Below are 57,671 nucleotides of genomic sequence, written 5' to 3'. Positions count from 1 at the left end.
TCGCTTTGATCCATGATCACCCAGGCCGGGCCTGGTATGGCTGCAAGGGCTTCGGGGCGCTCGGTGAACAGCGGCTGCAGGTCCTGGTCGAGGTGGACCATGAACTTGATGGCCTTGGCGTCCTTGCCCATATGGTGCAGTACCACAGGGGCCGGGTCTTGCTCGATCAGCTTCCAGGCGGCCAGGGTGAAGGTGCGGGTGTCGTAGAGCTGCCGGGCCAGCGGCTCAAACCCAAGGATATAGGCGCTCCAGACGGCCAGTACGGCGCACAGGGCCAGGCCGCCAATCCGCCAGCGCGGGATGCGCAACAGGCCCAGCGCCGCCAGTTGCAACAGGCCGAGCAGCACCAGCAGAGGACTCAAGCCGGCCAAGGGTTCGGCGAAGCGCCGTTGCGCCACCAGCAACGCGGCTATCAGCAATCCGGGTGTCAGCAGCCACAGGCCCTGGATACCCCGGCGCAACCAGGCCAGGCCGCGGCCCTGGACGTCGTGGAAGGGATAAGCCGCGACGATCGCCAGCATGGGCAACATCGGCAGCAGGTAGCGGGCTTTTTTCGCCTGGGGAATCGACAGACCGATCAACACCAGCAGGGCCGCGGCGCTGCACAGCACCAACAACCTGCGCGCGGGGGCCTGCCGTTCGCGGGGACCGAGCCACACCGCCAGCCAGGTCAGGATCGCCAGCGGGTAGGCCAGGGCATAGTTGCCCAGGGAACTACTGAAGTAATAGAACGGGCCGCTGCTGCCTTCGCTGCCGTCCAGGCGCCCGGTGAACTGCATGCGGATCACCTCCTGCATGAAGGCCGGGCCGCCGCTCAGTCGGGCCAGCCACAGCAATAGCACCACGCATGCCAGCAACAGCAGCAGGGCGCTGCCGCCGAAGACCAGCATGCGTCGCCACTGGCCTTCGAGCAGGTAATAGCTGCACAGCATGCCGCAGGGAATCACCAGGCCGATCGGTCCGCGAATGGCGAACCCTGCGACCAGCAATGCGAGGATCAGCCACAGGCGGCGCGGCGCGGCGAAGTGATCGTGGGCATACCCCAGGTAGAACACCGCCAACGCCAGGGCGGCGAGTATCTGGTCCAGGGACACGGCGCGGGTTTCGCAGATAAAGGTATTGCTGAGCAGGAGCAGGGCGACACTGAGCAGGGCCCAGGTTCGGGAACAGGGCGCCAGCAGTCGATAGATCAGGCTGACTATGGTCGCCGAAGCCAGGGCCGTGGGTAGCCAGGCGCTCAGGCTGACGACCCGGCCGAACGGCAGCGAGAACAGATAGATCAGCAGCGTCGAGGCGCTGCTGTAGTCGGCATAGGGCTGGCCATAGGTGGTGGGGAAGAACCCCGGCCCATGGCGCAGCATTTCCTTGGCGAACAGGACGAACCTGGAGTCGAAACCGGTCACCGCCTGCTGGTAGACCCCGGCACAGAACAGCAGCAGGGCCAGCAGCCCCAGCCCCAACGCTTGCCTGTGCAGTGTCTGGGCGGGGACGGCGCGCGGGATCACTCAGGCTTCAACCGGTGTGCCGGCCCACTGCCGATGAGGAATCGGCAGCTGGCGCGACTCGCCGCGGCCGATCGGGAAGTAGGTGAAGCCGTTACGGGCCAGGCGCTCGGCGTCGTACAGATTGCGCCCGTCGAAGATCACCGGGGTCTTGAGACGCTGTTGCAGCAGCTGGAAATCCGGCGCCTTGAACTGCTGCCACTCGGTGCAGATGATCAGCGCGTCGGCGTCGTTGAGCACCGATTCCGGGGTGCCCATCAGCATCAGCTTCGGCTCGTCGGGGTACAGGCGCTGGGTTTCCTGCATGGCTTCCGGGTCGAAGGCGCGCACGTTGGCGCCGGCGGCCCACAGCGATTCCAGCAGCACGCGGCTGGGGGCATCGCGCATGTCGTCGGTGTTGGGCTTGAAGGCCAGGCCCCAGAGGGCGAAGGTCTTGCCTTTCAGGTCGCCCTTGTAGAAGGCGTTGATGCGCTCGAACAACTTGTGTTTCTGCCGTTCGTTGATAGCTTCCACCGCTTGCAAAAGGTCGCTGGAGCAATGGGCCTGCTCGGCGCTGTGGATCAGCGCGCGCATGTCCTTGGGGAAACACGAGCCGCCATAACCGCAGCCCGGGTAGATGAAGTGATAGCCGATGCGCGAGTCGGCGCCGATCCCCAGGCGCACCGACTCGATGTCGGCCCCCAGGTGTTCGGCCAGCTCGGCGATCTGGTTGATGAAGCTGATCTTGGTCGCCAGCATGCAGTTGGCGGCGTACTTGGTCAGCTCGGCGCTGCGCAGGTCCATGAACATGATGCGGTCATGGTTGCGGTTGAACGGTGCGTACAGGTCGCGCATCACGTCGCGGACTTCTTCGCGCTCGCAACCGACGATGATCCGGTCCGGGCGGCGGCAGTCGGACACCGCCGAACCTTCCTTGAGGAATTCCGGGTTGGAGACGATATCGAACTGCAGGGCGCGCCCGTCCAGGGCCTTTTCGATGTGCGCTTTCAAGGTGTCGCCAGTGCCTACCGGCACCGTGGATTTCTCCACCAGGATCACCGGCTGTTCACGATGCCGGGCCACGGCGTCGCCCACCGACAGCACGTAGCGCAGGTCGGCCGAGCCGTCCTCGCTGGACGGCGTGCCGACCGCGATAAACAGCACCTGGCCATGTTGCACCGCGAGCTTTTCGTCGCTGGTGAAACTCAGGCGCCGGCTTTCCAGATTGTCGCGCACCAGGCTCGACAGCCCGGGCTCGAAGATACTGACGTGCCCCTGTTGCAGCTGCTGGACCTTGTGTTCGTCAATGTCCATGCAGATGACATCGTGGCCGACTTCGGCCAGCACGGCGGCCTGTACGAGGCCGACGTAACCACTTCCAAATACGCTGATTTTCATGGGGTATTCCTGGGACTTGTCGCGGGAGCAGGTCGTGAGTTGATGGTAATGACGCCGAGGATGACCAGTGCCACCCCCAGGGTTTTCGAGAGACTGAACGGTTCGTTGAACAGTGGCAGGCTGGCGGCCAGCAGGTAGACCAGGGCGTAGCTGACGCTGAGCAGGGAATAGGCCCGGCCCAGTGGCAGGTCGCGCAGGGCCAGCAGCCAGCAGAGCATCGACAGGACATAGGCGAGGATCGCCGCCAGCACCACGCCCAGCGCCAGCAGGTCGACCTGGCCGCCGGACAGCGCCGCCAGCCAGTCCGCGGGTACCGGCAGGCGGGTCATGCTCCAGCGCATGCCCAGTTGCGCGGCGCTGACCAGCAGCACGCTGCCCATGGCGAAGGTGAAGCCCAGAGCCCGGCTCATGCGTGGCGACTCAACAGCAGCACGCCTGCCAGTACCAGCGCGACGCCCAGCCAGTGGCGGCGGTCGATGGCTTCATGGAAGACGAAGCGGGCGATCAGGGTGATCAGCACGAAGTTCAGGCTCAGCATCGGGTAGGCGATGCCAACCTCGACCCGCTGCAGCACCAGCAACCACACCAGCAAGCCCAGGCCGAGGCTGGCCAGTGCCAGCCACAGCCAGGGCGAGTGCAGTTTGGCGAGTGCGCCGGAGGGCTGGCCACGCCAGCTTTCCACGGCGAACTTCTGCGCGATCTGGCCCAGGCAGGTCAGCAGGCAGGCGGCGAGCAGCAGCAACAGGCTCATGGCTGGCTCTGAGGGAAGATCAGGATCACGAGATTGCCCTGGTCATAACGTTTGAAATCCTGCGGCAACAGATCGATTTCGTAGTGCTCGTCGCCATTGACCCGCATCACCACGCCCACCTGGCCTTGCTTGCGGGCCTCGGGCATCCATTCGCCGACCTTGCGCAGGTCGATATAGCGATGCTGGGTGTCAGGATAGGCCAGGCCATATTTCACTTCGCCTGTCGTGTTGTACAAGGCGATATCCGGGCGCTTCAGGCGCCAGGCCAGGGCCGAGGCGGCGCCCAGGTCGTTGCTCACCAGGGTGTGGCTCTTCGCGAGTTCCTCGGCGTGATCGATAATGAATTGATCCGGCATCTTGTTGTAGACCACCGAGTTCGGCAGGCCGGCCGGCAGCAGGGCGATGAACAGCCAACTGCCGAGCGCCGGCGCGGCCCACAGTTGCAACGGGCGGAAGGCCGGTAGCAGGTTGCTCATGTTCCAGCCAAGCAGGGCCAGGAATACCAGTACCAGATGCCCGGGCTCGTTGCTGTACAGCGGCTTCTTCAGTTGGAAATACACCAGCGCCAACAGCAGCAACAGGCCCAGCACCAGGTTGAGCACAGCGTTGAGGCGGATGATCCGGGTTTGCCCGGCGTGCAGCCGGTCGCTCAGGCTATTGCCCATCAACAGCGCCAGGGGCAGCAGGCACGGCAGGATATAGGCCGGCAACTTGCCCTTGCTCAGGCTCAAGAACGCCAGCGGCAGGATCAGCCACAGCAGCAGGAAACCGATGCTCGCCTGGCGCCGGGTCTGCCAGGCCTGTTTCAAGGCACCGGGCAGCACCAGGACCCAGGGCATGCTGAACGCCACCAGCAACGGCAGGTAGTACCACCATGGCGAGGCGTGCTGGGCATCGTCACCGGCAAAACGGCGGATGTGTTCATGCCAGAAGAAGAACCGCCAGTAATCCGCTTCCTGGGCATGTACCGCCAGGGCCCACGGCAGGCTCACGACAATCGCCACCAGCACCGCGACGCCGCCGTAGGTGAACAGTTCGCGCAGGCGTTTTTGCCAGAACATGTAGGGCAGGGCGATCAGCACCGGCAGCAGCCAGGCGAGGAAACCCTTGGTCATGAAGCCCATGCCGCAGGCGAAACCCAGGCCGGCCCAGGCCAGCAGGCGGTTGCGTGGGGTGCTGTTGTCCAGGGCGAACCACAGGGCCACCAGGCTCAGGTTGACCCAGAAGGTGAACTGCGGGTCGAGGTTGGCATAACCGCCGGCGCCGACCACCACGCAGAAACTCATATACAGCAGGGCGCAGACCAGGCTCTTGCGCGGGTCGTTCCACAGCCGCCTGGCCATCAAATAGGCCAGCAGTACGCTCAGGCCCATGCTCAGGGCCGAAGCGACCCGCACGCCGAACAGGTTCTGGCCGAACAGCGCCTGGCTGAGGGCGATCATCCAGTAGCCGGCGGCCGGCTTCTCGAAATAACGGATGCCCATGAAATGCGGCGATGCCCAGTGGCCGGTCAGGAGCATTTCCTGGCTGATCTGCGCATAGCGGGTTTCATCGGGAATCCACAAACCGTGGGTGGCCATCGGCAGCAGGTAGAACAGGCCGAAGGCAAGCAGTAAAAGAGGCAGGGCCCAGCGTCTGGTCATGCGCCTTGCACCCCCAGCCAGCCTTCGCGACCCTCGAGGGCGCCACGAATGACCTGCCCCTGGGGCAGGCTCTGCAAGGAGGCGGGCAACAGGTTGCCCAGGGTAGTGAAATGAATGTCGCGCTGGCGGGCTTGCGCCAGCAGTTGACGAAAATCGTTGGCCATCAGAATCCCTTCGACCTCGGCGTGAATGGTGTAGACGTTGAGCCTGTCAGGGCTGAACCGGTCCAGGATGAATGTGTTGAAGTCGTGGGCCGCGACAGCGGGCCCGACCACTTCGTCGAAGGTCGGCAGGTCGACCGGAATCTGCGGGGCACCCAGGCCGCCATCCGCCAGCCGGGGCTGGAAGATCGACGTGCCGCGGCAATCGCTGTTGTAGCGAAAGCCGAAGCCCTGCTTGGCCTCGATCACACGCTCGTCGGCGCGCCAGCCGGCGGCGGCCGAGCAGTCGACGCGCTGGCCGAGAATGTCATTGAGGGTGTCGACGCCCTGGCGGATCTGCTCGATCAGCTGTGCCTGGTTCCAGCGCCCGGCATTGGCCTGCCAGCCGTGGTGATCCCAGGCGTGCAGGCCGACTTCATGGCCGGCATCCCGGGCCTGGCGCATCAGGTGCCCGAGATCGCGACCGATCGGCTTGCCCGGCCAGGCGGTGCCGGCCAGCAGGATGTCCCAGCCATAAAGACCGGCGGCGTTGGAGCGCAGCATCTTCCACAAAAACTGCGGGCGGATCAGGCGCCACAGGTGGCGCCCCATGTTGTCCGGGCCGACGCTGAAGAAGAAGGTGGCCTTGATCCCGGCCTCGTCGAGCAGTTCCAGCAACCGCGGCACCCCCTCACGGGTGCCGCGGTAGGTGTCGACATCGATTCGCAGACCTGCCTGCATCAGCGCTTGTCCGCGATTTCGAGCATGGCTTCGCGCAGAAAGAAGTCCAGCGTGTTGCCGATGGTTTCCTTCATCTCGACGGTCGGCTCCCAGTTCAGCAGGCGCTTGGCGTTGGCGATGCTCGGCTTGCGGTGTTCCACGTCCTGGTAACCGGCACCGTAGAAGGACTTGCTCTCGACCTCGCGGAAACCGGCGAACGGCGGGAAGTTGCCACGCAGCGGATGGGCCTCGAACTGACGCAACAGCTCTTCGCCCAACTGGCGGATGCTGGCTTCGTTGTCCGGGTTGCCGATGTTGATGATCTGGCCGTTGCACACATCGTTTTCGTTGTCGACGATGCGCGCCAGGGCCTCGATGCCGTCGGCGATGTCGGTGAAGCAACGCTTCTGCTCGCCACCGTCGAACAGGCGGATCGGCGTGCCTTCCACCAGGTTGAGGATCAGCTGGGTGATGGCCCGGGAGCTGCCGATGCGCGCCGAATCCAGGCGGTCAAGGCGCGGGCCCATCCAGTTGAACGGGCGGAACAGGGTGAAGTTCAGGCCCTTGCTGCCGTAGGCCCAGATCACCCGGTCCAGCAGTTGCTTGGACACCGAGTAGATCCAGCGTTGCTTGTTGATCGGGCCGACGATCAGGTTGGAGCTGTCTTCGTCGAAGTTCCGGTCCTGGCACATGCCGTAGACCTCGGAGGTCGACGGGAAGATCACGCGCTTGTTGTATTTGACGCAGTAGCGGACCAGCTTGAGGTTCTCTTCGAAGTCCAGTTCGAACACACGCAGCGGGTTGCGGGTGTACTCGATCGGGGTGGCGATGGCCACCAGCGGCAGGACCACGTCGCACTTCTTGATGTGGTACTCGATCCACTCGGAGTGAATGCTGATGTCGCCTTCGACGAAGTGGAAATGCGGATGGTTGCGCAGGCGCTCGATGGCGTCGCAGCCGATATCCAGGCCGTAGACCTCGTACTTGTCGTCACGCAGCAGGCGCTCGGACAGGTGATTGCCGATGAAACCGTTGACGCCGAGGATCAGCACCCGGGTGCGCCGCGGGGCACGACCGGATTCGGCGCCGCGCAGCAGCGAGCCATCCACCAGGCCCAGCTCGTTGGCCAGTTGCGGGCCGCTCAGGTACAGGCCGTTGTCGTTGCGCTGGCCGGCGTTGATCAGCAGCGAGTCCTGGCCGCAGGCGATGCGCAGCGGGTCGACGCTGATCACCCGCCCCGGGGCCTGGCCTTCGTTGCCCTTGATGACCTCGGCGCTCCAGACGATCAGCTTGTGCTCGCCCACGGCGCAGAACGCGCCCGGGTAAGGCTTGGTCACGGCACGCACCAGGTTGAACAGTTGCTCGGCCGGCTGGCTCCACAGCAGCTTGCCATCAGCCGCGGTACGGCGACCGAAGTAGCTGGCCCGGGATTCGTCCTGGGCGGTTTCGCTGACCTTGCCTTGCGCCAGGGCGGGCAGGGTGTCGCGCAGCAGGCTGGCGGCGGCATCGCGCAGCTTGCCGTGCAGGCTCAGCGCGGTATCGCTGCGATCGATGGCCACCCGCTGCTGGGCAACGATCGCCCCGGCATCCGGGCGCTTGACCATGCGGTGCAGGGTCACGCCGGTTTCGCTCTCGCCGTTGACCAGCACCCAGTTGGCCGGCGCGCGGCCACGATAGCTTGGCAGCAGCGAACCGTGCAGGTTGAAGGCGCCCTTGCTGGCGGTGGCCAACAGCGCTTCGCTTAACAGGTTGCGATAGTAGAAGGAGAAGATGTAGTCGGGGTTGAGTTTGGCGATGCGCTCGACCCACAGCGGGTGGTTGGCGTCATCCGGGGCATGCACCGGGATGCCCTTGAGCGAGCACAACTGGGCCACGGAGCCGTAGAAGGTGTTTTCCTTCGGATCGTCGGCATGGGTGAAGACCGCGCCGATTTCATAACCCGCGTTGAGCAGGGCTTCGATGCCCGCGCAGCCGATATCGTGGTAGGCGAAGACAACAGCTTTATGACTCATGGCGAAACCTGATCGGAGAGAGTGGAAGTTAGACCGTCGACGGTGACAGCGGGAGCAGGGGCGGCAGGCTGGCTGCGCAGAACTTTTTCAATGAAGAAGCGTGGACGGGCACGCACATCGCTGTACATGCGACCCAGGTATTCGCCCAACAGGCCCATGCCGATGAACTGGCCACCGGTGAACACGAACAGGATGGCGAACAGCACGAACATACCGTCGCCGGCCCATTCGGAACCGAACACCAGGCGCAGGAAGATCAGCAGCAGGGCGAACAGCACGCCGAGGCCGGCCATGCTGAAACCGATGATGCTCAACAGGCGCAGCGGCGTGGTGGTCATGCAGGTGATCAGGTCGAACATCAGGTTGATCAGGCGCATCGGGCTGTACTTGGAGTCGCCGTGTTCACGCTCGGCGTGGTTCACCAGCACTTCGGTGGTGTGGCGGGCGAAGCTGTTGGCCAGGATCGGGATGAAGGTGCTGCGTTCGCGGCAGGCGAGCATGGCGTCGACCACGCTGCGGCGGTAGGCGCGCAGCATGCAGCCGTAGTCGTTCATGGCCACGCCAGTGGAGCGCTGCACGGCGAGGTTGATCAGCTTCGACGGCCAGCGGCGCCAGGCGGAGTCCTGGCGGTTGTTGCGCACCGTGCCGACCACGTCGTAGCCCAGCTCGGCCTGGGCCACCAGGCGCGGGATTTCTTCCGGCGGGTTCTGCAGGTCGGCGTCCAGGGTGATGACCACGTCGCCACGGCACTGCTCGAAACCAGCCATGATCGCTGCGTGCTGGCCGTAGTTGCGATTGAGGATCACCGCCACCACCGGGCTGCCTTCGCGGCCGGCCGCCTCCTCGAGGATCTGTGCCGATTCGTCGCGGCTGCCATCGTCCACCAGGACGATCTCGAAATCGTGCTTGAGCTGGCGGCAGGCCGCTTCAGTGCGCCGCAGCAGTTCGGGCAGGCTTTCTTCTTCGTTGTAGACCGGAATGACGATCGACACGAACTGGATTGGATAAGGTTTCAAGGTTTCAGTCCAGACAGGTTTTGATGGCGCCGACGACCCGCTCGACATCGTCGAGGGTCATGTCGGGGAACAGCGGAATCGAGCACAGGCGTGCCGAGTTCCATTCGGTGTTGGGTAAATGCACATCCGGGAAGCGCTGGCGGTAATAGCTGTGCAGGTGAGTGGCGACGAAGTGGATGCCGCTGCCGATATTTTGCTCTTGCAGGGCCTTCATGAAGCCGTCGCGATCGATGCCGCAACGCTCGGCGTCGATGCGCAGGATGAACAGGTGCCAGGCATGTTGCTGCGGATACTGCGGCAGGTGCAGCGGTTGCACCGGCAGGTCGCGCAGTTGCTCCAGATAGGCATTGGCCAGGATCTCGCGCTGGCGATTGATTGCGTCCAGGCGCTGCAACTGCACCAGGGCGATGGCGGCATTGATATCCGCCAGGTTGTATTTGAAGCCGGGCTCGATCACCTCGGCCTGGGGCTTGCGCCCGTGGGTCAGGCGGTCATAGGCATCGACGCCCAGGCCATGGAACTTGAGCATGCGCACCCGGTTGGCCAGGGCCTCGTCGTCGCTGACGAACATCGCGCCTTCGGCGCAGGTCATGTTCTTGATCGCATGGAAGGAAAAGATCGCCGTGCCCCGGGCGCCGACGGGCCGACCGCGATAGGTGGTGCCAGCGGCGTGGGCGGCGTCTTCGATCACCGCGATGCCGTGTTTGTCGGCCAGGGCGTACAGCGGGTCGAGGTCGAAGGCGGCACCGGCGTAATGCACCGGGATGATCGCTTTGGTCCGCGGTGTGATCACCGCTTCAATCGTGGCGGCATCGGTCATCAGGGTGTGCGGATCGACATCGACGAAGACCGGCGTCGCGCCCAGCAGGCAGATCATGTTGGCTGTGGAAACCCAGGTCTGCGAGGGGGTGATCACCTCATCGCCCGGGCCGACGCCCAGCGCCAGCAGGGTAATGTGCATGCCGCCGGTGGCCGATGACAGCGCCACCGCGTGCTGGCAGCCGACCCGCGCGGCGAATTGCTGCTCGAGCTCCTGGTTTTTCGGTCCGGTGGTGATCCAGCCGGAGCGTAGAACCTGCTCGACCGCAGCGATCTCTTCGTCGCCAATACTCGGGCGCGAGAAAGGAAGGAAAGCCTGGTTCATTGAGACCTCGGGTGAAGAAAAACGTCAGAGAACGAAGGGGTCAAACGATGTGTGAAAGGTGCGGATGGTTCTTGCTTTTATTCAGGTCGTGAATGAGATGAGTACAGTCATTGGCACTTATCCATGGTTGAGCCGTCGGAGGCAGTCCTAGCCGTGTTTGAGTAAAGACCATATTGAGCAAAAGTAAATACGGATCAAGGTGTTATCGGTGAAATAAGATCAATCTCAGATCGTGTTCAGGATCTTCGTCGTGGTGGATCCAGGTTTCGAGGGCCCGAGATTAAGCGGAAAAATGTGAAACGAATATGAAAAATAGGGCAAGACTCCGTTTATCTTCGAAGCAGACAGCCAGGGTTCAGTTTTTCCGCCTGCAGAGCGCTCCAGGCGGTGGTGAGGACGACTTTTTAGAACCTTCCGCAGTCTTCTTGAAGACCCCGATGGCGCTGTTTTTTTGTCCTTTGGAGTCATGCATCTGGAATGCTGCCGGCGAGAGTGTCGGCGGCTGCACTGTGAGTCGAAGAGGCTCAAGATTCGATCCGGGGAAAGATCAGGATGGTCATGTTGCCGCGCTCGTAACGCTTGCCGCCCAGGGGCAGCAACTCGACCTCACGCACCTCGTCGGCGTTGTTGACCCGCATCACCACGCCCACCGAGCCTTGCTTGCGGGCCTCGGCCATCCATTGCTGGACTTGGTCGAGGCCCACCGTGCGGGGCGCTGAGTCGGGATAGGCGATGCCGTACTTCAGTTCGCCGACGGTGTTGTACAGGTCCACCTGCGGGCGTTGCAGGCGCCAGGCCAGTGCCGAAGCGGCGCCCAGGTCGTTGCTCAGCAAACGGCTGGTCTGGCTCAGCTCCTGCTGGTGCTCGGCAATGAACTGGTCCGGCATCTTGCTGGCGACGATATGGGCCGGCATCGCCGCGGGCAGCAGGGCCACCAGCAGGCCGATACCCAATGCGGGCGCGGCCCACAGCGTCAGCGGCCGCAGGGCCTGCAGGGCGTTGGTGATGATCCAGCCCATCAGCACCAGGTAGCCGAGGGACAGGCTGAACATCTCCATATGCCCGTATACCGGCCGGGTGATCTGCAGGTAGATCAGCGCCGCCAGCGCGGCCAGGGCGAGGCCGACATTGAGCAGGCCGTTGATGCGTATGACGCGTCCGCGCGCCTGGTTCAACCGTTCGACCAGGGTGTGCCCCATCAACAGGGCCAGGGGCAGCAGGCACGGCATGATGTAGGTGGGCAGCTTGCCCCGGCACAGGCTGAAAAACGCCAGCGGCAGTACCACCCAGAACAGCAGGAAGCCGATACCGGGATCACGCTTCTGTTTCCAGGCCTGGCCCAGGGTGGACGGCAGCAAGGCTGCCCACGGCAGGCTGGAGACCACCAGCATCGGCAGGTAGAACCACCAGGGGCGGGTGTGCTGGGCATCCTCGGCGGTGAACCGGCGAATGTGCTCGTGCCAGAAAAAGAAACGCCAGAAGTCCGGTTCCTGCCCATGGATCATCCATACCCAGGGCAGGCTGACCAGCACGGCCACCAACACCGCCAGCAGGCCGTAGCGCAACAGTTCGCCCAGGCGTCGTTGCCAGATCATGTAGGGCAGGGCGATCAAGGCCGGCAGTAGCCAGGCGAGAAAGCCCTTGGTCATGAAGCCGATACCGCAGGCCACGCCCAGCATCGCCCAGGCCAGGATGCGCTGACGTGGGGTGGGGCCGTCGATGGCAAACCACAGCGCCACCAGGCTGAGGTTGACCCACAGGGTGAATTGCGGATCGAGGTTGGCGTAGCCCGCCTGCCCGGCGATCAGGCCGAAGCTCATATAAAGCAGCGCTGCGGCAAAGGACTTGCGCGGATCCTTCCACAAACGTCGGGCGATCAGATACGCCAGTACCACACTCAAGCCGGTACTGAACACCGAGGCAATCCGCACCCCGAACAGATTGTCGCCGAAGATGGCCTGGCCGATGGCGATCATCCAGTAACCTGCAATCGGTTTCTCGAAATAACGAATGCCCATGAAGTGTGGAGACATCCAGTTGCCGCTGAGCAGCATTTCCTGGCTGATCTGTGCGTAGCGGGTTTCATCGGGGATCCACAGGCCGTGGAAGGTGAGGGACAACAGGTAAAACAAAGCGAACGCCAGAAACATCAACAGCAGCGTCGAGCGTCGGGTCATGGACGAACACTCCCTCGGCGAGGTTGTTCATGGCGGACGGGCGGCTGGCAGTCGATTGACTTGCCGAATAGACAGCGGAAATGGGCGCGTAACATCCCTCGGCTCCTGACAGCAGGGTTAAGTTTCTGTTGGTCGTTAAATGTGCCCGGCAAGGCGTTGAGCATTAATCGACGCCGGGCTGATGCCTATTCAAGCTTGAAAAACGCTGGCGTCCAGTTATCCACTGAAAAACAAGTAACTTATTGATTCAAGGCATGCCTTAGTTGGTTTCTTTGAGCTTGGCAAACTTAAATACATGTAAGAAAACTCCTACGGCCTCCCGCTCAGAAGGGACGACCAGTTCTGTTCATTGACCACGCCCAGCACTTTCACTTGTCCCATTTCACTCATGGATACGAACAGCGCGCTGCCGTATTCGCTGGCCAACGCATGCTTGAAACCGGTCTGGCTTTCAAAGTCGCTGATGCAACCGCTGTGGGTCACCAGCAGCAGGTTATGGTGGGCCAGTTTGTGGGCGACCACCTCATTGCGCAGGGACTTGCCGCAACTGGCCAGCCACTCCTGGGTGACCATCGGTTGTTCGAACATATAGGCCGCGGTCTGCGCTGTGCGGGTGATGGGGCTGCTCAGCACGTCGGTATGGCTCATGCCCAGGGTCCTGAAGGCCGCCCCCAGGTGCACCGCCGCCTCGCTGCCGACGCGGGTGATGCCATCGGCAGGCCCCAGGCAGGGATGAGGCGAGCGGTCGCAACGCTCGACATGACGCACCAGCACCACCACATTGCCGGCCTGCCATTGCTCGAGGAGCCCAGAGGTTTGCAGGTCGGCGGCGGACGCCAGGTTCAGTGGCGACCTTGGCCACAACGTGAACCCCGCCACCAGTGCGCCTGTCATGGCCAGCAGCAACAGTCGAGGCCAGCCTCTGGCTGCCAGCCGTTTCATTCCGATGCGCAACACCACGGGTTCACCACTGAAGTGGAAATTACAGTCGATAAAGTTCGTCGCAGCCGCAATGGCGCGATAAGCAAGAGCAACTCAAGGGAAAGCCATGCAGTTCCAAGGTTGCTGGAAATCTAGGGCGGGGCAGGTGAAATGGATGTGAAAAATTCAACAAGTATTTCTTTAGAGGATCATTGTTGTTTGCGGAGTTTTAGTTAGCTGGCTTGCTATTTTTTCAGGACGTTCTTAGTTGTATTTAGTTGGCTGTCACGATTGCGGGTTTCGTGGATTCTGCTGTACTCGATTGCCGATTCACGGGTCTTGGATCATGGGCTGGTCTATCTTTTTCCAGCACCGGCGAGGAGCCGGGCAGGGGAAAAATATCGCTGTCGAAATAACGAATATGTACTCCAATGTGGGTAGCCATGGATCTCAAGCAAAGCCTGAACACGCGGATCGTGATTGTTTTCGCCTTGATGACCGCGCTGGTCGCAGGCTTCTTTGCCATCGGCATCGTCGCCACGGTGCATGTGGTGGAACGCAAGCTGACCACCATGAGCCTGGGGGGCAACCTGCACCGCCTACTGTTGCTGGATAGCCCCGAGCAATGGAGTCATCGGCCGGAAAAGAACGAATTGTTCTTCGCCCAGGACGGTCGCGTCGACCTGATCCTGGCACCGTCGCTCGACACCTTGCCGGAAGGCTTCCAGGAGGTGTTGTTCGAGGGGCTGCCCTACTACGCGATGACCCGCGTGGTCGATGGCCGCAAATATGTACTGCTGCGTGACCAGGTCAGCCTGAAAAAACGCGAGCGGCTGTTGTTTTCGGTGGTGGCGGTGGGCTTCGTCCTGAGCATCCTGCTGGCCATCCTCCTGGGTTGGCTGCTGGCCAAACGGGTCATGGCGCCGGTCATACGCCTGGCCCGCCAGGTGCACCATCGTGATCAGTTACTGGCGCTGGCACCGCCGCTGGCTCCGGACTATGCGAACGATGAGGTGGGCGAACTGGCGACCTCGTTCGACCAGACCCTGGGCCGGCTGCGGGCGGCACTGGGCCGGGAGAAAATGTTCACCAGCGATGTCAGCCATGAGCTGCGCACGCCCTTGATGGTGCTCGCCAGTTCCTGTGAACTGCTGCTCGAAAATCCATCGCTCGACGCCCGCTCACAGGCGCAGGTCGGGCGTATCGCCCGGGCGAGCGATGAGATGTGCCAACTGGTCGATACCTTTCTGATGCTCGCCCATACCGAAAACCGAACCTCGCATCTGGGGACCAGCGCCTGCCTCAAGGAAGTGGCGGATGCGCTGGCGGAGATCTGGGGCAAACTGATTCGCGACAAGGGGCTGGCGTTTATCTACAGCGTCGAACATGAGTCGGACGCCCGCTACAACCTGACCTTCCTGCAATCGATCATGGGCAATCTGCTGCGCAATGCCTGGCACTACACCGATCAGGGTTTCATCCGCCTGAGTGTGCTCGAGCGCGGCTTTGTGGTCGAAGACAGCGGTATCGGTATTCCCGAGGAAAAGCGCAACGCAATGTTCCAGCCTTTCGTGCGTGGCGACGAGCAACGGGGAGAGGGCCTGGGCCTGGGTTTGTCCCTGGTGCAGCGCATATGCAGCCATCAGGGCTGGCGGGTGAACCTCGGTAGCCGCCAGCCCAATGGCTGCCGGTTCAGTGTCGATTTGGCGAACCCAGGTGGACCGGATCGGCAATCCCCTGGTTGATTTCCACCGGCGACGCCTTCGTGGGCGTGACAGCCATCGTATACTGCGCCTTGCTGGTTTTGACGACGAAGCACTGCCCGCAAGAACTGGTTTCCCAGCCAGGCTTATCGTCGTCGACAGCCATGGCGAACCTGCACTGTCTCGCCACCAACCCAATAACGATATAGAACCCCAAGAGGCTTGCTGTGTGATTAGAGCAACACCAGCCAAAAGCACATCGTTCTTCACTCTGTTGCTGCCATTGCTTCTCTCGATCGCACCGGTCCTTAAGGCGCACGAAGCCCTCGAGTTTCTGATCCCGGACGCGCCACCCCTGACCATGGTCAATCAGGGCGATCGTCACGGCATAGTCGGCGACATTGTTCTGCGGGCGCTGAACAACAGTGGATATGCCAGCGAGCCCAGAACCCTGCCGTGGGCGCGGGCGCAGAAATACGCCCTCGAAAAGGACAACGTCCTGATCGCGCCGCTCAGCCGCACACCCGAGCGGGAAGATCGCTACACCTGGATTGCCCCGATCATGCCGATGGATCGGGCGTTTTTCAGCCTTGAGCATAAAGTGACGAGCTTCGAAGAGGCCCGGCAGCGTTTCAAGGCCATCGCCGTGGGGCTGGGCAGTGCCCAGGAAGAAATCCTGCGCAGCAAAGGCTTCGCCCCGGAGCAGATCTATGCGATCAAGATCGGCGAGAACCCCGCGCAATTGCTGTTGAAGGGCAGGGTGGACGCCTGGTTCAACGGGGTTCAGGAAAGCCGGTATATCTGGAAGCGCGTCTCCAGCCGGCCGCTGTTGATGAGCCCACCCATGGTGAGTCATGAGCTTTACCTCGCCTGTTCCAAAGTGTGCGACGCCAAGGTCGTGACCCATGTTGCGAAGGCCATAGAGGCCATGCGCCGTGATGGTTATATCGAGAAAGTCAAAGACCGCTATCTGAATAACGCCCCTTTGATAAAGTCTGGCAATTTATAATTAGCCGCTTCAGGTTTACTGACCCTGGTCGTAATTAGAGTCTGTCCGGCGAGCAAGAAAAGTTTATTCGGACAGCGCATCCTCGTTGAGCCGAATGACCTCGTTGAGGCTTCTAAGGGTGTTGTTGAAGTTGTCCTTGGCATGGTTGAGTTTCTTGAATTGCTCCGCCAGCTCCCTGGTTTTTTGCTGCAATGCTTCTTCGCGTTTATCCAGTTCGCACTGACGCGCTTCTTGTTGCGCCCGTACCGTGCTGTCGGATTGCCGATCTTCATCAAGTTGCCGTTGCAGTTGCTGTAACTGCTCTTCCTTCTGTTCGAACGCGCGCTCTTTCTCCTGCAGTTGGGACTCTCTGGAGTCCAGGGTCTGCTGTTGCGCCTGGCTTTGCAGTTTCTGTTGCTTGAGCCGATTGGCGATGCTGGAAAACTCCATCAGGCTCGCCTCGACATCCTGCAGGAAGTGCTCGGGGTCGGTGCCCGGGAAAGGCCAGGCTTCATCCAGGGGTTCGACCGGGGACTGCTGTTCGTCCGGTATTGGCAGGGGGCCGGCATCGGAGTAGCGAATTTCGGCTTCGGGCGCATCTGGCTGGGGGCTTTGCGTTGCGCAGCTGCCCGCAGCCGCGGTGGATTCGTGGTGTTCTTGCTCGGCGCTGTCGTTTGCCTGTTCGTCGAGCTGCGCCAGGGCAGCGTCGAGTTGCTGGTCATCGATGGCTGTGGGCAAATGCTCGGCCGCCGGGCCGAATTGAGCCGAATTCTGAAAGCTCAGCAGCTTGGCGATCCACTCTTTCTTGGTGCTCAACAGGCGATGGTCCGCGGCGGCGGCAGGGGGTAACTGTTGTTTGTTCAGGTCCAGCAGATGGTAGGGTACATCGCTTTCACGGTGTTCGCCGGTGGCTGCCTCGCGCAGGATCTGGCTGAACACGCGAATCGCCAGCTGCCCGTCCTCGTCCGAGTCCAGGGCGCCCAGGCAGTAATTGCCCCCTTCGTTGAACAACAAGGCGATATAGACGCGCAGATTATCGTCATCAAGGCTTTCGTTCAGGCTATAGGCGAGAAAGTTTCGACCTGCTTCTGGAACAGAAAAACTGCAGAGCAAAGCCGCTGTCAGCATTTGCTGCTCTTTGTTTTCAATGAAGATAGTGCGTAAGAGCATATGTCACCCAGTAAACTCAAGTAAAAAACATGAGCGCTAGGATACTAGGAAATAATGTCGGCTGGCGTTAAGAGTAATACTCCGATTGCATAGGATAAATCTTATAATTCTATTGAATAGTCTTATTCATATGGATTTATACCCTCATTAAAAATACCAGCGTGTATTGTATTGCGCCCATTCCGGCACAACACAGCTGTTGATCCTGTTGCAACTATCCAATCTCAACCCCCTGCTGAATATGAATGGCTTTTAGCTGTTCACCTCAGACTTCTCTTGCTGAACCTGGAAGCCATGATCGAAATATCCAAACTAACCAAGTCTTTTTCCGGGCAGGTCGCGGTCGACGATCTGTCCTGTCATATCGGCCCGGGAGAAGTTCTGGGGATTCTTGGGCCAAACGGTGCAGGCAAATCCACCACGATGAAAATGCTCACCGGCTTTCTGGCGCCGACCTCCGGCACCGCGAGCATCCTGGGGTTCGACATCCGCACCCAGACCCGTCATGCCCAGCAGCAGATGGGCTACTTGCCGGAAGGCGCACCCAGCTACAGCGACATGGCGGTACAGGGCTTTCTGGAGTTCATTGCCAGTGTTCGCGGCTATCGCGGTGCGCAGAAGCGTGAACGGGTGGACCGGGTGATCGACCTGCTGGAGCTCGGTGACGTCCGCCGGCAGACCATCGAAACCTTGTCCAAGGGCTTCACCCGCCGGGTCGGCCTGGGCCAGGCGATCCTCCACGATCCGCGGGTGCTGATTCTCGACGAACCCACCGACGGCCTCGACCCGAACCAGAAGCAACTGGTTCGCCAACTGATCCAGGACTTGGGCCAGGACAAGATTGTGATCATCTCGACCCACATCCTCGAAGAAGTCTCGGCCGTCTGTAACCGTGCCCTGATCATCAGCAATGGCCGCTTGCTGGCCGACAGCACGCCGTATGAGCTGGAGCGCAGTTCGCGCTATCGCCAGGCGGTGACCTTGCAGGCCGACGAGCCGCTGGACCTGCTGGCCCTGGTGGTATTGCCGGGTGTGGCGGGCGTCGAGGAGAACCCGGCAGAGGGCAGCCTGACGCTGCTGGCGCGGCCCGGCGAGGTGATTTTCCCTCAGGTCAACGCGCTGGTGACCGCGCGTGGCTGGAAGATGAAGCGCCTGGAACTGGAGCAGGGTCGTCTTGACGAGGTCTTCCAGACCCTGACCCGGGGAGAGTCGGCATGAGACAGTTACCGGTAATTTTCAAACGTGAGCTGGGCAGTTATTTCGCCACGCCGCTGGCCTTCGTGTTCATCGAGATCTTCCTGGTGCTCTCGGGCGTCTTCACCTTCTACCTGGGCAGTTTCTACGAGCGCAACCAGGCGGACCTGGCGCCGTTCTTCGACGTCCATCCCTGGCTCTATCTGTTCCTGCTGCCGGCCCTGGCCATGCGCCTGTGGTCGGAGGAGCGCAAGTCCGGCAGCATCGAATTGCTGATGACCCTGCCGGTGAGCTGTTTCGAAGCGGTGGTCGGCAAGTTCCTCGCCGCCTGGGTTGTCGCCGGCATCACCCTGTTGCTGACCCTGCCCATGGTGCTCACCGTGAATTACCTGGGGAACCCGGACAACGGCGTGATACTGACCGGCTATCTGGGCAGTTGGTTGCTCGCCGGCACCTACCTGGCGATCGGCTCCTGCATGTCGGCCATGGCCAAGAGCCAGGTGATTGCCCTGATCCTCGCCTTCATGGTGTGTTTCCTGTTCGTTGCCTGCGGTTTCTCCCTGGTGCTGGATGCACTCAACCCGTGGGCACCGCAATGGCTGTTGGACTTGCTGGCCTCGCTGAGCCTGCTGACGCATTTCGGCGCGATCAGCAAAGGACTGATCGATCTGCGCGATCCGCTGTATTTCCTCAGCGTGATCGTCGCCTGGCTGATGGCCACGGTGGTGACGGTCAACCTGAAGAAAGCCGAGTGAGGACGATTCGATGAAACGCATGCTGTATTCCACTTCCGGTCTGTTGCTGATTGCCTTGCTGTTCCTGGCCTTCAACCTGGCGACCGGGCTGCTGCTCACCGGTGTCCGGCTCGACCTGACCCAGAACAAGCTCTATTCCATCAGCGCCGGCACCCGGCAGATTCTCGCGGAGCTGAAACAACCGCTCGACCTGTATTTCTACTTTTCCGACAGCGGCTCGAAGGAACTGGTGCCAATGCGCGGCTATGCCCAGCGGGTCCAGGAACTGCTCAAAGTCTACGAGCGCGAGGCCGACGGCAAGATCCGCCTGCATGTCATCGACCCGCTGCCGTTTTCCGCGGAAGAGGACAAGGCCGCCGAGTTCGGCCTGCAGGCCGTGCCGCTGGGGCAGGGCGGGGCGCCGGTGTATTTCGGCCTGGCCGGTACCGATGAGCAGAACAACGCCCAGGCGATCGAGTTTTTCGCGCCGGACCAGGAAGAGTTCCTCGAGTACGACATCAGCCGCTTGCTGCAAACCCTGGCCAACCCCAAGCGTCCAACCCTGGGCCTTTTGAGCAGCCTGCCGGCCAACGGTGGCTTCGATATCCGCACGCAGAGCAAGACCGAGCCGTGGATGCTGATCCAGGAGCTGCGTCAGGAGTTCGATCTGCAACAGCTCAAGCCCGATACCCAGGACATCCCGAAAGACGTCGACATCCTGATGTTGCTGCACCCGAAAAAACTCTCGCAGCCGACCCTGTACGCCATCGACCAGTTCGTGTTGCGCGGCGGCAAGCTGGTGGCCTTCATCGATCCCTACAGCGAACAGGACTCCGGCGAGGAGTACTTTGGCATCCAGAGCAAGGACAAGTCCTCCAATCTCGAGCCGCTGTTCAAGGCCTGGGGCATCCATATGCAGTCGGGCAAGGTCGTGGGGGACAACCTCTATGCCTTGCTGGAGAGTTCCGAGGAGGACGGGCGTCCGCTGCCGCGGCCGTTCACCCTGGGTGTGCCGCAAGCCGCCTTGAGCCAACAGGACCCGAGTACCGCCGGGCTGGAGTTCATTGCCCTGACCACCGCCGGCATCCTCGAACCAGTGGCCGGAGCCAGCACGCACTTCACACCGCTGATGTACAGCTCCGACTCGGCCAAGGCCTTCGAGGCGGACCGTTTCGACAAGCCAGCCGACCGTAAACAGATGTTGCGCGACCAGGAACAGCCCAGCCAGCGTTACGTGATCGCCGCCCGGGTGCAAGGCCCGGTAAGCACGGCCTTTGCCGACGGCATCGAGGGTCGCAAGGACGGCCTCAAGGAGGCGCAGCAGGTCAACCTGGTGGTGGTGGCCGATACGGACCTGTTGAGCGACCGGATGTGGCTGGAAATGCAGGACGTCAACGGGCGTCCGGCAGCACGGCCATGGGCCGACAACGCCTCCTTCGTGCTCAATACCCTGGACAACCTCGCCGGTTCGGACGCCCTGAACAGCCTGCGCTCGCGCGGCCCCTACAGTCGTCCGTTCGTGGTGGTGGAGCAATTGCGCCGCGAGGCCGAAGCCAGCTTCCGCGCCAAGCGCTTCGCCCTCGAGGAGAGTCTCGAGGAAACCGAAGGCAAGCTGCAGCAGTTGCAGGGCTCGCCGGACAAGGGCGAGACCCTCAGCGCCGAACAGCAGGCGACGGTGCGCCAGTTCATGCAGGAGAAAACCCGCATTCGCAAGGAACTGCGCGAGGTGCAATACCAGCTGAACGCCGATATCGATGAACTTGGAAGGACCTTGAAGATGCTCAATATCGCCGCGGTTCCGCTGCTGTTGAGCCTTGGTATGCTGCTGGTCTGGGTCGTGCGCTACCTGCGCCGGAGCAAGGACGTGTCGCGCAAGCCTGCGCCGCTCGGCAAGGTAGCCAGCTCACGGTGAGCGTAAGTGACCAGGGCCCGACCTGCCATTCATGCGCCAGGTCGGGCCAGCGCCAGGGCGAGGCGCTGCTACGCTGGGAGCAACTCCCCGACCTGTGACCCCGACATGACTGACCCGCTCCCGCCCACGCCTGCTTGCAGCGCCCGACAACTGCTGACCGCCCTCAATCTGGAACCGCACACGGAAGGCGGTTACTACCGCCGGACCTTCCAGACGGACCAGCGGCCGATGCTCGCCAGCGCGGGCGGGCAGCGGTACTTGATGAGCTCCATCTATTACCTGCTGACCGGGGATTCGCCCATCGGTCACTTTCATCTGAACCAGTCCGACATCCTGCATTACTTCCACCTCGGCGATGCCCTCGAATACTGCCTGGTGTTCCCGGATGGCCGCCTGGAAACCCGGGTGATGGGCAGCGACGTGCGGGCCGGCCAGTGCTTGCAGCTTCACGTTCCCGGCGATGTATGGAAGGCCTCGCGGCTGTTGCCCGGCGCAGCGGGCTACGGCCTGATCAGCGAAGCGGTGTGCCCCGGGTTCGACTACGCGGACATGCAGCTGGGCTGCAAGCACCAGCTCAGCGAACGCTTCCCGCGGCACGCCAAATTGTTCGAGCAGCTCTGCCAGCCCTGAAGAAAGCCAGCACGCGGATTGCTCGTTGCGATCAGTCAAGTGTCACTTGCGATCATTGTTGCGCGCGGCGCCCGGCGCTTATGGTGGCTCGGTCAATCGCCGTCGAACGACAGCTCCCCGGTCCACCCCTTGCAAGCGACAGGAGAACACCATGTCCGATCTGAAACTGCATCCCCAGGCCGCCGCCTCCCTGCAACGCTGGCACGCCATGCTGGCCCAGGGTGACCTGGGCGCCTTGCCTGACCTGCTGGATTCGAAGGTGGTATTCCGTTCGCCCATGGCCCATACGCCTTATCCGGGTGCGCCGGTGGTCTCGACCATCCTCAATACCGTGTTCAAGGTGTTCAGCGACTTCGCCTATCACCGTCAACTGGTCACCGCCGATGGCCTGAGCGTGGTGCTGGAGTTCAGCGCGCGGGTTGGCGAGCGGCAGATCAAGGGTATCGACCTGATCCGCTTCGACGAAGCCGGCAAGATCGTCGAGTTCGAGGTGATGGTCCGTCCCATGAGCGGCCTGCAGGCCCTCGGCGAAGAAATGGCGCGCCGCCTGGCGCCCTATCTGGCGGCGAGCAAGGCGTCTGGCTGAGCGGCGGCGAGAGCTGGGCCGCCCTGTGGAGGCCGGATCCTCGACTAGACTCACGCGATCGATGAAAGCGAGCATGAGGTTCCGGTCATGGCAAAAAACAAAAAGGGTGCCACCAAGGGCGTTCCCGCAGAACCTGCGAAACTGAGCAAAAAAGACTACGAGGATCAGCTGCGCCGGCTGCATGTGGAGCTGGTCAAGCTGCAGGAGTGGGTGCGCGAAAAAGGCATCAAGATCTGCATCGTCTTCGAGGGACGCGACGGCGCCGGCAAGGGCGGGACCATCAAGGCCCTGACCGAACGCCTGAGCCCGCGGGTGTTCCGGGTGGTGGCGCTGCCGGCACCGACCGATCGCGAGAAAAGCCAGATGTACCTGCAACGCTACCTGCCGCACCTGCCGGCGGCGGGCGAAGTGGTGATCTTCGACCGCAGTTGGTACAACCGCGCGGGTGTCGAGCGGGTGATGGGCTTTTGCAGCGAAGAGCAGGCGGACGGCTTCCTCAAGGCGGTGCCGCTGGTGGAGCGGGCGATCGTCGACTCGGGCGTGATCCTGCTCAAGTACTGGCTGGAAGTCAGCCAGGAAGAACAGACCCGCCGCCTCGAAGCACGGATCAAGGACGGGCGCAAAATCTGGAAGCTGACGCCGATGGACGTCAAGTCCTACAGCCGCTGGTATGACTATTCCCGTGCCCGCGACGCGATGTTCAAGGCCACCGACACCGAACATGGGCCCTGGCTGGTGGCCGACTCCAACGACAAGCGCCGCGCGCGTCTCAATATCATCAGCGACCTGCTCAGCCGCATTCCCTACAAGGAAGTACCACGGGAGAAAGTGGTGTTGCCCAAACGCCAGAAGCCGGGCGGCTATCGGGAATCGGACCATCCGTTGCGACGGGTTCCGCAGAAGTTCTGAGCACCAGGCATCAGCCCATCTACCCGCCAAGGCCAGCGTCCGATGAACCATTCGGGGTCTTCTCCGCCCGTCCCGGAACCTGGCCGGATTGCCCGCCGGGACGCCGGCGACGAACAGCATCGCTGGAGCCGCTGGCTGCCGGGGCTGCGTATGCTGCGCGAATACCGCGTGGCCTGGTTGCGTCACGACTTCGTGGCCGGGCTGGTGCTGACCACGGTGCTGGTGCCTGTCGGCATCGCCTACGCGGTGGCGTCGGGGCTGCCCGGCATCTATGGCCTCTACGCGACCATCGTGCCGTTGCTCGCCTATGCGCTGTTCGGCCCCAGCCGGATCCTGGTACTGGGGCCGGATTCTTCGCTGGCCGCGGTGATCCTCGCCGTGGTCCTGCCACTGTCCGGCGGTGACCCGCAGCGCGCGGTCGCCCTGGCGGGGATGATGGCGATCGTGGCCGGGGCGGTGTGCATCCTGGCCGGCATCGCGCGCCTGGGGTTTGTCACCGAGCTGCTTTCCAAGCCGATCCGCTACGGCTACATGAACGGCATCGCGCTGACGGTCTTGATCAGCCAACTGCCGAAGTTCTTCGGTTTTTCGGTCGAGGCCAACGGGCCGCTGAGCAACCTGTGGGCCATTGCCACAGCAGTGCTGGAAGGCAGGACCAACTGGACCGCCTTCATGGTCGGCGCGGCGACCCTGGCGGTGATCCTGCTGTTCAAGAACAGTAAGCGGGTGCCGGGCATTCTGATCGCCGTCACCGCGGCGACGGTCGCTGTCGCTGTGCTGGACCTTGCGGCAACCGCCGGTGTGTCGGTCCTGGGTTCTCTGCCACAAGGCCTGCCGGCGTTCGCCATCCCCTGGATCAGCCGCGCCGATATCGGCCCGGTGCTGATCGGCGGCTGCGCGGTGGCCTTGGTTTCGTTCGCCGATACCAGCGTGCTGTCCCGTGTCTACGCGGCGCGGACCCGCACCTACGTCGACCCGAACCAGGAGATGGTCGGGCTTGGCGTGGCCAACCTGGCGGCCGGATTTTTCCAGGGCTTTGCCATCAGCAGCAGCTCGTCGCGCACCCCCGTGGCCGAGGCCGCTGGCGCCAGGACCCAGGTGAGCGGAGTCATAGGCGCCCTGGCCGTAGCCTTGCTGCTGATGCTGGCCCCGAACCTGCTGGAAGATCTGCCCACCAGCGCCCTGGCCGCGGTGGTGATCGCATCGGCCATCGGCCTGATCGAAGTCAGCGACCTGCGGCGGATTTATCGCATCCAGCAATGGGAGTGCTGGCTGTCCATCGTCTGCACCATCGGCGTGGCCGTGCTGGGCGCGATCGAGGGCATCGGCCTGGCCATCGTGATCGCCGTCATCGAGTTCCTGTGGGATGGCTGGCGCCCTTACTCGGCGGTCCTGGGCCGGGCGGAAGGGGTCAAGGGTTATCACGACATCACGCGCTATCCCGACGCGCGCCTGATCCCCGGCGTGGTGCTGTTTCGCTGGGACGCCCCGTTGTTCTTCGCCAATGCCGAGCTGTTCCATGACCGGGTGCTGGACGCCGTGGCGGCCTCGCCAACGCCGGTGCGCTGGCTGGTGGTGGCGGCGGAACCGGTCACCAGCGTCGACGTGACGTCCGCCGACATGCTGGCGGAACTGGACGACACCCTGCACCAGGCCGGCATCAAGCTGTGCGTGGCCCAGATGAAAGACCCGGTCAAGGACAAGCTGAAGCGGTTCGGGCTGTTCGCACGCTTCGGCGAAGCGGCGTTCTTCCCGACCATCGGCGATGCCGTCGACAGCTACCTCGCGCAGCATCCGCTGGAGGGGGAAGGGCGCGAGGATCGCTGAGCGGCAGTGGCGCGACTCAGTGGCAAAGTCGCGGGTGATCAGGTCCTGATCTTGACCGGGGCCTCGCCTTCCAGGGGCGACTCAGGCGAACCGCATTGACAGTTCCACGTCGCCGCCGAAGGGCACGGACAGGTAGCCACTGGCGGGCGAACGGACCCGGGCCAGGTAGTCCGGGCAGTAGTCCGTGTTGTCGGCGACGATCAGCGCGCCCGGCCGCAGGCGGCTTTCGACCAGGGCCAGGATATCGGCATACAGCGCCTTGGCGCCGTCGAGCAGCAGCAGGTCGATGGACTCGGGGAGGTCGACCGCCAGGGTCTTCAGGGCGTCGCCCTCGCGGATTTCCACCAGGTCGGCCAGACCACCTTCGAGCAGGTGCTGGCGCGCCCGCTCCACCTTGGACGCCTCGAACTCGCTGCCGATCAGGCGGCCGCCGCCGTTGTCGCGGATGGCCGCCGCCAGGTGCAGGGTCGAGATGCCGAACGAGGTGCCGAACTCGACGATGTGCCGGGCCCGGGTGCTGCGCGCCAGCATGTACAGCAGCTCGCCGGTCTCGCGGGAAACGGGCAGCCAGAGGTCTTTCAGGCGGCCATAGAAATCCAGGTATTCGGTCTTGCTGTGCATCAGGCGTTCGCGTTCCTCGCGGGAGATGCCGGCGACGGCCGGGCTGGTCGCCGTATCGGCCTGCTCGAACAGGCGATCGAGCAGGGGCGCGAGTGGGGAGGTGGTCAATGTGCTGGTCATGGGGGCATCCCGTCCGAAGTTGACGCCTTGCGGCGCGTGGCTAAAATGCGATCAATTCGTCGCATTCAGAGGATATGAGCAAGTGACCCCCTGCGCTATTCGCATTGGCTGCGGCCCTGTCGGGCCATCATGAGCAACCGCCGGACCCCGCAGGTTTCCTCGCGCAAAGCGCCTAAACAGGCACGCTCGACGGAGCTGGTGGCGGCGATTCTGGAAGCCGCTACTCAGGTTTTGGCCAAGGAAGGCGCGCAGCGTTTCACCACCGCGCGGGTGGCCGAGAAGGCCGGCGTCAGCATCGGTTCGCTGTATCAATATTTCCCGAACAAGGCGGCGATCCTGTTCCGCCTGCAAAGCGATGAGTGGCAACAGACCACGCAGATGCTGCGCGGCATCCTCGAAGAGGGTGGCAAAGCCCCGCTGGAGCGGCTGCGGGTGCTGGTCCGGGTGTTTATCCAGTCCGAGTGCGAGGAAGCCAGGATGCGTGTAGCGCTCAACGACGCCGCGCCGCTGTACCGCGACGCCCCCGAAGCGCAGGCCGTGAAGGCGCAAGGGGAGCGGATCTTCCAGGCTTTCATGGAGGAGGCGCTGCCCGAGGCGCCGCAGGCCACCCGCGCCCTGGCCGCCGACTTGATCACCACCACCCTCAGCAGCGTGGGCAAGGACTTTTCAGAAAGCCCGCGCACCGCCGCAGAGATCCAGACCTACGCCGACGCAATGGCAGACATGTTCTGTGCCTACCTCACGCAACTGGCGCGCCGCGCGGGCTGACTGACTGGTAAAGCCGCGAGGTGGCCGGCCTGGCGCGCGCGGGCAAGCATCCTGACAAGGGCGTTATTCAGCCATCAGCACCTGGGGCGACACCACCCATGCGCTGCAAGGCAGCTGGTACAGCAGCTGCTCCGCCGTGCTGCCGATCAGGCGCCCCAAGCCGCCGCGATGGCCAACCCTGCCCATGACAATCACGTCGATGTCATAGGCTGCGACGTAACTGGCAAGGACCTTGGCCGGGCTGCCCATGATCATGTGCTGGCGTTCCGGCGCAATGCCGTTGCGTTCGGCCAGTTCGTCGAAGGCTGCGGCCTGTGCGTCGAACAGGGTCTTGGCCTTGCTTGTCGAGAAAAACGTCGAGCTCTGGTCAAAGTTGAATTCGTCCGCGCCGATAGAGGACAGGTCATGGGCATAGACCACGTCGAGCTCGGCGTTGCAGGCGCTGGCCAGTTTGGTCGCCTCATGCAGTATCCGGTCGTTGAAGTCCTGGTACTGGTCATCACGATGGAACGGGTCGACCGCTGCGACGATCTTGCGCGGCAATGCATGCTGCAGGTGGCTGACAAAATGCAGGGGCACCGGGCACTCGCGCAGCAAGTGGATATCCAGGGGCGTGAAGAACACCCTCGACAGCCGCGATTGATGCTCCAGGGCCTTGATCAGCAGGGCCATGGGCTGTTCTTTGAGGTGCGTCAGGATTTCCTGCAGCGGGCTTTCGACCCATATCACTTCAGTGGTGACGGTCAGCCCCAGTTTGCGCATCGGGCGGGCCTGTTCCTCGAGCCATTGGCGATGGCGTTCGACATAACCCAGGCGCATCTGCTCCAGGGCCTGTTCGTTGACCAGGCTGGCCGTGGCCAGGCCTTCCAGGTAGTCGAAGGCGACGATGTGCAGGGCTGCGTCTTCGGCCCTGGCCAGGGCGGCGGCCCGATCGAAGGCGGGGCTGTTCTCCATCAGCGGCGAGACGACCAGCATGAAACGTGATTGCTCGGACATGACAAATCTCCCGTGGGTAATGGCAGGTAACGGCAGCGCGTCTGTGGCCGTGAAACCTTGCTGCGATCCTGCCTCCGGCCGGTGGTGCGCGTTTGATCTGTATCAAGCGGTCCGGTCGTGGAGCAGGCCAACTGACGTGTGGTCAGCCGCGAGGGGGCCCATTGATGAATTATTGATCATGTCGGCGCATTGCGCGGGGATCTGACATGGATCAGCACCCTGGAGGCGCTAAGGGAGGAATCTGGATTGACGCGGATGCCTGTATCAATGGGCGTCTGACGCCGAAGACCCACCTGTCTGGAGGTAGATCATGAGCCAGTATCAACGGTTGCTGCTGATCATCAATCCGGCTCAACGCCATTCCCACGCCATAGGACACGCTGCCGCCCTGGCCCAGGCCAGCGGGGCGAGCCTGCATATCGCGGCCTTGATGAGGTCTCTGGATATTCTGTCGTTGCTTGAAGAGGGCGACCGGAAAAAGGCCCGGGAAAGTTACTTGCAGGGCCAGCGCGACTGGCTCGAGGCCCAGGTGGAAGACCTGCATGGCAAGGGGCTCGCGGTGACAACGGAGGTGGCATGGGTCGATGACATGGAGCAAGACATCCTCGACCATGTCGTGGAAATGCAACCCGACCTGTTGATCAAGCAGATACAGCATGAGCCGAAGCTCAAGCGCGCATTCTTCACCCCTCTGGACTGGCACTTGCTGCGCCACTGCCCGATACCGGTCTATCTGATTGGCGGGAATGGCGACGCCTTGCCTCGCAAGATCGTGGCAGCGGTCGAGGTGTCGGATACCGAGCCTGCGGACAACGACCTCAATGAGCGGATCATCCATCAGGCCGCCGGCCTGGCATTGCAGTGCGAGGCCGAGCTACATCTGCTGTATGCCTGTGATATTTCCGCGGCCTTTCTGGCGGATATGGGCGGCGTCGACCTGACCCTGGGGGGGCTTACCCGGGAGCTGCGCGAGGATCTGGAAAAGTCTTTCCTCAGGCTGGCCGAACGTTATGGCGTGCCATCCGAGTGTCGACACTTCATCAGGGGGCAGCCCGTCTCGGTGCTGAGCGAGTTTGCCCACGCCCAGGGTGTGGATGTGATCGTGATGGGCAGAAACCAGTCCCGCGGGCTGGCCAAGCTCTTGGGCAGCACCACCGAACATATCCTGTACCAGGCGTCTTGCAGCGTTCTGGCGGTCTAGGGGAGGGCGTGACTCAAAGTGCCGCCACGGAGTCGAGCTGCTCGCGGGCCTGCTTGGCGTTCGAAACGTCAAAGGTGCGGGGCAGGGCGACGCTGTTCTTGGCGGCGAGGATCTCGGCCATGACGCTCACGGCGATCTCGGCGGGGGTCTTGCTGCCGATGTAGATGCCGATGGGGCCGTGCAGGCGCTGGAGCGAGGCTTCGGTTTCGCCGAAGTGTTCGATCAGGCGCTCGCGGCGCAGCTGGCTGTTGCGCCGCGAACCGATGGCGCCGATGTAGAAGGCCGGGCTGTGCAGGGCCTCGAGCAGAGCCAGGTCGTCGAGCTTGGGGTCATGGCTGACGGCGACGATGCAGGTGCGCAGGTCCGGGGCGAATTCGCGGACGATGTCGTCCGGCATGCCAACCAACTGCTCCACGCCCGCCACGCTCCAGCCGCCGATGTATTCGGGGCGGGGGTCGCAGACCGCGACCCGGAAACCGTTGAACAGCGCCATGGTCGCCAGGTATTCGGCCAGCGCGCCGGCCCCGATCAGCAGCAGGCGGTAGCCGGGGCCCAGGGTGTTGACCATCTGCCGGCCATCGAAGACGAACTGCTCCGGGGTAGCGCTGATGGTCAGGGACACTTGGCCGCTGCCCAGGTCCAGGCTGCGGCGCACCAGCTTGCCGGCGTTGAGCTGCGCCAGCAGTTGTTCGAGGGCAATCCTCGAGGGGGTGAATTCGAGGATCAGCTCCAGCGTGCCGCCACAGGGCAGGCCGAAGCGGTGCGCTTCGTCGGCGCTGATGCCGTAGCGCACCACCTGCGGCGGCCCGTCCGGCAGGCCATTGCCGCCATAGGCGTTGGTGTAGCGGTGGATCAGGTCGTCCTCGATGCAACCTCCCGACACGCTGCCGACCACCCGACCATCACCGCGCAGGGCCATCATCGAGCCCACGGGGCGGGGCGAGGAGCCCCAGGTGCGGGCCACGGTGGCGAGCAGCACGCGGTGACCGGCCTGGAGCCAGTCATGGGCGGTGCTCAGGACCAGTAGATCGATGCTTTCCATGGGGACCTCGGTTGTTCATGGGAGGGGTTGCTGGCGGATCCGCTCCTGGCCAAGGGGATCGCCAGCACCTCGCTCCTTTTTTCAGCGCATGTGCAGGATGATCGGGCTGCTGCTGGCCGGGTCGGTATGCCCGCGCAGCTTGCCGACCGCTTGCGCGTCGACCGCGCCGCCCGAATTGCCCCAGGTGCCGCGCACGAAGCTCAGGGCCTCGGCGATTTCCCGGTCCGACAATTGCTCGCGAAAGGCCGGCATGCGGTAGGCATCCGGCACGCCGGCGGCGACGATGCGCTGCGAGCCGTTGAGGGTGATGTTGATCGCCGACGCGTTTTCCTTGGCCAGTGCCGAAGTGGCGCCCGCCAAAGGCGGCATCCACTCGGCCTGGCCCTGGCCGTCCAGGCCGTGGCAGGACGCGCAGCGGGTCACGTAGGTATGGGCTCCGGGGCTGTCCAGGCGGGTGGCGGCGGACACGGCCTGGTACTGCCAGGGCGCGCCGTCGCGCTGCGGATCGCCGGGCAGCGACTTGAGGTAGCGGGCGATCGCGGCCAGGTCCTCGTCGGCCATGAACTGGGTGGAGTTGTTGAACGCCTCGGTCATCGAGCCGTAGACCACCGCGTGCTGGTTACGCCCGGTCTTGAGGAACTGCACGATCTGCGGCTCGCTCCAGCGGCCCAGGCCGGTGTTGGAGTCCTGGCGCAGGCTGGGGGCGTACCAGCCGTCGAGCAGGGCGCCAGCGAGGAACGGCGCGCCGGACTCGTCCAGGGCCTTCTCGTTGAACGCCAGGCCGCGCGGGGTGTGGCAGCTGCCGCAGTGGCCCGGCCCCTGGACGATGTAGGCGCCGCGGTTCCACAACGCATCCTGCGCAGGCTTGGCCGCGTAGGGCGTGCTCGGGGCGAACAGGCCGTTCCACAGCGCGATGGGCCAGCGCATGTTCAGCGGCCAGGGGATAGCGCTGGGGACGTTGGGCTGGCTGACCGGTTGCACGCCTTTCATGAAGAACGCGTACAGCGCGCGCATGTCATCGTCGCTGAGCTTGACGTAGGACGGGTAGGGCATCGCCGGGTAGAGCCGCCGACCGCCCGGGGCGACGCCATGGCGCACGGCGCGGTCGAAGTCGGCCAGGCTGTAGGCGCCGATGCCGGTATCCCGGTCGGGGGTGACGTTGGTGGCGTGGATGGCGCCCAGCGGCGTGGCCATTTCCAGGCCGCCGGCGAAGGGCGCCTTGCCCGGCAGGCTGTGGCAGGCCACGCAATCGCTGACCCGGGCGACGTACTCGCCGCGGCTCACCAAGGCGGGGTCGAAGCGGGTCGCCGCGGCCTGTTCCTGCTCGAAGGGCGAGGCGGGCTCGCGGGTGACATACCAGGCCAACAGGCCTGCCGCGACCAGGCACGGCAAGGCCAGCCAGCCTGCGGTTCTTGCGAATCGGCGGTTATTCATGGGCGGTCCTTGTCGGTCAGCTGAAGGTGTATCGGCTCAATGGCAGGCTACGGATGCGCTGGCCGGTCAGCCGCGCCACCGCGTTGGCCACCGCCGGCGCCACCGCGGGCAGCGGTGGCTCGCCGACGCCGCCCATCTTTTCGCCACTCTCGACAATCCGTACATGCACCCGCGCCATGCGTGAAGGCGGCAGGATCGGGTACAGGTCGTAGTTGCGCGCCCGGGGCTTGCCGTCCACGTAGACCGCTTCTTCCACCAACGTCTGGGACAACCCCAGGGCCACGGCACCATTGACCTGGGCCTCGACGATCGCCGGGTTGACGATGCTGCCCGGGTCGATGGCCTGCCAGATGTCGTGGACCTTGACCTGGCCATTTTCGATCGAGACTTCGGCGATCGCCGCCGTGTGCGAGCCGAACGGCGAGGCCATGGCCACGCCGCGGGCGCGGCGAGTGCCGTCCTCAGCAGTGAACGGGCCGCGCTTCCAGCCGCCGGACAGTTCGCCAACCGCCTGCAGCAAGGTGGTCAGGCGCGGGTTGTCGCGCAGCAGGTGCTGGCGTAGCTCGTACGGGTCGCGGCCGCCTTTGTCCGCCAGTTCGTCGAGGAAGGCCTCGTAGAAGAAGTCGTTGAGCGAATTGCCCACCGAGCGCCAGTAGCCGAGCATGGCCGGCCCCTTGACGTAGATCTGCGCGATGCGCTTGTTGGCAATGGTGTAGGGCTTGCCCGACAGACCTTCAAGGGCCGAAGGGTCGAGTTTCTCGCCCTGTTTGCCGGCGATGGCCTCGGTGGGGCCTTCGGTGGCGCTCACCGCTTCGATCGCCACCGGCAGCCCTTGGGCATCCAGCGCGGCCTGGAACTTGACCACAGCGACCGGACGCAGCACGTCACGCAGGAACTCTTCCTCGCGGCTCCAGATCAGCTTGACCGGGCGGCCGACGGCCTTGGCCAGGGCGATGGCCTGCGGGTAGGGGCAGGCCGAGTCATAGAGGAAATGCCGGCCGAAAAAACCGCCCAGCAACGGCGAGTGCAGGGTGATCCGCGAGGGATCGAGACCGGTGCGCCTGGCGATGTCGGCGCGGAACATGTCCGGCGCCTGGTTGGGCAGCCAGACCTCCAGCGAACCGTCGGGATTGAAGCGCGCCAGGGCCGAAGGGGGCTCCAGCTGGGCGTGGTTGAGGTACTGGTTGTGGTAGGTGGCCTCGACCCGGGTCTTGGCACTGGCCAGGGCGGCGGCCACGTCGCCTTCGTTTTCGTCGTCGCGGGCCGGGCCTTGCTGGGCGGCGAGAAAATCGCGGAACGCATCGCTGGAAAAATCAGCGGGCATTGGCCGTACCTTCGAATCGGCGGACGCTTCCTGCCAGTCGACCTGGATGGCTTCCACCGCGCGCTTGGCGTGCCACCAGCGTTCGGCGACCACCGCCACCGCGCCGGGCAACTGGTGAACGGAGTGCACGCCTTTCATGGCCTTGACCTGGGCCTCGTTGCGCAGGCTGCCCACCGTCATGCCCAGGCGCGGCGCGTGCTGCACGGCGGCGTGGAGCATGCCGTCGACCTTCAGGTCGATGCTGTACAGCGCCTTGCCGGTGGATTTCTCGTAGGCATCGACGCGCCGCACCGGCTTGCCGATCCAGCGGAACTGGCTCGGGTCGCGCAGGGTGATGCTGGCCGGATCGGGCACCGGCATGTCCAGGGCGCGACCGGCCAATTCACCGTAGCCCAGCGAACGACCGGAAGCGGCATGCAGCACCCGGCCAGGCTCGGTGGACAGCTCGGCCAGCGGTACGCCCAGTTGCTCGGCGCCGGCCTGCAGCAGCATGGCCCGCGCCAGGGCGCCCAGGCGGCGCATGGTCGGGTAGCTCATGCGCACCGACATGCTGCCGCCGGTGATGCGCATGCCGTTCTCCATGACCACGTAGGCTTCGCCGGGCGGCGCGGCCTCGACCACGAAGGTGGCGGGGTCGGCGTCCAGCTCTTCACCGACGATCTGCGCCATGGCGGTGTGGGTGCCTTGTCCGCCTTCCATGAAGGGGCTGAGCAGGCGCACGCTGCCATCCGGGCGAATCTCCAGGAACGCCGGCACCTGGGTCCCGCGTTCCGCGGTGCTTGCCGTGGCGGCCAGGACCCTGGCCGAACCCAGCGGCAGGCCGAAACCGAGCACCAGCGCGCCCACGGCGGTGCCGGTCAGAAAGCGCCGGCGGGACAGGTTGATCGGTTCGTCCAGCGGCAGGTCCAGGAGGTCTTCAGCGAAATCGATGGGCTTGTTCATCAGGCGCTTTCCTTCTTGGCAGGCTGGGCCAGGTCATGCACGGCGGCATGGATGGCGTTGTAGGTGCCGCAGCGGCACAGGTTGACCATCGCCGCCTCGATCTGCTCATCGCTGGGCGCGGGGCTGTGCTTGAGCAGCGCGGTGGCCGCCATGACCTGCCCGGACTGGCAGTAGCCGCACTGGGCCACCTGGTGCTCGACCCAGGCGGCGACCACGCGCTTGCCGACTGCGTCCGCCTCGATCGCCTCGATGGTGGTGACCTCGCGGCCGACCACACCCGCCACCGGGGTGACGCAGGCGCGCACCACATTGCCGTCCACCAGCACCGAACAAGCGCCGCACTGGGCCAGGCCGCAGCCGTACTTGGTGCCGGTCAGGCCCAGGTCATCGCGGATCACCCACAGCAACGGCGTGTCGGCGTCGGCATCGACCTGATAGGTCTTCTGGTTGATTCGTAGTTCCATGGCTCACCTGCTGATCATCGGTTGGTGTGTCGTTGTTTTTTCTTCAGGAGGCGCCACGAGGCGCGTCCTTGCTCAAGAAACGCGGGTAAAGGGGCGGATACGCCAATCCGCTGCCCCGTGCGCCGGGCTGGCCGCGAGCACGTCGGAGTGGGCCGGAAGGTCCAGCGAGAGAAAATGCGAGGAGGTGTCGAGGGTGTGTGCCAGGGGCGATGCCTGGCCGGCGCGGGCTTGGGTCATGGCAGCTGGCTCCTAGTGATCGGACTCTAGCCCAGGGGCCAAGGGTTTCCTATCCGATACCCGGCAAGCTCAGAGGATCAGGCAAGTATTCCAGAGGAATGCGCAATAACGCGGGGATGGGAGGCGTCTAGCAACTGCAACGAGTGACAGACAAGGCGGGGTTTATGGGCTGGCTACGGCTTGGGGGGAGGGCTTGGAAGGAGAGCGTCGCGATGAGCCGTCGGGCCGCGCAACCTGTGCGCGCCCCGACGGATTTGATCCCCGCTTAGATCCGGTGGATCTGGGTGATGTGCGGCTTGCCTTTAATAGGCGCGTAGATTTCCACTACGGCCTGCCAGCTGTCCGACGAGCCAGGCACCGTTGCTTTCGACAGATAACGATAGTTCGTGCCGTTGACGACTTGGGTCGAAACTTTCTCAGGGGTGTAGTGCACACCCACGAACCCGGCCAGGGCCTCTTTGAATACTTCCCGATCCTTTGGAGTCAGTTCGTGGTAAGGAGTCCATCCGCCAACAAAGTTCTCTTGAGCCGACATACGATATATCTCCATATATAAGTTCCTACTCGTCTGGCTTTTCGGAGTCCGCCCCGTTTATTGAATGGTTTCCGGGATCCATTGTGCCGAGTGGGTTTCCCAAACGCCTGCTCATCGTGAAACAGGGTATTGGGGAGAACACCGGCACGTACTGCACAAGTCGCGCACTGCAAGCCATCAAGTGGCGGGCGCGAACCGCTGGTCATGGAGGATGAGGTGGTCGCCGGCTTCAGATCCTTGTGCCTGATGGAAACAGCCTTCGATGAATGATGACCGCCAGACCTCCGTGTCTTGCCTGCAGCAGCTGTGCTTATAGGGCATGCCGCTGGATGGCCTTAAGCTATCAGGCGGGAGTGAAAAGTATGTCCGCATTTGGCTGTGTGAGATGTAAGGCGTTGGCTATTGGCTACGAGCGGCCAGAGCCCTTGAACCTGCTATCAATATTGAAGTTTATCGAAGGGCACAGTGCCGTTATCGAGATATCGGTTCACCGAACGCGACTGTTTGGCTGAGAAGCAAGCCGAATGAAGACGCTTTAAGGGGTTAGCCTGTAGCCTTGAACGATTGCAACCTGCGAGTTTCTGTTTTGGCTAGAAGTGTAGATAGGCGCGACTATGAAAATGTAGACCGTCCCATCGTGGTCATGGCGAAGGACTACCCGGCCGCATATGCCGTGGCGCCGCATGCCCATTCCTGCGGGCAGCTCATCTACGCGGTTTCCGGCGTCATGGAGATCCGGACGGGCACGGGCCTGTGGCTGGTGCCGCCGCAACGCGCCTTGTGGATGCCCGCGGGAATCTCCCATGCCATGCAGACCCGAGGCAGCCCGGTGGCATTGCGCACAGCCTATGTTCGCCAGAATCGCTATCCCACTGATGCACCCCTGCACCCCGGCGCGGTACGGGTTTCGAACCTGCTGCGCGAACTCATCCTGCGTGCGGCGACGATTGCCCTTGATTATCCAGAGGACAGCCGGGATGGCCGCATCCTGAGCCTGATCCTCGAAGAGATTGCCTGGTCGCCGGAACAAGGGCTGCATTTGCCCACGGGCCGCGACAAGCGCTTGGTGGCCACCTGCGAAGCGATCCTGGCCAACCCACAGGATAATCGCACGCTGAACGACTGGGCCGGCCAGCATGGCGCGACAGCGCGCACGCTGTCGCGGCTGTTCACTGCCGAACTCGGGGTGCCGTTTCAAGTGTGGCGACAGCAGGCCCGCGTGATGGCGGCATTGCCGCGCTTGGCCGCGGGCGAGCCCGTGACGACTGTGGCGCTGGAAATGGGCTACGACACGCCGGGCGCGTTCTCGGCCATGTTCAAGCGGCTGCTTGGAGCATCGCCCAGCCGCTACTTTGCGTAGTTGACCGGGCGTGCGCTTGTCCTGTTTGACGTAGAGGTTGTCTTTCTGCGCGAAGCGTGACGAGAGGCGGGGCAACACACTATCAAGTGATTCGGCGGCCTACTGTCCGCCGCCACGATTGATAGGGCCTCCATGGACTCGCATGCAGCACAACGGCGCTTTCTCCTGCTGATCCTCAGCTCCACCTTTCTGCAAGGCTCGTCCTTCGTCGCCAGCAAGATTGTCCTGAGTGAATTGCCGCCGCTGTGGCTGGCGGCGCTGCGGTTTTTCGTGGCGGCTCTCTCGCTGCTGCCCTGGTTGTGGCTGCGCCACCGTGCCCGGGTCGCTGCCGGCACAGCGGTTCCGGTCAAGGCCATGCCCTGGCTGCGACTGACCATCATCGGCCTGTTGCAGACGACCGGTGTCATGGCGTTCCTGACCATGGGCCTGACGCAGACCAGCGCATCCAAGGCGGCAATCCTGATGGCCAGCAATCCGCTGGTGGTGGCGCTGCTGGCCGGCATCCTGCTCAAGGAGCGGGTACGCCCCCTGGCCTGGCTGGGCCTGCTGCTGGCCTTCGCCGGAGTGGTGGTCTGCATCGGTGTGCAGTCGGTGATGAGCGGCGCGATCGGCCCCGCGGAAGCGCTGGTCATGGCGGGCTCGACCTGCTGGGCTCTCGCCACGCTGGCCAGCAAGCGCTTTCGCTTGGCCGTCGATACCTGGACGCTGGCGTTCTGGCAGATGCTCATTGGGGCGGTCGCGCTCGCGTTGCTGGCCGCCTGGCGTGGCGAGTCGTTCAGCCTGCCGGCCCAAACGATGGTTGCGTTCCTGTGGCTGGCCATTCCCGCTTCGACGGGGGCCATGGGATTGTGGTTCGCGGCCCTGCATACGGGCGGCGCCGTGCGCACTAGCGGCTTCCTGTTTCTGTGCCCTTTCTTTGCCGCGCTGATCACCTTCGCCATCAGCGGCGACATGCTTTCCACCCACGAAATGCTGGGTGGCGTGATGATCGCCGTAGGCATTGTCTTGCTGTCCCGGACACCGGCCGCGCGGCCGGCCAGCCATTCCTCGCCCCGGGAAACCTCTTCATGACCCCCACAAATCCGCGCTGCTGGTGAAGGGGAGGAGGGCATGGCTGCTTTTGGCCAACCTGTGGGGCAACCCAGTGTGGGCCGCGGCAATTGCCTGTTCGTTGACCCGACACGCCGTCGACGATAGTTCATCATTTTTATTGTGGCTCTTAAGAGCGTTTAGTTTTAGAAAAGTGGCATGGCACCGATCACCATTGACATCTTTGTTCACCCACTGGATGAATTTGATAAAGGGTGGATCGAAGCTATCCTCACCAAGGACAGTGAGCTTAATTATTTCCAAATACGTGTTAAATATCTGGGCAGGAGCCAAGAGACATGACAGGGGAAGATCTGATCAGGGCTATAAACAACAACACAACACTCATGGAATTGAAGAATTGTCCTGGTGTGCCAGCTCAAATGAGCTGCGCTGTTTACGGGAAGGTGCAAGATGATGTTGGAAATGATGTCATCGAAAACAATGCGAGCATGAAGTACCAAATCGAACAAGCACTTTTATTTCGTGGTGATCACTCGCAGACAGCTGTTTGGCACTTTCTTATTACGGGATCAGCGGTTCATCACTTTGTCGTTATCCCTTGGTACAAGCAGTCAGTCGGGACAGTGTATACGGTCTTTATGGCTTACGAGCATAAAAAGGGCGACGAGTATGGGTACTCGGTGGATAAGTATGTCAAACATATCCATCCAGCCCCTGGCGAGATTAAAGGCTACAAGACAGTTTGGACGGCAAACGACCTAAGCACCATGCTCTCTGACTTGCTAACTAAGAGTAACGCTTGGGAAGAGTATTTCGGTAATGTTGGACCCGCTCAGGCAGATACAATCCGCTACTATCAATACAAAGCAACAGCACTAAACTCTGCAGTTTCCAACGTGAATCAATACAGAGAGCTCTGTCGGTAGGCTACTTGGCCATCCTGGCACTTGGCCCGCGGTTACCCAAAGCCCACTTTCAGTGCCTCGATGTGCAGGTGGGCCTCGGCCAGCAGCTTCTTGAGTTGGCATTCTCCGGCTCGATCTTTAGGCTCTGGTGCGCGCTCATCACGCAAGTCACGCACCAGGCCCGTCAATAATTACCATTGGCCGCTTATGAGACAGCCGACGATTTCCCAACCGCTGTATTCCCACCAGGAATATCGTTCATCGGAGCAACTTCTGGCCAGGCTGGCCATCTGGATTTCGCCAGCTTTTTGATGGGTTCCGAAAGGAGTGTCAATAGAAGCTGTCACCTGATTGACGGCCTGGGGAGACTTGATGGTGGTCGGATGCACGGAAGCGTTCGCGACAGTTGCGGTGAGAGCGAGCGTCGTGGATACGGCCAGAGCAGTTATGGACTTTTTCATGTTCGAATCCTTTCAGTAATCTGACATGCGGCTTATACATCGGCCTGACCTGCCTTTATCCAATATCTGAACAGATCGGGCACTCGCGTAGTGTGGCGCCATGAAAGCCTACCATCGCGCTGCCTCCCGGACAGTCGCTCAATAACACTATTGACAAGCTGGCAAAAGCCTGGATTTTTTCTGTGGAGAGAGCTGCCCAAGAGTTCGCGATTTCTATCGGTATGGCGCCAATTGCTGTCGTCATGGTTTGAGGCGGAGGGATGCCAACGGCGTTGTTTCTGAGGACGGCATTCAAGTGTGCAGCGGTAACCGACGCCACACCGTGCATGATTACGAGAATGGAGGCTTTGCCAGGCTGAAAATTTGGTCAACCCTAGCCTCGGCTCTGCATACGATGATTCGCATAATGTATATTATGTTAAATCAGGTGCTATGTCAGATATGTTCATGAGCTGCCTAAGCGACTGATGGACTGCCCCCGCCCCCATAGACATTTTCCAGCCTCTACGTCGGCACGGACCATGTCACGGGTTTTGTAGATCCTCTTGCGGATACGTTCTTTTTTCAGGCTACTGACCACGGCATTGTCCCAGCAGTTTCCTCGGCGGCTCATACTCGGCTCGAGGTGGTTGGCCAGACAAAAACGTTTCCAGTCATCGCTACCATATTGGCTACCCTGATCCGAATGCACGATGACTCTGGTTTTGGGTTTACGGCGCCATACCGCCATGAGCAGCGCGTCCAGCGCCAGCTCCTTGCCTAGCGTTGGCTTCATTGACCAGCCGACCACCTTGCGAGCGTAGAAATCCAGTACGACGGCCAGATATAACCATCCCTGCCACGTTCGGATGTAAGTGATATCGGTCACCCAAGCCTTATTAGGGGCATCGACAGTGAAGGCCCGGTTGAGTCGATTGGGGGCAATGATCGATGGCCTCCCTTTGATTGCGCGCGGGGCTTTATATCCTCTGAGCGCCTTGATTTTATTGGTGCGCATCAATGCCGCGACACGGTGCTTGCCGCAACTTTCTCCAGCCTCGCGCAAGTCAGCAAACACCCTCCGTGCGCCATACACACCTCGACTGGCCGCATAGGAGTCACGGATCAGCCCTAACAACCGACCATTCTCTTTTTCTCGATCGGAAACAGGCTTGTGTAGCCATTGATAGAACCCGGCACGAGCAACTTGCAACACCCGACACAGCGTAGTGAATGACTTGCCTGACGGCTTCGGCCTTGAATTCCGGCGTGAATCGTTGGGTGCTCATAAACTTCCTCCTATGCTCAAAGCATAGGCTGGAGATGTCTACGGTGACGGGGGCAGTCCACTCACGACACTCACCGTTTTCTGTGTGGGTCGATCATCTCCATGAGACTACTTATCGCTATACGACTCGGAGGACTGGGGACCTTCCTGATGATCCGTGAAGACGTCCAATCTATTTCTGTTACATCAAAAGTTTGGTCATCGTAGATCAAGGTATGGCGAAGGTTGGGGCTATTACGACAGAAGCCATCAAGATTGAAACCATCTCTCATCCCATCGATCGAGCCGCCATGCATGACGACAAGATCAAAAGCCACGAGTGAGTACTCCACTAAATGAAGAAAATCGGCAAAGGCTGCCACCGGCGCTATACGATAGTAACCCTGTTCGTTCAGTAACCTTTCGACTTCCAGTCGTTGAGAATGACATTTGTCGAAAATCATAATTCGCAAGGCCTTTGTAGGCATGATCATATTCCATGAGCAAAGCTGCCATGCCTCGCTGCTTCCGGCGTTAGGCAAACAGTTTTATTTCTAAATCGAACAAAGCATACGAGTTACAAGAAAATTGATTAGTTATTTGCTTGGCGAATAGTTCTCTCAGAGGTCAGCGCATCCTTGATGCCTCCATTGCCTTGTTAAAAGGCTTGATCAGATAGTCCAATACGTTTGGAGCTGGACTTTATCTCCACCGTCGCGCTCATCCGGGGAGGATCGAAAACAGCTTACCGCTCGTGTTCGTTAGTTAGCGATAGTCTGTTTATACGTGTTTCGATCAATAGCTGGTTATCCACCCGGTTGACCAATGACCTGCGGTTCTCCAGTGGCTAGATCGAGCGTGCCGACGGCAGGTGGTTTGAATACTGACGATTGAGGTAAAAAAAATCTCTAGGAATGATCCGAAATTTCTGTCGCCGTCAACACGATGCAAATTACGCATGATCTTGAGAACCTTCGACAAGCACATGACTGCCAGCCTCGACTCTCGCACATCACACGACGGCCGAACTGATCGCAGTCCGCCTAAGCTATGGCCTGAGCTACTTAGCGACGCGAAGGAAGTGGTAAAGACCGATACCTATGAAATGGGGCTGGCCTAGGCTGACACTGGTCCCACCTTATAGGGAGGCATACGGAACCTCTGACAACAAATCCTGAAATTTCGCTGTTACAGCAAACATCTAACACAATAAATCACCACACCACCAACAGCGACCTTACAAAAACAAAAATCAATAGGAAAAATCCTAAATCAAATTAAGATGCGAAATATAAAGCCTCTTGATTTTTACCGAAATATTTTCTTTTGGCTTGTTGACAGCATTGCAATAAAACGGAAAAGAAAACCCCGCATAACGATCCCTTCCCAATAAGCCATACGCCACAGGAGGACTCATGCGACCAACAAACATATCCTTGAATACTAGCCCATCGGGCCAATACGCAGCTTTGAAATATGCACTTTTTCTCTGGATGCTTTCACCTTCATGTGTATTAGCTGGAGTTGAAACCGACATCGCTGAAGCACTGATCGACTCCAAAAGAAATACCTGGTTCAAGGAGCTCCAAAATAACGTCCTTACCGGCTATCCACAACCAGGCTCAGAATCATCCGAGCTTGATCGGATAGGTTCCATCGCCTACGTACAAGACAGTGGAGCTAGATACAAGCTCGCTAGGAGCGATAGATCGCAAGAGACCGCTTATCAACTATCGATAATGACGCAGTCAGCACTAGGTTCGCTCACCCCCGCAAAAACACCCACCATGCCGCTAGTTCTTTCAGATCTATCGTCTTACGACAGCTTGGTAGATCTATACGAACTGGCAGCCAGATCATATGACCCTAACAAACAAAGGAAACGAACCGCAGACTTCATATTAAAGGAACAGTTTCTTCGTGGAAGACCCTATGAGGTTCTGGAAAACTCACAATATATAAAAGATTACCTATCCATAAAAGGCTCATCCTTCCCAAGCGGCCACACTTGGGAAGGTTATACAACGGCGCTGCCCATGAGCCTGGTATTTCCAGAGCGTGGCAGCGAAATAATTTCCCGCGCATTGCAATACGGCGAGAGTCGTGTCGTGTTGGAAGCACACTTTCCAACCGACACTATTGCCTCCCGCATTGGCAACTACTACTACCTGTCGAAAATACTGTCAGACGACACGTTGGCAACTACCTTTTTTGAACTGAGCAAGGATGTTCGAACGCAGGTAGAAGAGTCGAAGCTTTGCTCGGGCCCTTTGCGTGGCTGCCTTGAGGCTCAAGACTCGCCCTTGACCGATACTCAAGCCAACGAAAACTACAGCATCGGCTATTACAACCAACTGCTCAAACGCCCTGTCGTAGCGCTCACCCCTGAACATATTCCGCAACAGTCAAGTGCCTTGTTGCGTTTTCGCTTTCCCTATTTGAAGTCACCCGAATGGCAGCAGATTCTGGCTAGCACAGCTTACCCCAGCAACTCGCTGGCGGGCTGGACCTTCGACGCCAACAACCCAGACGCCAACTGGGGCCTGATCAACCTGCCCCGCGCTTTTAGCGGCCCCACCTATTTCTATGAAGATTTCACAGTCAACCAGAACCCAGCTTCAGATATGGATCTGGCCGGCTTTTCTCAAACCGATACCTGGAAGGAAGATATTGGTGGCCCTGGTAGCTTGATCAAAAATGGTAGCGGTACGCTAATCCTCACAGGCAACAACACCTTCAGTGGCGGCATTGACCTGAACCAAGGCACCTTGCAGGTGGGTAACGGTGGAACGCAAGGCGCGGTGACGGGCAATATCAACAACGACGCCACGCTGGTCTTCAATCGCAGTGACGACACAGCCTTTGGCGGCGATATCAGCGGCGATGGCAAGCTGGTGAAAGATGGCGCTGGCCTGCTGATCCTTACAGGCAACACGGTCTCCAATGGCGGCATCGACGTGAACCAGGGCGCCGTGCAAGTGGGTAACGGCGGAACGCAAGGCTCGGTGAGGGGCAATATCAACAACAATGGCACGCTAACCTTCAATCGTAGTGACAACATCGCATTTGGCAGCAATATCAGCGGCGGCGGCAGTCTAATAAAAGACGGCTCGGGTATGCTCGAACTCAACGGCAACAACAGTTCTACTGGGCACACCTACATCAACAAAGGTGCACTGAAGATCAATGGCACACTGAACCACGCATTGGTTTACGTAGAGTCCGGCGGCCAGTTGCAGGGCATCGGCAAAGTCGGCTCAGTCACCGTCAACAAAGGCGGGATCATCGCCCCCGGCAATTCGATCGGTACCTTACGCATCACCCAAAACCTGACCTTCAGGCCCGAGTCGATTTACCAGGTCGAGGTCGATGCGACTGGACGTGCCGACAAGCTGGACGTAGCCGGACATATTGACCTGCAAGGTGGTCTGGTTGACGTTCAGGCAGAGGCCGGCGACTACAAATCCAACACCAGCCTGCCTATTATCCAGGCGCAAAAAGGCATCAGCGGCCAATTTGCCAGCGTCACATCCAATTTGGCCTTCCTCACGCCCAGCCTGACTTACGAAACAAACCAAGTAAACCTGAACCTGGTGCGTAACGACGTCAGTCCTCAAGCACTGGTGGAAACCGCAAACGAAAAAGTCTTGGCCACCCAGCTGCTGAACGAGGCCCCTATCACTATACCGCCCTCGACTTTGCCAGTCGTTATTACGCCCTCGCCCACCGTAACGCCAGTGCCTGTTCCATCAGCAACACTGCTGGCCGCTACCCCCTCCGTGGGCGCTCCGGAAACCGTACCTCTAACCTGGGCCGAAAAAGAAACCAATACCTTGATCGGGCTCTCCAGAGATGAGTTCAAGCACGTCATGCAATCCATGACCGGCGAGCTGCATGCCTCGCTCAAGAATGCGCTGTTGCAAGATTCAGGCTACGTGCGCAACGCCACGCTTAATCGTCTTTACCAAACAGAACAGAACCCGCGTGCTTTGGGCGCCTGGGGATATGCCTTCAACTCCAGTGGCGCGCAAAATCGCCAGGATGATGCTGCCAAACTCAATCGTTCGACTCACGGGGTAATCTGGGGGCTCGATCAGCAAGACGAAGATAGCGGCTTGAGAGCCGGTATCGCCGCCAGCTATCAAAGCAGCTCTGCCTCGCTCTCCATGCAGAGTGCTTCGGCCGATGTCGAGACCTACAGCCTTGCCGCCTATGCCGGTAAACAGTTGGACAGCGTTACAGTGCGCCTCGGCGCGGCCTACGCCTGGCATGAGATCGACAGCAAACGCGATATAAACCACAAGAATGGCACCACGCGACTGAAAGGCAGTTACGATGGAAGCACCCGCCAGGTCTTTGCCGAACTGTCCAAGGCCATCAACTTCAACACCTTGACTCTAGAACCCTTTGTTGGGCTTAACTACACACACCTTGAAACCGAGGCCTTTACCGAGAAGCAAAACCTGTTCGCCCTCAGCGGCAAGAAAAGCCGCATGGACGTGACCTCGGCCCGACTCGGTGCGCGTGTGAACGCCACCCATCCACTGGCCAGAGGCATGACCTTGCGGCTGAGTGGCAGCACAGGGCTGCAACACACCTTCAGCGAACCATCCACGGAGACCCGACTGAAACTGCGGTCCCAAGGGGACTTCGTCAGTATCTCCGGTTTACCTGTGCAAAAAGACATGGCTCAATTGGCACTCAACGCCAGCCTTGACCTAACGCCGTCCTTTTCCATCGGCTTGGGGTACACAGGAGAAATAGGCCAGCGCTTTCACGACCAGAGCGCTTCTGCTACTGCCTCCTGGACTTTCTAGAGGTAACTAGATGCACCGCCGCCGCCCCAAGAAAACCTCGCGCTGGTGGAGTTAGCACCTCACAGAGGGCTGAACAAGATAGGGGAGCCGATTGCAATATAAGAATGAAGCATTTCTTCGCCAGCAGGCATGTTCGTGTGGGCTAGGTGTCAACCCCGTAGGAACATGCTCGCTCGCGGTACCTTCTTACACGCCGCCGAGCAGCTCGACGAATGCTCGGATTATCACCTTCGCGGTTGATCAAAGGTAGATGAATAATGGTAGAAGCCCACTAATAGGATCATGGTGGAGCCATTGTCGCAGGGGGGCTGAAGAAAGGTCTTGCTCTGATCAACGGCACCCTGGTGTCCACCGCGCAGGTTTTCGCCTCCTAGACACGATTTATCGGCAGCTCATCTCACTTTTAATCCTATTCCGATGTTTTGCTTAGTACCGGACTTTCATAATTCACCTCAATGAGCGCCCCATCTGAACTCATCGATTGGCGGCAATTCAATGAGGTATAGACATGACTATCTCCAAAAAACATTTGTGTGCCCTGTTGGCAGGTTCGGCTGCAGCGTTAGCCGCACCGTTCATTTGCGCGACCGGTATGCAGCCTGAGACCTCTGTGGTGATATTGTATGAGGCCGAAGGTGAAACCAGCATCAACGTCAAGAACACCGACGGCACTCCGGCGCTGTTGTATTCGACTATCGAGAATATCCCCGAGGACACCGAGCCCCTGGTAGTGCTGACTCCACCCGTCACCCGTGTTGAGGCCGGTGAAACCCAGCTTGTGCGTTTCCTGCGTCAAGGAGGCGAGCCGGTGACAACCCAGCGACTCAAGCGCGTAATCTTTGAAGGCATCGCTCCAAAACTCAACAGCCAAGGGCGCTCGACTGTCGGTGTCAGCATGCGTCAGAACCTGCCTTTGATCGTTCACCCCAAGGGTCTGGAGCCTAACCGTGAGCCTTGGAAGTTGCTGAAATGGGGTATCCATAACGGCAAGCTGGTGGTGATCAACAACAGCGCCTATGTCGTGCGGTTGTCTCAAGAGCTGAAACTCAAGCCTTCGGGCAAGACGGCCTTGCTGCCACGCACCTATGTCCTGCCTGGTGAGACATTGAAGATGGCGTTGGCACCTGAAGCTATCCACTCAAGCTCGGTAACCATCGGCCCTGGCACGGTCTATGGCTTCTCTGTCGATAAGTACGAAGCGCCTATCGATGCCACTACTAGTTACTGAGCACGCGCAATAGTCAACAGCTTTTGCCTCCCCGCCTGTTTCTACCTAGCAGTCCTAAACCATGAAAAAGCCTTTCCTGGCTACCTATAAGGGTGGCCGCTGCAAACTCGTGCCTGAACAAAACAAGCGCCCTTTCCTACCGATCTTTGCGCCCCTTGCGTACGCGATCTGGAACGCACTCTTGCTTACGCCGATTGCCGCCCAGGCGGACATGTCGCAGGGGGCTGGGCAAGCCAGCGGCGATTTCGCAAGGTTCGATATGCAAACCCTTAAAGCACGCGGCATTGACCCCAAACTGGCTGATTATTTTCGCGAGCCCGCGCGGTTTACGGAGGGCGCGCACGTAGTTTCACTGGTGGTTAACGGGGTCAAGCTGGGCAGAGTGGAAGCCCGGTTCGACAACCACGGAGAGCTGTATTTTGACGAGGCATTGCTGACCAAGGCCCGTCTGAGGGCTCCCGGTTCGCAGTACGTGCTGAGTTCAAAGAACGCCACCGAAAAGCGTTATGACTTTGTGGCGGCGTACCCGCAAACCGAGGTCAGCCTGCACCCGAACAAGGATGAGATTTTTCTGGTGGTCCCGCAGCAGGCCTTACAGAGCGATGCGCCCCAGACTACGAACTTCAGCCGTGGTGGCACTGCTGCCCTTTTCAACTATGACGTAATGGCCATGCGTTCGGAATTTGGTTCGCAGTCTAGCGACTACCTGTCGGGCTCGACCGATCTGGGGTTCAACATGGGTGACTGGATCGTGCGCAGTCACCAGCTTTATAGCAAGAGCGACGACAAAGAGAGTTTCGAACATTTATACGCATACGCACAACGCACATTCACCGAGCAAAAGGCCCTGCTGCAGGCCGGGCAGATCAATATCAACAACCCGCTTTTTTCCGGGGGAGCGATTACCGGCGTGCAGATACTGCCCGAAACGGCGCTGATGGGGTCGGCCCGTTCCGGGGCACGGGTAGAGGGCATCGCCAATGCACAATCCACGATAGAAGTACGTCAGGTCGGTGCGTTGATCTACACCACGATCGTGCCGGAAGGACCGTTCAGCCTGAGCGATATACCGTTGCTCAACAGCAACTCCGATCTGGACGTCAAAGTGCGAGACATCACTGGCGCAGAGCGAAACTTCGTCGTGTCAGCAGCGTCATTTCGCAACGCTGTTACGGTCCGACCTGGTTACACCTTTTCTGCCGGCAAGATACGCAACCAGGGCGCCAATGATGAGGACCAACCCTGGGTGATTACCGGCACCGGCACCTGGAGCCTGAGTGAAAGCCTGACCGCTACTACCGGGCTGATGGCAGCCACTGACTATCAATCCACCGGATGGGGCGTGGACACCAACCTCGCAAAGGACACCAGCCTGAGTGTGCGTAACCTCTACTCCCACACAGCCAAGGAAGACGTAAAAGGCACCCAGGCCAGTGTCACCTTGAGCACGCGTTTCACCGATACCGTGTCGGGCAGTGTGTCGGCTACCCAGCAGACCACCGGCTATCGAGAACTGTCCGACACCACATTGCATGCTGATGACGATTGGTACAACCGCCGCTACAAGAGCCAATACAGTGCCTCGCTGGGCTGGTCCAATAGCACGTTGGGCAGCTTCAACGTGTCCATTTCACCCAGCCGTACCTTCAATGGCGACTCTACCAACCGCCTGGTGGGCTCCTGGGGGAAAACGTTCAAACATGCCACTGTGTCTGCCACCGTGGAAACCGCATTAAGCGGCTCTTCCAACAGTCAGGGTGACAGCGACGACGCAATCTACTTCAGCGTCAGCGTGCCCCTGGGCCAGTCCCGTAGCGTGCGCACCTATGCCAGCCGACGCGGCGACAACCAGCGTTTTGGTGCAACGTATTCCGAAACCATCAATGACCAGTTCAATTACCGCCTTAGCACCGAGAGTACTGGAAACCGGGGTGACAACTATTCTACCGCCAACCTCTCGGCCATTCCTCGCTTCACCAGCGTGGACCTGGGTTATGCCCAAGGCCCGGACAGCAAGAACTACAACGCCCGAGTCTCCGGCGGCGCAGTAGCACATCAAGATGGGGTGACCTTCTCGCCTTATCCGGTGCAAGACACCTTCGGCATCGTGGACGTCGGCGACCTGTCCGGGGTCAAGGTGTCGACACCTTATGGCCCGGTATGGACTGACTACAAAGGCAAAGCAGTGGCGCCACAACTGAGTGCCTATCGAGATAGCCGCGTCGAGGTGCAAACAAAATCGCTGCCGAAACGGATCGACCTACAGAACGGCTTCCAGAGAATTGGCGCCGGCCGTGGTTCGGTGAGTCACCTCGACTTCAAGGTCATCAAGGTTCAACGCATCCTGATTAACGCCTCCGACACAGCAGGACAACCGCTGCCCAAAGGTTCTTCGGTACTTGATGACAAAAACCACTTCCTTACGACGGTCCTGGACAAGGGCGTCATCTTTCTTTCTGACCTGGCCCCTACTGAAGTACTGAGGGTTTCTCTCACTGATGAAAAGTCCTGCCTGCTGAAGATCGACTTCCCCAAGGAGACTGACTATGACGCTTTTTACGATGTTGCACCGGCTGTTTGTCATGCGCCGTAGCACCAGTGCAGATTGCGCGCGATGGCTTGGCACTGCGCTTACCCTGGTTGCCAGTAGTACGTTCGCGGCCGACTGCGAAATGCGTTTGAGCAACCCGGAGGTCGATTACGGCACACTTAACCGGAGCGATATGGATATCCGCGGGAGTGCTCCGATTGCCCTCGGAAACCGGCAACTAAACCTGACGGTGGTCTGTCGCGAAGAAACCCGCTTTGGATTGCGGTTTGAGGGACAAGCGGCGGATTTGAATAGCTACCGGTTTGCCGATAAAGGCCATTTCACAATCACGCTGAGTAACGCAACGCTGGATGGAAATACCGTGCAACTCGCTCAGGCTGGCAGTGCCAGGCCGTTATCGCCAACGGAGCTACTGCGCCCAAATGAAGTGGTGACAACTATGGTTCAAGGTCAGCGGGCTGTTGGCAAAGTTTTTTTGGCTCAGGTTGAAATTCAAACGTATATCAGTGACACAGAGACATATGCGCGCGACATCACCGTACTTGAAGGGCTCGGCAGATTGACACTGGATACACAATAGAAGATTGCATATCGACTTTTATTTTTAGGCTTACTCCTAGAGCTTCGCAAACATTATTAATAAGAAAATAGCATCCAGCTGGAATGGAAGCCAGCCACTCTGCCATTGGAGCAGACCTACCTAACTTTTCGTAACGGAGAAATAAAAATGCGTTTCAATCCAAAACTCGCCGCATGGGCCTTCGCCACTACTGCGACAGCCTTTTCTTTGGGTGCACATGCTGCATCGGTTGAGGTAAAAGTAATTGGCACTATTATTCCGAACGCCTGCACTCCGACATTGGCGGGTGGTGGCACTATCGATTACGGCACACACAGTTCTACTGACTTGAGCACAAACGATTTTACCCTGTTGCCTGAAAAAAATGTTGCGTTCACTATTGTTTGCAATGCACCGACAAAAGTTGCGCTGAAGGCTATAGATAATCGTGCGGGCACACGAGTCCCTGGAGCAGTAAAGAAAATCAGGCCAGCCTTGAATGAAATCGGTGCCTTTGGTTTGGGCAATGCGTCCGGAAAAAATATTGGTGTTTATGCGATGACCTTAGCCGTAAATGACTTCACTGCTGACGGCGCCCAAGTTGAATCAACCTTCAGCAAAGACTCCGGCACTACATGGCTAAACTCAAGTTCAGGAGGTATTGCAAATGATGGTTCAGTTCTCATGTCATGGTCGGCAACAACTGCTGGCGCTCCAATCGCATTCAAGACTCTGTCAGGTACTTTAAACGTGCAGGCCGCGTTGAATAAAGGTTCCGAACTGGATCTGAGCAGCGATGTGTCTCTGGACGGTTCAGCCACGCTAGAGTTAGTCTATTTGTAATACAAAATCGGCCCGTAGCGTTTATTCGCTACGGGCTTTTGCCCCACGCTATTTCTCTACTCATTCCCGGGCCTAACAATCTACTTCAGATGGCGACTTAAAATTCCAAATGTATTATCGATTGCGTAACGCCAGATATTATCATGCCCGCGACATATAACATCGGTCGCAGTACCCCCTACGTTTATTATCGTTCCGTCCTCGCTGACACCACTAAGACTCCAATCAGAAATTTGCAAAGCCATATCGCCATAGACAAACAAATGTCGCCTGGTACTGCATACAGGAAATCCGAGGCTGAAGAACCCTTCCAACTCAAGGGCAATGGCGTCTTTACCACGATGCATTTTCCCCGCCGCATCAATCATGATGCTGTCGGCGTGAAATAATCCTAACGCTGCATTGATGTCTAGCGAGATAGATCATCTTCCATAATAGAGAAAAACTCCTCGCCGTTCTCGAACCTCCGCTTTTTTCTGAGATCATGATTTTCCTTTTACAGGTTTCATGTAGTTGCCGCCAACAAAAAAACTCACAGATAATAACTTGTGAGCTTTCTCAAATTCAAGAATGAACCTACGGACATGCGTAAAACTTCACAGGCTACTCTAGTGTCTTCATTATCTTGAACAACCCATTGTTAGAGGTTATTCCTAGTTTGCGAAAAGCTGTGGCCTTCTGCGTACTGATGGTTTTTATACTACGGTTGAACTTCTCGGCGATTTCCGTGATGGTCATGCCGTCGAGATAACAGCGGATCACCTCCTGCTCACGCGCCGACAGTAAAGCCAATTGCAGCACGTTAGTGTCACTGCTGATTAATTGAGGTGAATTGTCACTTTGCTGGATGCCATCGACTACTTTATAAGAAGCTTCTGCACTTAGGTAAACAGCTCCGGAAGCAACCACCCGGATAGCCTTGGCGAGGCATGTCAGATCCTCATCCTTGCCAATGAATCCGCGCGCTCCAACCCGCAGGGCCAGCGAGACAGTGGCCGGATCGTGGTGAGTTGACAGCACCAGGATCCGGCAGGCAGGAAAGCGAACCCGCAAAGCGCGAATCAGTGAAACACCATCAAGCTCGTCGCGACCGAGAACGAAGTCCAGCAAAAGCACATCGACGGGCACTGTAGACATGCCGCGCATCAGTTCCCGGCTGTTTTTATATATCCCGACGACCTCTATACCGGGGGCGTCGCCTAGGTGACTGGCAAGACCTTGGCGAACGACAGCATGGTCGTCGAGTAATGCAACACGTATAGACTTCATGGCGTTCAGACGTCACTCGGTATGGACCAGGTAACTCAAAGACTAAAATGAGAATAGTCAATACTGGTACCTGATCGAGAATTTTTTAAGTACAAACACACAGTTCTGGAAAGTCGCACCCAGGCTTTTGTCGTGCACTATCGCGCGACGAGTCTCAGGAAATCAGCCTGCTCCAATGGAGGGGCCAGAGCCAATCCTTGTCCGGCGCTGCAACCTAGACGGTTGAGCATCTCGATGCTGGATGGGTCCTCAATACCCTCGGTCACCAGATTCAAGTTGAAGTAGCGGGCAAGGTTAACGATGCCGGAAATGATCTCGCTCGATTGTGGCGATTGCTCAGCAATTCCAGCTAACTTTCCGTCGATTTTCATCTCATCGAAGGGTATGTGCGTCAACAGAGCGAGCGTTGCGGCGCCGGCACCGAAGTCTCCGAGCGAAATCAGAAAACCCTTCGCTCGGAGTGCCATGATGGACGCTGACAACACCAGTTCGTTTCCAGGGGTGATTTGCTCAGTCAGCTCGATCTTCAATCGCCGGGCAGGCAAACCGGCCTTGTGCATCTTGATTGCCAACCGGGTAGCCAGTCCGGTGGCACACAGCGTGCGGGCCGAGGCATTTATAGCGATGGGAATGTCTATACCCAGACGATCGAGCGTACCGAGGACTTCAATCACCGCTCTCTCGACATGACTGAACAACAAGAGGCCTAACCCTAACTGTTCGACCATCGGGATCAGGATCAACGGGGGGATGTCGCCGTGGATTGGGTGTTGCCAGCGTATCAGCGCTTCGGCACCGATCACTTGACGACTGGCCAAGTTATATTGCGGCTGCAGCACCACACGTAGATTTTCACCCGACGTTATCACTGACACGACATCGTCTTCGCTGATCAACAACTCAAATCTGTCAGATTGCGACAGCTGCGGTAGCAAGTGTTCGGCAGTCGCAAGCTTTTCGAGTACTTGTAGAAGTTGAGTGGGATGATTCTCGGCAACGATCTCAACCCGTATGCCCGATGCTCTGGCGAGTCGGGCATACGAGGCCAAGGCTATACTGGAAATACCTTTGACGATATCCGTACGGCCCTGCTCGATGGCAGCGGCCGACGAAGTCGCATCATCAAGCGCACTGGCCTTTATGGTCCAGACAATATGGGGAGCTCTGCGTACCCGGCCGTAGGCGTTAAGTTCACCGACCCAACACGGTAGCATCAGACTGTCGACATGATCAGCATGAATCTCGGCCATAACGATGTCTATAGGTTGCTTACGCAGGCGCAGCCTGCTCAGCGACTCAACGTGCTCGATATGGAAAAGACCACTACCGTTCAGGCGCTCTGTCATGCGTAACACATATTGTTCATCGTGGCTTAATACGACCAGATTGACTCGGGGGGGAGGCGTTAGAGTAAGGGGCGAGTTTTTCAACTTGACGATCGCTTCATGAGTGTACTGACAACTCATTTAAACAACGCCTGATCATTTCAGACTATAAGACTGCTCTTAAAAATAATGTGAGATGGCAACTCGTATTCTTATCTCGCTCGTGGCGTGCGAGCAGTACAGTATAATTGACGGCCGCTCATGCCAGCGGTAGGGTTTCGATCAAAAGCGTGAGGTCATTCACTGCTTTCCAGGGGGCATGGCCGTGAGAAAAAACGCAGAAAAATCCGACAGGTCAGCTGTTATCTTCAATATTGACTTTTTCCAACCGAAGTACCAGGTGAAAGCACCATGAAGCGGGGAGCGGCGTTTTGGCCAGCGATTTTATTGGTCTGGTTACCGTCAGTTTTCTCCCACCCTCTGGATCTCACCCCTGAAGAACGCGCCTGGATTGCTGCAAACCCGGTCGTCCATGTGGCGGTCGAGCCTAACTGGAAGCCGATACAATATGTGGAGGACGGTCAGCTCATGGGACTGGCCACCGAGTACATAGACTTCATCGAACACAGCACAGGCCTTCGATTTGAGCCTGTGCCCGACTCGGGTCTCGGTCGAAGGAGGATAGAGAAGTTTCAGCGGGGCGAAGTAGATGTTCTTCCCGGGATCATGCCGATGTTTGCGCAGCAATCGATTATCGATTCAGCCCTCTTCACCAACACCTATTATACGGGCGCAACAATAGTTGTAACACGTAAAAACAGTCAGGCGGTGTTCGATCTACATCGACTAGACGGGCATATTGTTGCCGTCAAGAAGGGCAGCTCATATGAGAGCGCAATCAGAGCACTCTACCCAGCTGTCAAAATCCTTGGGACGAAAACGTCCGAAGATTCGCTTACTGCAGTCATTGACAAGCAGGCTGATGCGGCGCTAGACGTTGCACCTGTGCTGCTGCCTTTTTTACGTAGCAAATATGATGAGGAGCTGTATGTATCCGGTGGGATAGCCCGTTTGCCAATGGAACTTTCCATGGCTGTACGACGTGATCTGCCCGTCTTACGTGACATTATAGACAAGGTGCTAGCATCTCTGACCGCGGAGCAAATCGATGCGATGGTCCAGAACGAGCTCGAGTCGGCCAACAACTATGGCAGGCCGTCGCTAGACGTACTATTGCGCTATTACGGCCTCCAAATGGCACTGGTCTTGACTGGACTATTGTTAATCGCAGGATTTGCGGTTCACGCTAGGCAGCAACGGCGACTGGCCATGCGAAGCGAGAAAGAGAAAACTATGTTTCTGGCCGTCCTCAGCCATGAGATTCGCTCGCCGATGAATGCCATCCTCGCCTCCATGGAGTTGCTGATGCAGCGTCCCGAGCTGCCAGAAGAGTCTCTTCGTTTACTGGCGGTTGCTTCCAGCGGTGCGGAGAACTTGCTGTATTTGTTGGATGACGTTCTGGACATTTCCAAGCTCGAGGCCGGACGGCTTCAACTGGATCTGGGGCCCGTCGATATCATGGAGCTGACCCGCTCAGTTGTGGATTTGCTGGCGCTGAAAGCGAAGAACGGAGTTGAGCTTGAGCTGATACAAGAACACCCCATTGAACCCCATCTGATGCTGGATAGGTTTCGCGTTGAACAGGTGTTGCATAACCTCATCTCAAATGCGATTAAGTTCACGCCTGAAGGTGGCGTGACGATCAGTATACGGTTGGATCCCAGCCCTCCCCCGCTAAACCGGCATCAATTACAAATCCGCATAGTGGATACAGGTATCGGAATAGACGCCGACTCTCTTCAACGGCTTTTTCAACCATACACCCAAGCAAACACGAATACTGCGCGTAAGTTTGGTGGCACCGGGCTTGGCTTGACCATCTGCAGGCAACTGTTGGAATTGATGGGTGGTTCTATAGATCTCGAGAGCGAGCCTGGTAGAGGCTCTATCGCCTCAGTGCGGCTACCCTGTGATATTTACGTTCCGCCGCTCCATCTACAAGAACAGGGCCTATCCAGACAACAATTGGGTGTGCCAGCGACGGAGCGTGTACTCAGGGTCTTGCTGGTAGAGGATATGCCTGCGAATCAAGCTGTCCTCCACGCCCAGCTCGAAGTCTTGGGCTGCAGCCCGACACTCGCACCCGATGGGGAAAAAGCCTTGTTTGCACTTGAGCAAAACACGTTTGACATTGTGTTATTAGACTGTGATCTCCCGAGCATTTCCGGCTATGAGGTGGCCCGCCAGTGGCGAGCCATAGAGTCGTCGCTCGCCCTTGCACCTACGCCAATCATGGCGATCTCCGCATCGACCGATGATGAACACACCACCACCTGCTTCGAAGCAGGCATGGACGGCGTACTGAAAAAACCCATCAAGCTGGGCAAGTTAAGAGATGCACTTCAACTCTGGACAGATTTGTCACTGGCACATATTGATGATGAGGCCGCATTCGTTACAGATGAACGAACAGCTTTCGCGCACCTCTGGAGCGACGTGCATGCGTTACGGGCCGCAGTTGAAATGGCTGACATGGAAGACGCGACTCATTACGCGCATCGATTGTTTGGTGCCTTCGCAATATTGAAACAACCAGATATGGCATCGTTGGCGAAATCAATGGAGGCCCGCCTCAAGGTCGGGTCCTTTAGCTCTGTACAGACGGATCTTCTCACATTGGAGCAGCTACTGGGGCAATGTGCGTCATCCACAGGATCAGACAGAATTTCACCATGAGAGGATGATCGAACTCCTTTTAATCCCATTCCGATAGTCTGCACTCTGCACGACTACGTACAGTATTTGGCATCAATATATTTCTATGGGCAGATACGATGTCATCGAATCCGATGCAGACGGAGCATTACAAAACTTTGCCTCAGGTGCTGATTGTAGGAGCAGTTGACGTTATCGGCTACAGCCCATCTTTCACCTACGAGGCGCAGTTCGTAGCGAACTTGAGTGCAGCTGCAATCGTACTGGCCACGCGACGGTTTGACGTCGTGCTGAACAGTATCTCGGCGGAGCGTGCCGAGGGGCTAGCCTTGCCGTCATTGCTGCTGGATCTTAGGCGGCAATGCATATTGTCGAATTTGCCTGTTGTCATATGGTACAGCGCACAGGAGCAGGATTCCCTGGAATGGCATGTACGAGTAGCCGGACGTGCGGGTGTAAAAGTCCTGCTCTTCGACTTGGCTAGTGCAAATATCGATATGAATGTCGCCTGCGCGCTCTTGGAGAGCACTCATGTCGGGCCAGGCCAGCACAGCAAAAATCAAGCGCCCAGCGCAGTTGAGCTGATGCGCGCCCTGATGGCCAATATCGACCTCAGAATAGTGCTGCAACCACAACTCAACCTGCAAACCGGCGAGATCGTAGGTGCCGAAGCGCTGGCGCGTTGGAACCATGTATCCAAAGGCAATATTGCGCCGGCAACCTTTGTGCCGTTGGCGCGCCAAGCCGGTGTGGAGCTACTGCTCTTCCACACAGTGCTGACTAGAGTGATTGCGCTGTTGAGCGATCTGCACCGTCAGGGTATTGCGGTGCCGATAGCCGTAAATGCATCAGCCTCGATATTATCCACGACTGGGATTGGTCAATCACTCGCGCGAAGGCTTCGAGAAGCAGACGTGCCCACTTCACTGCTCACGATCGAATTGACGGAAGATGTGCCAGTTCATGATTGGCTTGCCTTGTCGATGGAGTTGGGTTCTCTGCGCATGTGGGGCTTTCCGATTGCAATGGACGATTTTGGTTGTGGCTTTGCTTCGATAGACCTGTTGACTCAAATGCCATTTTCCAAACTCAAAATTGATGGCCGCTTCGTACAAGGTATGGCCGATGACTGCGGCTGTTGTGCGGCAGTCTGCGCGGCGATTTCGATAGGCCAGGCCATGGACCTGGATGTCATCGCCGAAGGGATTGAATCTTCGTCGCAGGTTGAGGCGTTGCTCAAGCACGGGTACCGCACGGGACAGGGCTTTGCCTTGTCGTTACCTCTGGAGGTGGACGAATTCATACGCGCGCTCGCCACCGGAGCCTGAGAGCTATTACGGCGACGACGTATTCGAGCAACTGCGCCTGACGCTCGAAGAGTGGCAGATCAGTGTCTCGCTACTACCCGCCGGTCGTACCCCCTTCCCTGTACACCGCAAGCCACCAGTTATCCCGGTATCGGCTCCAAAGCCCGGCAGTAATCCGCGAATCAGGCTGGGCAAGTAGGCTCACCATGGTCGAGGCCCTGGAGCAGGCGTTGGCTGTACAGGCTCGCCTTGCCATCGCGCCAGGTCAGAGTTAATACATATAGCGTGTCGAAATCATCACGCCTCCAATCCTCGGCGATCATCCCCTCCTCACCAAGGGCCTTGCCTGCTACGGCATTGATCAGTTCCGGGAGGTAACCACGAGACCAGGCGGTGTAGACCGTCGCGTTGTGATATTTCTTGCGCAGTAGCTCGTCCGCCAGTTCGTCAGTGTCGTTTGCCCCAAAGTCGATATTCACCGACAGGCCAAGGCGGATGGCGCTGGGGCCGATAGTCATCAGCGGGCGAATATAGCTATAGCGTTGGTCCTGACGCCCCTCCTTAACATATCGCAAGGGGTTGGCAGCGAACACGTAGTCGGCTTTGCCGAAACGCTCAGGCAGCATTATAGCGAGGTCCAGGGCGCGATTGAGCCCTTGGCAGTTCAACTGCCCCAAGCCCTCGCTGGGTTTTTCGGCGTGGCGCACGAATACCAGAGTCTGGGTGCCGTCCGTCGGTTTGACCTGACGTTCACTCCCCACTAGGGATGGCTGCACGGTTATGGCGGCAAGTCCCAGGATCGGCACCACGTGACGAAGGGACAGAAAGACAGATTTAAGGCGGGGAGGTAATTTATCCAACTTGAATATCGCTTGATGTTTAATAAGACAACATACTTAAGCAAAGACCATCATAGGGTTCTATAGGACTACACCTAAATTTGCTGCTTTGAACCGATGGCGACGAATAAACAAACATATCAGCGCGCACTCTGCTCAGGTGGAGCGAGCACTGCCATGTCGGCCGGAACGCACAGGAATCAACGGCTCATCAAAACCGGTATAAGGTGTTCCGATAGGAACTGTCCCGCCCTCCTCATCCATAAGTCGACTATTACGCATCGGATGCCAGAGAGTAGGTTTTAATGCTGCCTTCAAGTGTCAACTGTGGCTGTAACTGTCATCGCCGCCCGGAGTCAGCACAGGGATACTCCTGATCAGGAGCGACAATTG

The 57,671-nt window shown here is 59.6% G+C and carries 47 protein-coding genes and 1 pseudogene (1 of these 48 only partly in view); 21 read left to right on the top strand and 27 right to left on the bottom strand.

Features of this window, described 5'->3' with window-relative positions; all coding sequences use genetic code 11:
* The 11 genes from AC07PQ_RS21515 to pmrG all read right to left on the bottom strand — a co-directional run.
* Positions 1-1,505: the 5' portion of an ArnT family glycosyltransferase gene (locus tag AC07PQ_RS21515; protein ID WP_493186265.1), read on the bottom strand. It extends 112 nt beyond the left edge of the window; the window shows 1,505 of its 1,617 coding nt (coding positions 1-1,505); it begins with the start codon at positions 1,503-1,505; its stop codon lies beyond the left edge, outside the window.
* Positions 1,506-2,879 carry a UDP-glucose dehydrogenase family protein gene (locus AC07PQ_RS21510; RefSeq protein ID WP_493186266.1) on the bottom strand — a complete coding sequence of 458 codons (1,374 nt, stop codon included), beginning with the start codon at positions 2,877-2,879 and terminating at the stop codon, positions 1,506-1,508.
* On the bottom strand, positions 2,876-3,289 hold the full coding sequence (arnF, locus tag AC07PQ_RS21505) for a 4-amino-4-deoxy-L-arabinose-phosphoundecaprenol flippase subunit ArnF (RefSeq protein WP_101337943.1): 414 nt from the start codon (positions 3,287-3,289) through the stop codon (positions 2,876-2,878). The genes AC07PQ_RS21510 and arnF overlap by 4 nt, the downstream gene beginning before the upstream one ends.
* Positions 3,286-3,630 (bottom strand): 4-amino-4-deoxy-L-arabinose-phosphoundecaprenol flippase subunit ArnE, encoded by a 345-nt coding sequence (gene arnE / locus AC07PQ_RS21500; RefSeq protein ID WP_007925700.1) that lies wholly within the window; start codon positions 3,628-3,630, stop codon positions 3,286-3,288. The genes arnF and arnE overlap by 4 nt, the downstream gene beginning before the upstream one ends.
* The gene (gene arnT / locus AC07PQ_RS21495; protein WP_493186267.1) at positions 3,627-5,273 is read right to left on the bottom strand and encodes a lipid IV(A) 4-amino-4-deoxy-L-arabinosyltransferase; all 1,647 of its coding nucleotides are present in this window, start codon (positions 5,271-5,273) and stop codon (positions 3,627-3,629) included. Before arnT (AC07PQ_RS21495) ends, arnE begins: the two co-directional genes overlap by 4 nt.
* Positions 5,270-6,154, bottom strand: a complete 885-nt coding sequence (arnD, locus tag AC07PQ_RS21490; protein WP_367601454.1) for a 4-deoxy-4-formamido-L-arabinose-phosphoundecaprenol deformylase — start codon at positions 6,152-6,154, stop codon at positions 5,270-5,272. Before arnD ends, arnT (AC07PQ_RS21495) begins: the two co-directional genes overlap by 4 nt.
* On the bottom strand, positions 6,154-8,145 hold the full coding sequence (arnA, locus tag AC07PQ_RS21485; protein ID WP_493186268.1) for a bifunctional UDP-4-amino-4-deoxy-L-arabinose formyltransferase/UDP-glucuronic acid oxidase ArnA: 1,992 nt from the start codon (positions 8,143-8,145) through the stop codon (positions 6,154-6,156). Before arnA ends, arnD begins: the two co-directional genes overlap by 1 nt.
* Complete coding sequence (gene arnC / locus AC07PQ_RS21480; protein WP_102680312.1) at positions 8,142-9,161, bottom strand: undecaprenyl-phosphate 4-deoxy-4-formamido-L-arabinose transferase; 1,020 nt, start codon at positions 9,159-9,161, stop codon at positions 8,142-8,144. The genes arnA and arnC overlap by 4 nt, the downstream gene beginning before the upstream one ends.
* A gap of 4 nt (positions 9,162-9,165) precedes the next feature.
* Positions 9,166-10,305, bottom strand: coding sequence for a UDP-4-amino-4-deoxy-L-arabinose aminotransferase (gene arnB, locus AC07PQ_RS21475; RefSeq protein WP_493186269.1), 1,140 nt, complete (start codon positions 10,303-10,305; stop codon positions 9,166-9,168).
* Positions 10,306-10,829: 524 nt separating this feature from the next.
* Positions 10,830-12,482: a lipid IV(A) 4-amino-4-deoxy-L-arabinosyltransferase gene (gene arnT / locus AC07PQ_RS21470; protein WP_493186270.1), complete on the bottom strand. Its 1,653-nt coding sequence runs from the start codon at positions 12,480-12,482 to the stop codon at positions 10,830-10,832.
* A gap of 309 nt (positions 12,483-12,791) precedes the next feature.
* Entirely contained in the window at positions 12,792-13,424 is a 633-nt protein-coding gene (gene pmrG, locus AC07PQ_RS21465; protein ID WP_493186271.1) for a lipopolysaccharide core heptose(II)-phosphate phosphatase PmrG, read from the bottom strand.
* Between the two features lie 422 nt (positions 13,425-13,846).
* On the opposite strand from pmrG, the gene AC07PQ_RS21460 reads away from it, so the two are divergent.
* Both AC07PQ_RS21460 and AC07PQ_RS21455 read left to right on the top strand, forming a co-directional pair.
* Positions 13,847-15,148, top strand: a complete 1,302-nt coding sequence (locus AC07PQ_RS21460; RefSeq protein ID WP_493186272.1) for a sensor histidine kinase — start codon at positions 13,847-13,849, stop codon at positions 15,146-15,148.
* Positions 15,149-15,335: 187 nt separating this feature from the next.
* Entirely contained in the window at positions 15,336-16,115 is a 780-nt protein-coding gene (locus tag AC07PQ_RS21455) for a substrate-binding periplasmic protein (RefSeq protein WP_493186373.1), read from the top strand.
* A gap of 63 nt (positions 16,116-16,178) precedes the next feature.
* On the opposite strand, the gene AC07PQ_RS21450 is transcribed toward AC07PQ_RS21455, so the two are convergent.
* Positions 16,179-17,222 (bottom strand): hypothetical protein, encoded by a 1,044-nt coding sequence (locus AC07PQ_RS21450; protein WP_157173158.1) that lies wholly within the window; start codon positions 17,220-17,222, stop codon positions 16,179-16,181.
* Positions 17,223-17,558: 336 nt separating this feature from the next.
* Between AC07PQ_RS21450 and AC07PQ_RS21445 the strand changes: the two genes are divergently transcribed.
* The 7 genes from AC07PQ_RS21445 to AC07PQ_RS21415 all read left to right on the top strand — a co-directional run bounded on the left by AC07PQ_RS21445 (position 17,559) and on the right by AC07PQ_RS21415 (position 25,056).
* Positions 17,559-18,482, top strand: a complete 924-nt coding sequence (locus AC07PQ_RS21445; RefSeq protein ID WP_007925682.1) for an ABC transporter ATP-binding protein — start codon at positions 17,559-17,561, stop codon at positions 18,480-18,482.
* Positions 18,479-19,213, top strand: a complete 735-nt coding sequence (locus tag AC07PQ_RS21440; protein WP_007925681.1) for an ABC transporter permease subunit — start codon at positions 18,479-18,481, stop codon at positions 19,211-19,213. The genes AC07PQ_RS21445 and AC07PQ_RS21440 overlap by 4 nt, the downstream gene beginning before the upstream one ends.
* A gap of 10 nt (positions 19,214-19,223) precedes the next feature.
* Positions 19,224-21,104 carry a GldG family protein gene (locus AC07PQ_RS21435; RefSeq protein ID WP_493186273.1) on the top strand — a complete coding sequence of 627 codons (1,881 nt, stop codon included), beginning with the start codon at positions 19,224-19,226 and terminating at the stop codon, positions 21,102-21,104.
* Positions 21,105-21,209: 105 nt separating this feature from the next.
* Positions 21,210-21,734 (top strand): cupin domain-containing protein, encoded by a 525-nt coding sequence (locus AC07PQ_RS21430; protein ID WP_007925679.1) that lies wholly within the window; start codon positions 21,210-21,212, stop codon positions 21,732-21,734.
* A gap of 151 nt (positions 21,735-21,885) precedes the next feature.
* A complete protein-coding gene (locus tag AC07PQ_RS21425) occupies positions 21,886-22,320 on the top strand; it encodes a nuclear transport factor 2 family protein (RefSeq protein WP_007925678.1) in 435 nt (144 codons plus the stop codon).
* An 87-nt stretch (positions 22,321-22,407) separates the two neighbouring features.
* Positions 22,408-23,229 carry a polyphosphate kinase 2 gene (gene ppk2, locus AC07PQ_RS21420; RefSeq protein ID WP_493186274.1) on the top strand — a complete coding sequence of 274 codons (822 nt, stop codon included), beginning with the start codon at positions 22,408-22,410 and terminating at the stop codon, positions 23,227-23,229.
* A 42-nt stretch (positions 23,230-23,271) separates the two neighbouring features.
* Positions 23,272-25,056 (top strand): SulP family inorganic anion transporter, encoded by a 1,785-nt coding sequence (locus tag AC07PQ_RS21415; RefSeq protein WP_493186275.1) that lies wholly within the window; start codon positions 23,272-23,274, stop codon positions 25,054-25,056.
* 81 nt (positions 25,057-25,137) lie between these two features.
* Here the strand turns inward: AC07PQ_RS21415 and AC07PQ_RS21410 are convergent, their stop codons facing one another.
* Complete coding sequence (locus tag AC07PQ_RS21410; RefSeq protein ID WP_007925674.1) at positions 25,138-25,797, bottom strand: O-methyltransferase; 660 nt, start codon at positions 25,795-25,797, stop codon at positions 25,138-25,140.
* Positions 25,798-25,926: 129 nt separating this feature from the next.
* On the opposite strand from AC07PQ_RS21410, the gene AC07PQ_RS21405 reads away from it, so the two are divergent.
* Complete coding sequence (locus AC07PQ_RS21405) at positions 25,927-26,565, top strand: TetR/AcrR family transcriptional regulator (RefSeq protein ID WP_493186276.1); 639 nt, start codon at positions 25,927-25,929, stop codon at positions 26,563-26,565.
* Positions 26,566-26,628: 63 nt separating this feature from the next.
* Here the strand turns inward: AC07PQ_RS21405 and AC07PQ_RS21400 are convergent, their stop codons facing one another.
* A complete protein-coding gene (locus tag AC07PQ_RS21400) occupies positions 26,629-27,561 on the bottom strand; it encodes a universal stress protein (protein ID WP_493186277.1) in 933 nt (310 codons plus the stop codon).
* Between the two features lie 310 nt (positions 27,562-27,871).
* Here AC07PQ_RS21400 and AC07PQ_RS21395 point away from each other — a divergent pair, with 310 nt between their 5' ends.
* A complete protein-coding gene (locus AC07PQ_RS21395; protein ID WP_493186278.1) occupies positions 27,872-28,762 on the top strand; it encodes a universal stress protein in 891 nt (296 codons plus the stop codon).
* A gap of 13 nt (positions 28,763-28,775) precedes the next feature.
* On the opposite strand, the gene AC07PQ_RS21390 is transcribed toward AC07PQ_RS21395, so the two are convergent.
* The 6 genes from AC07PQ_RS21390 to AC07PQ_RS21365 form a co-directional block, all read right to left on the bottom strand.
* The gene (locus tag AC07PQ_RS21390; RefSeq protein WP_493186279.1) at positions 28,776-29,804 is read right to left on the bottom strand and encodes an XdhC family protein; all 1,029 of its coding nucleotides are present in this window, start codon (positions 29,802-29,804) and stop codon (positions 28,776-28,778) included.
* Between the two features lie 81 nt (positions 29,805-29,885).
* A complete protein-coding gene (locus AC07PQ_RS21385; RefSeq protein WP_493186280.1) occupies positions 29,886-31,238 on the bottom strand; it encodes a c-type cytochrome in 1,353 nt (450 codons plus the stop codon).
* 16 nt (positions 31,239-31,254) lie between these two features.
* The gene (locus tag AC07PQ_RS21380) at positions 31,255-33,504 is read right to left on the bottom strand and encodes a xanthine dehydrogenase family protein molybdopterin-binding subunit (RefSeq protein WP_493186281.1); all 2,250 of its coding nucleotides are present in this window, start codon (positions 33,502-33,504) and stop codon (positions 31,255-31,257) included.
* Entirely contained in the window at positions 33,504-33,968 is a 465-nt protein-coding gene (locus AC07PQ_RS21375; protein ID WP_493186282.1) for a (2Fe-2S)-binding protein, read from the bottom strand. The genes AC07PQ_RS21380 and AC07PQ_RS21375 overlap by 1 nt, the downstream gene beginning before the upstream one ends.
* A gap of 72 nt (positions 33,969-34,040) precedes the next feature.
* The gene (locus AC07PQ_RS21370) at positions 34,041-34,205 is read right to left on the bottom strand and encodes a hypothetical protein (protein WP_007925629.1); all 165 of its coding nucleotides are present in this window, start codon (positions 34,203-34,205) and stop codon (positions 34,041-34,043) included.
* Between the two features lie 265 nt (positions 34,206-34,470).
* A complete protein-coding gene (locus tag AC07PQ_RS21365; RefSeq protein ID WP_007925627.1) occupies positions 34,471-34,740 on the bottom strand; it encodes a hypothetical protein in 270 nt (89 codons plus the stop codon).
* A 643-nt stretch (positions 34,741-35,383) separates the two neighbouring features.
* Between AC07PQ_RS21365 and AC07PQ_RS21360 the strand changes: the two genes are divergently transcribed.
* From AC07PQ_RS21360 to AC07PQ_RS21350, 3 genes are all read left to right on the top strand, one after another.
* Positions 35,384-36,100: an AraC family transcriptional regulator gene (locus AC07PQ_RS21360; RefSeq protein WP_493186283.1), complete on the top strand. Its 717-nt coding sequence runs from the start codon at positions 35,384-35,386 to the stop codon at positions 36,098-36,100.
* A 132-nt stretch (positions 36,101-36,232) separates the two neighbouring features.
* A complete protein-coding gene (locus tag AC07PQ_RS21355) occupies positions 36,233-37,171 on the top strand; it encodes a DMT family transporter (RefSeq protein WP_493186284.1) in 939 nt (312 codons plus the stop codon).
* A 317-nt stretch (positions 37,172-37,488) separates the two neighbouring features.
* Positions 37,489-38,079 (top strand): hypothetical protein, encoded by a 591-nt coding sequence (locus AC07PQ_RS21350; RefSeq protein WP_493186285.1) that lies wholly within the window; start codon positions 37,489-37,491, stop codon positions 38,077-38,079.
* Positions 38,080-38,249: 170 nt separating this feature from the next.
* On the opposite strand, the gene AC07PQ_RS21345 is transcribed toward AC07PQ_RS21350, so the two are convergent.
* The 4 genes and pseudogenes from AC07PQ_RS21345 to AC07PQ_RS21330 all read right to left on the bottom strand — a co-directional run bounded on the left by AC07PQ_RS21345 (position 38,250) and on the right by AC07PQ_RS21330 (position 41,344).
* Positions 38,250-38,519 (bottom strand): hypothetical protein, encoded by a 270-nt coding sequence (locus tag AC07PQ_RS21345; protein ID WP_493186286.1) that lies wholly within the window; start codon positions 38,517-38,519, stop codon positions 38,250-38,252.
* A gap of 445 nt (positions 38,520-38,964) precedes the next feature.
* A pseudogene (locus AC07PQ_RS21340) lies at positions 38,965-39,735 on the bottom strand (IS3 family transposase); the annotation flags it as partial.
* A 122-nt stretch (positions 39,736-39,857) separates the two neighbouring features.
* A complete protein-coding gene (locus AC07PQ_RS21335; protein ID WP_087090966.1) occupies positions 39,858-40,253 on the bottom strand; it encodes a hypothetical protein in 396 nt (131 codons plus the stop codon).
* Positions 40,254-41,032: 779 nt separating this feature from the next.
* Positions 41,033-41,344: a hypothetical protein gene (locus tag AC07PQ_RS21330; protein ID WP_493186377.1), complete on the bottom strand. Its 312-nt coding sequence runs from the start codon at positions 41,342-41,344 to the stop codon at positions 41,033-41,035.
* On the opposite strand from AC07PQ_RS21330, the gene AC07PQ_RS21325 reads away from it, so the two are divergent.
* The 5 genes from AC07PQ_RS21325 (at position 41,259) to AC07PQ_RS21305 (ending at position 49,763) form a co-directional block, all read left to right on the top strand.
* Entirely contained in the window at positions 41,259-44,582 is a 3,324-nt protein-coding gene (locus AC07PQ_RS21325; RefSeq protein ID WP_495072394.1) for an autotransporter domain-containing protein, read from the top strand. The genes AC07PQ_RS21330 and AC07PQ_RS21325 overlap by 86 nt on opposite strands.
* 508 nt (positions 44,583-45,090) lie before the next feature.
* Positions 45,091-45,810, top strand: a complete 720-nt coding sequence (locus AC07PQ_RS21320) for a fimbria/pilus chaperone family protein (RefSeq protein ID WP_007925614.1) — start codon at positions 45,091-45,093, stop codon at positions 45,808-45,810.
* 61 nt (positions 45,811-45,871) lie between these two features.
* Positions 45,872-48,403, top strand: coding sequence for a fimbrial biogenesis usher protein (locus AC07PQ_RS21315; protein WP_493186287.1), 2,532 nt, complete (start codon positions 45,872-45,874; stop codon positions 48,401-48,403).
* The gene (locus AC07PQ_RS21310; RefSeq protein WP_007925611.1) at positions 48,357-48,941 is read left to right on the top strand and encodes a DUF1120 domain-containing protein; all 585 of its coding nucleotides are present in this window, start codon (positions 48,357-48,359) and stop codon (positions 48,939-48,941) included. Before AC07PQ_RS21315 ends, AC07PQ_RS21310 begins: the two co-directional genes overlap by 47 nt.
* A gap of 147 nt (positions 48,942-49,088) precedes the next feature.
* Positions 49,089-49,763: a DUF1120 domain-containing protein gene (locus AC07PQ_RS21305; protein ID WP_457385351.1), complete on the top strand. Its 675-nt coding sequence runs from the start codon at positions 49,089-49,091 to the stop codon at positions 49,761-49,763.
* Between the two features lie 603 nt (positions 49,764-50,366).
* Here AC07PQ_RS21305 and AC07PQ_RS21300 read toward each other — a convergent pair.
* Entirely contained in the window at positions 50,367-51,032 is a 666-nt protein-coding gene (locus tag AC07PQ_RS21300; protein ID WP_493186288.1) for a response regulator transcription factor, read from the bottom strand.
* A gap of 137 nt (positions 51,033-51,169) precedes the next feature.
* Complete coding sequence (locus AC07PQ_RS21295) at positions 51,170-52,498, bottom strand: EAL domain-containing protein (RefSeq protein WP_007925601.1); 1,329 nt, start codon at positions 52,496-52,498, stop codon at positions 51,170-51,172.
* Between the two features lie 270 nt (positions 52,499-52,768).
* Between AC07PQ_RS21295 and AC07PQ_RS21290 the strand changes: the two genes are divergently transcribed.
* Both AC07PQ_RS21290 and AC07PQ_RS21285 read left to right on the top strand, forming a co-directional pair.
* The gene (locus AC07PQ_RS21290; protein ID WP_493186289.1) at positions 52,769-55,153 is read left to right on the top strand and encodes an ATP-binding protein; all 2,385 of its coding nucleotides are present in this window, start codon (positions 52,769-52,771) and stop codon (positions 55,151-55,153) included.
* A gap of 98 nt (positions 55,154-55,251) precedes the next feature.
* Positions 55,252-56,460, top strand: a complete 1,209-nt coding sequence (locus AC07PQ_RS21285) for an EAL domain-containing protein (RefSeq protein ID WP_007925598.1) — start codon at positions 55,252-55,254, stop codon at positions 56,458-56,460.
* A gap of 161 nt (positions 56,461-56,621) precedes the next feature.
* Here the strand turns inward: AC07PQ_RS21285 and AC07PQ_RS21280 are convergent, their stop codons facing one another.
* On the bottom strand, positions 56,622-57,236 hold the full coding sequence (locus tag AC07PQ_RS21280; RefSeq protein ID WP_370686824.1) for a histidine phosphatase family protein: 615 nt from the start codon (positions 57,234-57,236) through the stop codon (positions 56,622-56,624).
* Positions 57,237-57,671 lie beyond the last annotated feature (435 nt).

Source organism: Pseudomonas sp. GW821-FHT09E12 (assembly GCF_059416085.1).
Note: the sequence above shows the minus strand (reverse complement) of the source record. Positions and strands in the feature narration are given on the sequence as shown.

What these genes read in the sequence shown, in the direction of transcription:
- AC07PQ_RS21510 (WP_493186266.1), bottom strand. Translation starts at nt 2,879, where the DNA reads ATGAAAATCAGCGTATTTGGAAGTGGTTACGTCGGCCTCGTACAGGCC.
- arnF (WP_101337943.1), bottom strand. Translation starts at nt 3,289, where the DNA reads ATGAGCCGGGCTCTGGGCTTCACCTTCGCCATGGGCAGCGTGCTGCTG.
- arnE (WP_007925700.1), bottom strand. Translation starts at nt 3,630, where the DNA reads ATGAGCCTGTTGCTGCTGCTCGCCGCCTGCCTGCTGACCTGCCTGGGC.
- arnT (WP_493186267.1), bottom strand. Translation starts at nt 5,273, where the DNA reads ATGACCAGACGCTGGGCCCTGCCTCTTTTACTGCTTGCCTTCGGCCTG.
- arnD (WP_367601454.1), bottom strand. Translation starts at nt 6,154, where the DNA reads ATGCAGGCAGGTCTGCGAATCGATGTCGACACCTACCGCGGCACCCGT.
- arnA (WP_493186268.1), bottom strand. Translation starts at nt 8,145, where the DNA reads ATGAGTCATAAAGCTGTTGTCTTCGCCTACCACGATATCGGCTGCGCG.
- arnB (WP_493186269.1), bottom strand. Translation starts at nt 10,305, where the DNA reads ATGAACCAGGCTTTCCTTCCTTTCTCGCGCCCGAGTATTGGCGACGAA.
- arnT (WP_493186270.1), bottom strand. Translation starts at nt 12,482, where the DNA reads ATGACCCGACGCTCGACGCTGCTGTTGATGTTTCTGGCGTTCGCTTTG.
- pmrG (WP_493186271.1), bottom strand. Translation starts at nt 13,424, where the DNA reads ATGAAACGGCTGGCAGCCAGAGGCTGGCCTCGACTGTTGCTGCTGGCC.
- AC07PQ_RS21460 (WP_493186272.1), top strand. Translation starts at nt 13,847, where the DNA reads ATGGATCTCAAGCAAAGCCTGAACACGCGGATCGTGATTGTTTTCGCC.
- AC07PQ_RS21450 (WP_157173158.1), bottom strand. Translation starts at nt 17,222, where the DNA reads ATGCTGACAGCGGCTTTGCTCTGCAGTTTTTCTGTTCCAGAAGCAGGT.
- AC07PQ_RS21445 (WP_007925682.1), top strand. Translation starts at nt 17,559, where the DNA reads ATGATCGAAATATCCAAACTAACCAAGTCTTTTTCCGGGCAGGTCGCG.
- AC07PQ_RS21440 (WP_007925681.1), top strand. Translation starts at nt 18,479, where the DNA reads ATGAGACAGTTACCGGTAATTTTCAAACGTGAGCTGGGCAGTTATTTC.
- AC07PQ_RS21435 (WP_493186273.1), top strand. Translation starts at nt 19,224, where the DNA reads ATGAAACGCATGCTGTATTCCACTTCCGGTCTGTTGCTGATTGCCTTG.
- AC07PQ_RS21430 (WP_007925679.1), top strand. Translation starts at nt 21,210, where the DNA reads ATGACTGACCCGCTCCCGCCCACGCCTGCTTGCAGCGCCCGACAACTG.
- AC07PQ_RS21425 (WP_007925678.1), top strand. Translation starts at nt 21,886, where the DNA reads ATGTCCGATCTGAAACTGCATCCCCAGGCCGCCGCCTCCCTGCAACGC.
- ppk2 (WP_493186274.1), top strand. Translation starts at nt 22,408, where the DNA reads ATGGCAAAAAACAAAAAGGGTGCCACCAAGGGCGTTCCCGCAGAACCT.
- AC07PQ_RS21415 (WP_493186275.1), top strand. Translation starts at nt 23,272, where the DNA reads ATGAACCATTCGGGGTCTTCTCCGCCCGTCCCGGAACCTGGCCGGATT.
- AC07PQ_RS21410 (WP_007925674.1), bottom strand. Translation starts at nt 25,797, where the DNA reads ATGACCAGCACATTGACCACCTCCCCACTCGCGCCCCTGCTCGATCGC.
- AC07PQ_RS21405 (WP_493186276.1), top strand. Translation starts at nt 25,927, where the DNA reads ATGAGCAACCGCCGGACCCCGCAGGTTTCCTCGCGCAAAGCGCCTAAA.
- AC07PQ_RS21400 (WP_493186277.1), bottom strand. Translation starts at nt 27,561, where the DNA reads ATGTCCGAGCAATCACGTTTCATGCTGGTCGTCTCGCCGCTGATGGAG.
- AC07PQ_RS21395 (WP_493186278.1), top strand. Translation starts at nt 27,872, where the DNA reads ATGAGCCAGTATCAACGGTTGCTGCTGATCATCAATCCGGCTCAACGC.
- AC07PQ_RS21390 (WP_493186279.1), bottom strand. Translation starts at nt 29,804, where the DNA reads ATGGAAAGCATCGATCTACTGGTCCTGAGCACCGCCCATGACTGGCTC.
- AC07PQ_RS21385 (WP_493186280.1), bottom strand. Translation starts at nt 31,238, where the DNA reads ATGAATAACCGCCGATTCGCAAGAACCGCAGGCTGGCTGGCCTTGCCG.
- AC07PQ_RS21380 (WP_493186281.1), bottom strand. Translation starts at nt 33,504, where the DNA reads ATGAACAAGCCCATCGATTTCGCTGAAGACCTCCTGGACCTGCCGCTG.
- AC07PQ_RS21375 (WP_493186282.1), bottom strand. Translation starts at nt 33,968, where the DNA reads ATGGAACTACGAATCAACCAGAAGACCTATCAGGTCGATGCCGACGCC.
- AC07PQ_RS21370 (WP_007925629.1), bottom strand. Translation starts at nt 34,205, where the DNA reads ATGACCCAAGCCCGCGCCGGCCAGGCATCGCCCCTGGCACACACCCTC.
- AC07PQ_RS21365 (WP_007925627.1), bottom strand. Translation starts at nt 34,740, where the DNA reads ATGTCGGCTCAAGAGAACTTTGTTGGCGGATGGACTCCTTACCACGAA.
- AC07PQ_RS21360 (WP_493186283.1), top strand. Translation starts at nt 35,384, where the DNA reads ATGGCGAAGGACTACCCGGCCGCATATGCCGTGGCGCCGCATGCCCAT.
- AC07PQ_RS21355 (WP_493186284.1), top strand. Translation starts at nt 36,233, where the DNA reads ATGGACTCGCATGCAGCACAACGGCGCTTTCTCCTGCTGATCCTCAGC.
- AC07PQ_RS21350 (WP_493186285.1), top strand. Translation starts at nt 37,489, where the DNA reads ATGACAGGGGAAGATCTGATCAGGGCTATAAACAACAACACAACACTC.
- AC07PQ_RS21345 (WP_493186286.1), bottom strand. Translation starts at nt 38,519, where the DNA reads ATGAAAAAGTCCATAACTGCTCTGGCCGTATCCACGACGCTCGCTCTC.
- AC07PQ_RS21335 (WP_087090966.1), bottom strand. Translation starts at nt 40,253, where the DNA reads ATGCCTACAAAGGCCTTGCGAATTATGATTTTCGACAAATGTCATTCT.
- AC07PQ_RS21325 (WP_495072394.1), top strand. Translation starts at nt 41,259, where the DNA reads ATGCTTTCACCTTCATGTGTATTAGCTGGAGTTGAAACCGACATCGCT.
- AC07PQ_RS21320 (WP_007925614.1), top strand. Translation starts at nt 45,091, where the DNA reads ATGACTATCTCCAAAAAACATTTGTGTGCCCTGTTGGCAGGTTCGGCT.
- AC07PQ_RS21315 (WP_493186287.1), top strand. Translation starts at nt 45,872, where the DNA reads ATGAAAAAGCCTTTCCTGGCTACCTATAAGGGTGGCCGCTGCAAACTC.
- AC07PQ_RS21310 (WP_007925611.1), top strand. Translation starts at nt 48,357, where the DNA reads ATGACGCTTTTTACGATGTTGCACCGGCTGTTTGTCATGCGCCGTAGC.
- AC07PQ_RS21305 (WP_457385351.1), top strand. Translation starts at nt 49,089, where the DNA reads ATGCGTTTCAATCCAAAACTCGCCGCATGGGCCTTCGCCACTACTGCG.
- AC07PQ_RS21300 (WP_493186288.1), bottom strand. Translation starts at nt 51,032, where the DNA reads ATGAAGTCTATACGTGTTGCATTACTCGACGACCATGCTGTCGTTCGC.
- AC07PQ_RS21295 (WP_007925601.1), bottom strand. Translation starts at nt 52,498, where the DNA reads ATGAGTTGTCAGTACACTCATGAAGCGATCGTCAAGTTGAAAAACTCG.
- AC07PQ_RS21290 (WP_493186289.1), top strand. Translation starts at nt 52,769, where the DNA reads ATGAAGCGGGGAGCGGCGTTTTGGCCAGCGATTTTATTGGTCTGGTTA.
- AC07PQ_RS21285 (WP_007925598.1), top strand. Translation starts at nt 55,252, where the DNA reads ATGTCATCGAATCCGATGCAGACGGAGCATTACAAAACTTTGCCTCAG.